This window comes from Sphaerisporangium corydalis (assembly GCF_025506355.1).
GTDB classification, from domain to species: domain Bacteria; phylum Actinomycetota; class Actinomycetes; order Streptosporangiales; family Streptosporangiaceae; genus Sphaerisporangium; species Sphaerisporangium corydalis.
Window position 1 is genome coordinate 1 of the sequence record NZ_JANZYP010000008.1, and the last position, 57,145, is coordinate 57,145.

Below are 57,145 nucleotides of genomic sequence, written 5' to 3' on the forward strand. Positions count from 1 at the left end.
CCGCGGTGGGCTTGGCCGCGCCGGCCTTCGCGGCGGGCGTGGCCTCGGTCACATCGGGGGTGGCCGCGGCCTCCGGGGAGGGGGCGGGCCCGGCGGCGGCAGGGGTGGGCGCTGGGGCGTCCGGGGTGGCCGCGGGGGCCGGGCGCATCGAGGGCGCGGGCGCCGCCGCAGGGGCGGACACGGCGGTCTCGGCCTTCGGCGTCGCCCCGTTGAGGCTGTCCCCGGACTTGGCGGGACGCGGCGCGAAGATGACGGGCTCGCGCCTGGCCGGCCGGGGCTCGGGCTCCTCGGCCACCGCGGGCGCGGCCTCGGGCCGGGCGGCGTCCCTGGTCTCGGGGGCGTCCTTGTCGTCGTCGTTCAGCAGCCGCTTGATGCCCGTGCGGATGCGGTCGCTCAGCATCAGGGCCTGCCCGACGCCGGTGAGCGCGCTCTGCAGGACGCTGAGCGGCAGGTCCTTGGCCTTCTCCTTGAGCTCGCTCGGATCGGAGACGGTCTGCCGGACGTTTTTGGCTATGGTGCGGACGATGTCGGTCACTGACATGCCGGCTCCCTAGAGTGTCTGATATTGGACGACCAGTCTCACCTGACTGTGCCGCATGAGGTCAAGGGGAGGACGGACAGCGCCGCCGGACACTCCCTCAAGCATAGGAAAGCAGATAAACCGTGCCTGCCTACGCAAGGTGAGCATGAGGCTGGCAAGGAATCGCCGAGCGCATAGCATTGAAGACATGATTCTGGAGACCTCTGTGAACCGCCGAGTCCTGGTGGCCAAGCCGCGTGGTTACTGCGCGGGCGTCGACCGTGCGGTCCAGGCGGTCGAGAAGGCTCTGGAGCGGTACGGCGCGCCGATCTACGTCCGCAAGCAGATCGTCCACAACACCCACGTGGTGAAGACCCTTGAGGAGCGCGGCGCGATCTTCGTGGAGGAGACCGGCGAGGTCCCCGAGGGCGCGATCGTCGTCTTCTCCGCCCACGGCGTGGCCCCGGCCGTCCACGAGGAGGCCGCCGCGCGGTCCCTGAGGACGATCGACGCCACGTGCCCGCTCGTCACCAAGGTCCACAACGAGGCCAAGCGCTTCGCCGCCGGCGACTACGACATCCTTCTCATCGGCCACGAAGGCCACGAAGAGGTCGAGGGCACCGCCGGGGAGGCCCCGCGCCACATCCAGCTCGTCGACGGGCTCGACGGGGTCGACCGCGTCCAGGTGCGCGACCCCGAGCGGCTCGTCTGGCTCTCCCAGACCACGCTGTCGGTCGACGAGACCACCGAGACGGTCACCCGCCTCAGGGAGCGGTTCCCGAACCTCATCGACCCGCCGAGCGACGACATCTGCTACGCCACGCAGAACCGCCAGGTCGCCGTCAAGGAGATCGCCCGCGAGTCGCAGCTCGTGATCGTCGTCGGCTCCACCAACTCCTCCAACTCCAAGCGCCTCGTCGAGGTCGCCCTGGACGCCGGTGCCGACGCCTCCTACCTGGTGGACAACGCCTCCTACATCCAGGACGAGTGGCTGGAGGGCGTCACGACCGTCGGGGTGACCAGCGGGGCCTCGGTGCCCGAGGAGCTGGTCGAGGCCGTGCTGGCCCGGCTGGCGGGCCACGGCTTCGGTGATGTCCAGGAGGTCGAGTCGGTCGCCGAGAACGTCCGCTTCGCCCTTCCCCACGAGCTCCGCCGCGACCTCCGTCCCGCCACCGCCTGACCCCGCCCCCGGCTTCGCGGACCCCCCTGACCTCGACCGCCGTCTGACCTCGCGACCCGCCGTCACCGCCCCCCGGGCCTCGGAGGGCGGTCACAGGGAACGGCAGGCGCGGTCACCGGGGCACGGGGCCGGTGTCGACGGTCAGGTCGGCGCGCTCGCGCACCCGGTCGGTGGCGAAGTACGCCCGCTCCTGGAGCGCCCACCGCTCCCAGTGCGGGCGGTAGGTCCCGCCGTCCCGGCCGAGCGCCCGCTCCCGCCGCACGGCGAGCGGCGCCTCCATCCAGACCAGGAACGACGTGTACGGCCCGGCGGCCAGCGCGCCGCTCCCCACGCCCTCGACGACCACCGCCGCCGACGGCGGATGCTCGTGCCACTCCGCGTACGCCTCCAGCGTCCAGTCGTAGCGGCGCCACCGGGCGGCCTCCCCGCTCGCGAGCGGGCGCAGGATCCACTCGACGAGCCGTTCGACGCCGCCGCGCAGCCCGTCCCACCCCGGGTACAGGTCGTCCATGTGGATCAGGCCGGCGCCCAGGTCGTCCGCGAGCGCGCGGCCCAGGGTGGTCTTCCCCGACCCTGAGGGCCCGTCCACGGCGACCACCCGTGCGCGGGCCGCGCGCAGCCGCTCCGCCAGCCGCGCCGTGCCGGGGTCGTCCGGGTTCACGGCAACGCTTCGCCGTACGGCAGCGCCCGGCGGAAGCGCCTGGCCCGCTCGCGCAGCCCCGCCAGGTCGCCGCCGTCGGCCGCGTCGCCGATGAGCGGTGAGCCGATGCCGACGGCGACCGCGCCCGCGTCGAGGTAGGCGGCCATCTGGTCCGCCTCGATGCCGCCCATCGGGATCAGCGGCACGCGCGGGAACGGCCCGCGCAGGCTCGCGACGTACGACGGGCCGAACACCGAGGCGGGGAAGACCTTGACGGCCATGGCGCCCGACGCCGAGGCCGACCACACCTCGGAAGGGGTCAGCGCCCCGATCACCGTCGGCACCCCCAGCTCGACGCCGCGCGCTGCCCCCTCGCACATGGCCGGGGTCACGATGAACGCGACCCCCGCGTCCCGGGCCTGGCCGGCCTCGTCGCGGGTCATGACCGTGCTAGCCCCGAGGACGACGCGGTCGCCCAGCTCGGCCCCGATCCTGCTGATGACCTTCAGCGCTCCGGCGCCGGTCAGCGACACCTCGATGACGTCGATGCCCTCCTCGGCGAGGACGCAGGCGGTCTGGAACGACGCCTCGGGGTCGCTGCCCCGGATCACGGCCATGAGGTGCTTCTTCCAGAGCAGGCCCAGCAACTCCATGTTCGGCTCCACGCTTGTCTCACGCTCGACGGTCGCCCCGGGCTCGGCGGGACGGCTCCCCGCGGCGGCGGGGGTTCTCGCGCCCGGGAGGCGAGAGCCGTCCGGGGGAGGGGTCGGTCAGTCCTTCTGCTCTCTGGGCGACCCGTAGACGCGGGGTTCGAAGTAGCCCTCAGGCTCGGGGGCGAACGCCTGTTCCTCGCCGGGCCGTCTGCGCTTGGCGTCGGGGACGGCCGGGCGGTTCGCGCGCAGCTCGGCGCGCAGTTCCGACACGTTGGCGGGCAGCCCCCGGAACCAGGCGACGGCCAGCATGAGCGCCGAGCCGCCGAACAGCCACGGCGCCGCCGCCGACAGGTCGGTGAACAGGCCGAGGCCGAGCGCCTGGATCATCGACGGCGCGCCGAACGTGCCGAAGACGGCGCTGATCAGCGTGGCCGCGAAGAAGATCAGGGGCGGCGTCACCACCAGGGGCAGCAGGTCGCGCGGCTGCACGAGGAAGACGGCGGCCAGGCAGGCCACGGCGAAGACGATGCCGACGATCGTCGTGGACCGGGTCGCCTCGGACACGAGCGTGATCACGAATATGAGCGCGACGGCGCCCCGGGCGGTCAGCCTGACCCCCGGGCGCGCCCGCTCCCCTGTTACCACTGTCGCCCCCTCCGAGCCCGGACGGCCGCCTCGCGGCCGGCAGGCTGGCCCTACGACGAGTCTCGCGCCAACCTACCGTTCAGGCGAGGGGCCGGGAACGGGCTTGCCGTCTCTTCACCCTGGGGTTGCGGGCTCTCGTCCCCCGCCCCCTCCGGCACCCGCCCCGCACCCGCGTCCCCGCCCTCGCCCGGCGCCCGCTGCGCGTTCTCACCCGGCGCCCGTTCCGCGCTCTCGCCCTCGCCCGGCGTCCGTTCCGAGCCGGAGCCCTCGTCCTCGTCTTCGTCCGGAGGCACGTAGTGGTCCTCGCCGAGGAGTTCGGGCATGGAGGGCGGCCGGGGCAGCTCCTCGACGAGCTCCGGCTGGGGGAGCGGCCCGTCCACCACGCCGAGGTCGTTCAGCTTGCGCGCGCTCACCAGGACGCGGCTCTCCAGGGAGCCGACCGTCTTGTTGTAGGCGACGACGGCCCGGCTCAGCGCCTTGCCCACCGCGTCGACGTTGCGGCCCATCGCGCCGAGCCGGTCGTACAGCTCCTTGCCGAGGTCGAAGACCGCGCGGGCGTTCTCGCTGAGCGCCGCCTGCTGCCAGGCGTACTGCGCGGTGCGGAGCATGGTGATCAGGGTGGTCGGGGTGGCGAAGTGGACCCGCCGGCTCATCGCGTACTCCAGCAGGCCGGGGTCCCGCTCCAGGGCGGGGGCCAGGAACGCCTCCCCGGGGACGAACAGCACGACGAACTCGGGGGCCGGGCTGAACGCCTGCCAGTACGCCTTGGCGGCCAGCCGGTCGACGTGGTCGCGCATGTGCCGGGCGTGCGCGTCGAGCCGGACCTCCTGCATCTCGCTCTCGCCCGCCTCGGCGGCCTCCAGGTAGGCGGCCAGCGACACCTTGGAGTCCACGATGATGTTCTTGCCGCCGGCGAGCCTGACCACCATGTCGGGCCGTACGACCCCGTCGGCGGTGGTCGCGGAGGCCTGCTCGTCGAAGTCGCAGAACCGCGCCATCCCGGCGATCTCGGCGACCCTGCGGAGCTGGAGCTCCCCCCACCGTCCCCGCGCCTCCGGCCGTCGCAGCGCCCTGACCAGCGAGGAGGTCTGCGTCTTGAGCTGCTCGGAGCTCTCCCGTACGAACTCCATCTGCTTGCCCAGCTCGGCCTGGGCGACGCGGTTGCCCGTCTCGCTGACGCGGAGCTGGTCCTGGACCTGGGCGAGGGTCTCCCTGAGGGGGGCGACGAGGTTCTCCACGGCCTGCCTGCGCTGCTCCAGGTCGCCGGCGGCGTCGGCGCGCGAGGCGGCGAAACGGGTCTCGGCCAGCTCCAGGAAGCGCAGGTTGTTGACGTCGAGCGCCCGGTTGGACAGGGATTGGAACCGCTGGGTCATCTGCTCCTCGACGTAGGCGACCTTCTCCTCGGCCGCGAGCGCGCGGGCCTCGGCCAGGGCGACCCTGCTCTCGGCGCCGGCGGCGCGCGCGGTCGCACGGGCCCGCCCGAGGGCGAAGCCGATGACCAGCCCGGCGGCCAGCCCCGCGGCCAGTTGGAAGGCGAGTGCCATGACGTCCACCTTCCGCATGATTCCAGGCCTGTGGCCCCCGTGCGTGTCCGTCGCGCGGCCAGGGCACCGTAAACTCGGCGAACGTGAGCCTGAGCATCGGCATCGTCGGCCTGCCCAATGTCGGCAAGTCCACGCTATTCAACGCGTTGACCAAGAGCGGTAACGCCCTCGCGGCGAACTACCCGTTCGCCACCATCGAACCCAACGTGGGGATCGTCGGCGTGCCCGACGCCCGGCTAGGGAAGCTGGCCGAGATCTTCGCTTCCGCGAGGATCCTCCCGGCGAAGGTCGAGTTCGTCGACATCGCCGGCCTGGTCAAGGGCGCCTCCGAGGGGCAGGGGCGCGGCAACCAGTTCCTGGCCAACATCCGTGAGACCGACGCCATCTGCCAGGTGATCCGGGTCTTCGACGACCCGGACGTCACCCACGTCGACGGCGAGATCTCCCCCAAGCGGGACATCGAGACGATCAACACCGAGCTGATCCTCGCCGACCTGCAGACGATCGAGAAGGCGCTGCCCCGGCTCGCCAAGGAGTCGAAGTTCAACAAGGACCGCAAGGTCGTGCTGGAGGCGGCGGAGGCCGGCTCCAAGGCGCTCGACGGCGGCACCACTCTGTACGCCTCCGGCCTGGACCTCACGGACCTGCGCGAGCTCCACCTGCTCACGGCCAAGCCGTTCCTGTACGTCTTCAACCTCGACGCCGACGAGCTGATCGACGAGGCCCTGCGCGCCAGGCTGTCGGAGCTGGTCGCCCCGGCCGAGGCGGTGTTCCTGGACGCCAAGATCGAGTCGGAGCTGGTCGAGCTGCCGGACGACGAGGCACTTGAGCTGCTCCAGTCGGTGGGCCAGGAGGAGTCGGGCCTGACCCAGCTCGCGCGTGTCGGCTTCGAGACCCTCGGCCTGCAGACCTACCTGACGGCGGGCCCCAAGGAAAGCAGGGCCTGGACCATCCGCAAGGGCGCCACGGCCCCCGAGGCCGCCGGGGTCATCCACACCGACTTCCAGCGCGGTTTCATCAAGGCCGAGGTCGTGTCCTTCGCCGACCTGGTGGACGCCGGCTCGATCGCCGCCGCCAGGTCCGCCGGCAAGGCCCGCATCGAGGGCAAGGACTACGTGATGCGCGACGGCGACGTGGTGGAGTTCCGCTTCAACGTCTGACGGGCCCGGAGGCGGTCAGCGGTAGGTCTCCAGGTTCTTCTCCATCCATTTGGCGGCGAGGTCGACGCGGGCGTAGCCGGCGCTGTGCAGGCTGGTGAAGACGGTGAGGGTCATGTTGTCCTTCCTGAACAGGACCTGCGACTGGTAGTTGCTGGTGTCGGGGACCTTCTTGGTGTGGCTGAAGGCCTCCTGGCCCGCGGTGCCGTTGTAGCGGATCTTCGTCCCCGGGTATCTCTTCGGCTCGTCCACCATGCCCTTCCTGATCTCCGTGAAGATCGTGTGAGCGTATTCCGAGCTGTCCACGCGGGTCATCTGCAGGCTGAGGAAGATGCCGATGTCCTCCCGCATCCACTGGCACGCGCCGTGCGTCTGGTACTGGCTCTTCACCGGGGCGCCGAGGAGCCGCTCGGCCTGCGCGTCGGTCAGCAGATCGCAGGCGTCCGGGTCCCCCTTGATCACGGCGCCCTTCGCCGCGGTGGTGGAGGGGCGGGCGGTGGCGGTCTTCGAGGCGGCGACCACGTCCCCGCTGGCGGGCGACTCCGTGGGCGAGCCCGTCCCCGGCCGGTCCAGCCACAGGCCGCGGGTCGCGAACCCGGCGGCGGCGACCATGACCACCGCGAGCACCGACCCGAGGAGCACCGACTTCCTGCGGGACGGCGCCGGTGACCTGCCCTGGGAGGGGACGGTGGCCTGGCCCGGCCGCCCGGGAGCGGTCGCGCCGGGGGCGCCGCGCCCGCGCGGGCCCGCGCCAGGCGGGAGGCCCGGCGCCGGGACGGCCCCCGGCGGCGGGACGCTCCCGTTGACGACCGAACGCAGGTACCAGACGGCATGCTCGCGGGTCATGCGCCGGGCGGGGTCCTTCTCCAGCAGGCCGGCCAGCACGGGCGCGATGGGCCCGGCCAGGCGCATCGGGTTGGGCTCCTGCATGAGCACGGCGGCCATCACGGCCGTCGGCCGCTCCCGCGCGTAGGGGGGCTGGCCCTCGACCGCGGCGAACAGGGTGGCGCCGAGCGACCAGAGGTCGGACGCCGGCCCGTCGTCCTCGCCCCTGAGCCGCTCGGGGGCGACGAACCCCGGGGTGCCGGTCAGCATGCCGCTCTGGGTGAGGGAGGGGTCGCCCGAGACGGTGGCGATGCCGAAGTCGGTCAGCACGACCCGGCCCTCCTCGTTGAGCAGGACATTGGGCGGCTTGATGTCACGGTGCAGGATGCCCGCGTCGTGGGCGGCGCCGAGGGCGTCCAGCAGGCTCAGGCCGATGCTCGCGACCCGGCGCGGGGGCAGGGGTCCGTGCTCGCGGATGACCTGGCCGAGTGAGCGGCCCTGGACCAGCTCCATGACGATCCAGGGGCGTTCGTCCTCGATGACGATGTCGTGCACGGTGACGATCGAGGGGTGGGCGCGCAGCGTGGCCGCCGCCCGCGCCTCGCGCAGTGTGCGTTCGCGCAGCTCCGCGCGCGTGCTCTCGTCCAGGTCCGGGGGCAGTCGCACCTCTTTGACGGCGACCTGCTGGCGCAGGAGATCATCGGAGGCCAGCCAGACGGTGCCCATGCCTCCCTTGCCGAGAAGGGAGATGAGCCGGTAGCGGCCGACCAGATAACGAGAGGATGGCGTACTCACAGAGGGCAACATAGTGGTGATGTAGGGGGATATTCACTTTGTGTCGCTGAACTGCCGCTTGAGGTGCTCTGCCACTCATGCCCTCTGACCTGCGGGTAGCAATGCCTGGCCGTCAGGTAATCCAGCAGGGCTTCCCCTCACGCGTACTCTCTCGTGTTTGGGTCGGTAGTGTGCCCCGCCGGGGTCGGCGACCATGGACATGGCCGTCGTGCGCCGATTCGCGCGAGCGGTCCCGCGGAAGGGAGGCCGGTGCGTGCGGACGGTTCGCAGCCTCCTGGCCGAACCTGACGCCTTCGTCGGCATCGACGGATTCACCCGGATCGGCGCGCGCGAGCCGGGTACTCGCCTGAGCAGGAAGAACATCCCTGCGGCATGCCACATTTACAGCGGTTTCTCATCTGGTGCGAGCTTTGTCTCTAGTGCGCATTTTGTCGTTGAGTTTCCGCGGGGCCCCGCGGGCGGAGAAGTGCCCCGCACCCTGCGTGAACTCGGCGGACGCGTTCCCGAAACCGGAGGAAGACCGACTTGGTCTGCTACGTGGATGCCTGCAGCATGGGCGTGGCTTTCCTGGAACAATTGGTGAGGCGGCTAAAGTGAATACTTCACCATGGACAACAGGATCGACAGGAAGACGACAGCGCGTCAGCCGGGGGGATCGGCGCGAGCGGAGGCGTGATGGCTCGCAGGTCAAACGTCCAGCACGGTCCGCGGACCGCTGGCGAACCCGAGCATTCAGCGTACCCTCCGTCGCCCTACGATCCGGATCCTGACCAGGTGCCGGCTCGGGCACGCAACGCGCCGCGCCGTGGCGGATGGTCCGGAGGGGGCGGGCGCTGGCTGGTATGGATGGGCAGGGCCGTACTGTGGGCCGTGATCATCGTGATCGTGGTCAACGGCGTCCGTGCCCCCATCGAGCGCTTCGCCCAGGGCGACCAGCCCACCAACCCGGCCACGGCCCCGACGTCCTCGGGATTCCCCGAGGCCGGCGCGGCCGCGTTCGCCGCGCAGTTCGCGGCGGCGTACCTGAACTTCGACGGGTCCAAGCCGGACGACAGGGCCGACCGCCTGAAGCCCTTCCTTCCCGAAGGCGGGGAGCGGCAGTTCGGCTGGAACGGGTTCGGCCGCATGTCCGCGGGCGCCTTCCAGTTGTCCGACGTGGAGGTGACCGACACGCAGAACGCGGTCGTGACGGTCTTCGCCCAGTCCGGCGCGCAGCGGTGGAAGCTGTCGGTGCCGGTCTACGTCTCGGGAGGCAGGTTCGTGGTGTCGGGCGAGCCCGCCCTGCTGCCCGCCGGCGGCCCCGCCGGCCTGCCGCAGGTCCCCCAGCTCGAACACGACGCCACCGCCGAGGGCGAGCTGCGCCCGCAGCTCGAAGGCTTCTTCCGGGCGTACGCGGCGGGCGACGCCGCGCAGCTGCAGCGCTATGTCGTCCAGGGCGTGACCCTCGACGGTTTCGACGGGAAGGTCAACTTGGCCGAGCTGCAGAGCGTGAGCGCGCCCCCCGGCGGCACCAGCCGTGAGATCACCGCCGTGGTCGTGTGGAACGTCGCCACCGGCCCGACCCCTTCGCCGGCCTCGACGTCCAGCGACCCCGTCGCTCAGGCGGCCGGGCTGGAGCAGGCGTACCGGCTCAATGTGGAGAAGCAGGGCGATAACTGGTACATCAAGGACATTCGCGGTGCAGCCCGGTCCGCAGGGTGAGGCCGGGACGTCGATGGGGAGCGAGGGAGCGGCAAAGGGAGCGCGAGGATCCCGGGACTGTTCGCAGACCGGTCAGCGTGACCATGAGCAGGAGGACGAGAGTTGATTCTGAAAATTATCGTGGAGAACGCCTTGGAGGCCGTGACCCCGTCGGCCCCGCCGTCCGGTGGAGTGAACACCGCCGGCCTGGCGGACTTCCTGCGCAAGTTCTTCGCCCCGCTGTTCCTCGTCGTGGTCTCGGTGGTGGCGATCTTCTTCCTCTTCACGCGAGAGATCACCAGGTTCGTCCAGTTCATCATCCTGGCGGTCGCGATCGGTGTGATCTTCTACGTGCCCAACGTCATCGAGGTGACGGCCCGGGCGATCGCGGGGGCGCTCGGCATCAAGTAAGCGTGACCAGATGGACGTGACAGGGAGAGGAGGATCGGGTGGACCTGCCTACCTATACCAATATCTGGCGGATTGAGAAGCGGCTCTACAAGCTGTACGACCTCCGGCTGCCGATGCCGCTTCCGATCGTCTGGATCGGTGTGTTCGTGGGCGTGCTGGTCCCATGGACGATCCTTCTGAAGATCGCGCAGGTCCCGTTCGAGGCGCCCTGGCACGTGCTGTACCTCGTGCCGCCGGGCATCGTGACGTGGTTGTCGACCCGGCCGGTGATCGAGAGCAAGCGGCTCAACGAGCTGATGCAGTCCCAGCTCCGCTACATCGGCGAGCCGAAGGCCTGGTGCCGCCTGTCGCCGGTCGAGGAGCCCGACGAGATCACGTTCACCGGCAGGGTGTGGCGCTCGGCCCCGCAGGCCGCGCGGCTGGCGTCCGCCGAGTCGGCGAGGGCGGCGTCCAAGGCGCGGCGCGGCACCCGGGCCAAGCCCAAGCACACCGCGCCGAGGCGGCGCCCGATGGAGGCGTGGGGTCCCGGGCGGCAACCGCCGTCGGTCAAGCCGGTGGCGCGCGGCGCGGTCGTGCCCGGCGAGGTGCGCCCGGCGGTGGCCGCCGCCGCGGCGGCCGTCACCTCCCTGCCGCCGGCCGAGGCGCCGGCCCGCGTGACCGCGCGGCCCCTGGTCGCCTTCGGTGGCGCGGTCGCCCAAACCGCCGAAGCGGCCTCCTCTCCGGCCCTGCCCACCGCCTCACCCGCCTCGTCCACCTCCCTCCCGTCCACCGGCGCTCCCGGCCGGGCCCTCGGACGTGCCGTCGCGTCCCCGGCGACGCACCCCGACCGGTCCGCCGAGTCCCCGATGTCGAACCCCGACCGTTCCGTCTCGTCGCCGGCGTCGCTGCCGGACCGCGTCGTCCAGCGTCCGGCGCCCAAGCCGCAGCTCCCGGCCGCCAAGCCGCAGCTCCCGGTGGCCGCCGAGGCGACGGGTTCGCCCGACGTGCGTGAGCAGGGGGGCACGCCCTCGACGGCCCCCGCGCCGATCGGCACCGAAGCGCTGCGCCGCCTGCGCAGGCTCGCGGCGTCCGCCGAGCACCGTGGCACCCCCTGCGCCGCCGCCCGCGAAGGCGTGCCGGGCATGAGCGAGGGCGACGTCCCCGGCCCACGGGCGGCCTCGCCCGGGAGCGGGACGGTCATCCCCGGCCGTCCCCTGGCCGGATCCGCTTCCGAGCGCGCGGCCGCCACACCCGAGCCCACCCTCGGCCCTCCGAACGCCCCGTCCAGGCCCGAGCCCACACTGGGCGACCCCGTGGGCGAGCCCGCGCGGGCCGAGGCGGGGAGCGGGTCCGTTTCGGGGATCGACGTCCGCGAGCTGCACCGCAAGGGGCAGCCGCCGCACCCCGCCGCCGCCACCCGGCTGCCCGAGTCCCGCACGGTCTGGCCCCCGGCACGCACACCGTCCGCCGAGCCGCCGGTCGTCCCGGTGAGGCCCGCGGAGCCGGTGGCGCCGAGCGGCCCGGCCAGGCCGCCGGTCGTTCCGCCGGGCCCGGCGGAGCCGGTCGCGCCGAGGCCGGTGACTCCTGACGGTCCCGCCGAGCCGGTGGCGCCGAGGACCCCGGTCAGGCCTGCGGCGCGCGAGCAGGCGCCGCCGCTGTCCATCCGCGCCGTCTCCGCCGCGTCGGGCACGACCGCCGACCCCGCCGCCCCCTCCGTCCCCGTGCCGGTCCCGAGGACCGGCGAGGAGCCGAGGGTGCGCAGGGTCGAGTCGGTGGTGGGCCGCGACCAGTCAGGTGGCTGGCGCAGGCTGGCGCAGGTGGTGGTCGGCGGCGGCGGTCCGAGCCGCAACGAGGGCATCGAGACCGACGAGGCGAGGGCGCGCACGGTGCTCACCGGCAGCCGCCGCGTCGTCGTGCTCGGCTGCACCGGCGGCGCGGGCCAGACCACGACGACGCTGATGCTGGGACACACCCTCGCCCGCTACCGCGAGGACCGCGTGCTCGCGGTCGACGCCAACACCGGGGACCACACCCTGACCGGCCGCATCCCGGCCGACTCGCCGGAGACGCTGACCTCGCTGCTGGCCGGCCTGGACGGCGTCAGCGGCTACCTCAGCATGCGGGCGTACACGACGCGCTGCGAGTCGGGCCTTGAGGTCGTCGGTTCCGACGCCGACGGCGCGGCGGCGCGCCGGCTCGCCGACCAGGGCCTGTTCTCCGACCAGCGGCTGGCGCAGGCCATGCGGGTGCTCGACCGGCACTACCGGCTGATCCTGGTCGACCCGGCCGCGTCGGTGGCGGCCCGCATGCTGCCGTACGCCGACCAGCTCATCCTGGTCGCCCCCGCCAGCGAGGACGCGCCCGACGCGGTGGCCATGACCTTCGACTGGCTGGACGGTCACGGGTCCACCGAACTGCGCCGCCGGGCGATCATGGTGGTCAACGGCGTGAGCCGGCGGAGCATGGGCGGCGTCGAGCAGGCGGAGGCGGTGGCCAGGGGCCGGTGCCGCGCCATCGTGCGCATCCCGTGGGAGGACGAACTCGCCCCCGGGCATCCTGGCCCCGCGCAGCTCACCCATCTCCGGGCCGGAGGCCGCAGGGCGTACGTGGCGCTGGCGGGCGTTGTGGCAAGCGGCCTGGCGGCGGCGAGCCGCCCTAGCGAGGAGGAAGTGGCCCAGTGACCAGCAAGCGAGCCCGGCGCGGGGAGCGGGCCGGCTGATGGGGAGATCGTCGCGGTCGAGGAGCAGGCTGGCCGTACGCTATTTCGACGATCGGATCCTTCTCACCGACTCGTCAGCATGGGCATATTTCCGGCTTCCGACGGTGAGCTATGAGTTCGTCACCGCCGAGGAGCGGGAGTCGCTCGCCACCAACATCACCATCGCGCTCGCCGCGATCCGCATGATCGACGCCGAGGTGCACCTGCGCGTTGCGCACCGCGCCTACCCCGCCGCCGACTGGGCCCTGGCGCTCAACTCCACCTCCGACGAGGGGGAGGGCTGGCGCGACTACCTGGAGGACATGTACCGGCACGTCTGGGCGAAGGACTTCTGGAGCAAGGAGGTCTACATCGGCGTGCGGCTCGGCCCGCGCGGCGCGCAGCTCGGCACCGGCGTGCTGGCCCAGATGTTCGGGTTCTACCAGCGCGGCGAGAAGACGCTCGGCCTCGACGACGACCACGTCCCCGAGAACGAGATCAACAAGTGGACCGAGCAGGCCGAGCGCCTCGGCCGCGCCCTCGGTTCCAGCGCCCTGTACGCCCGGCACGCCTCGTCCGGCGAGATCGCCTGGCTGTTCCGGCACGCCGCGTCGGGCTCGCTCGGCGACCCGCCGCCGTCGGCGACCCCGTCCAGGCGGTGGGGCAAGGGCGAGGTGGAGTCCCTGGTCGAGGGCCAGATCCACAACGGCAGGTCGCTGCTGCGCATCGAGCAGCCGTCGGGCGGCTCGTACGTGGCCCACCTGTCGTTCGCGCGGTTCCCCGACCTGATGCCGTTCCCCGACGGGGAGCCGTGGCTGCACTTCATCGACCAGTTACCGTTTCCGGTGGAGGTCAGCTCGCGGATGCGCTTGATCCCTCCGATCAAGGCGAGCAAGGACGTGGCGCGCAAGCTCGCGCACGCCCGTGACATGGACATCCACATCCGTGAGGCCGGCGCGGAGGCGCCCATCGCCCTGGCCGAGCAGATCGACGCGGCCCGCATGCTGGAGCACGGCATCACCAAGGAGCGCCTGCCCTTCGTGTACGGCTGGCACCGGCTGATCGTCGCCGCGCCCACCGAGGAGATGTGCGTCCAGCGCGTCGAGGCCGTCGTGGAGCACTACCGCGACATGGGCATCGACATCGTCAACTCGACGGGCGACCAGTTCTCGCTGTTCTGCGAGTCGCTGCCGGGTGAGCGCGTGCGCGTGAACGCCTACGCCCAGCGGCAGCCGCTGCGCACGATCGCGGGCGGCATGGCCACGGCCACCGTCGACCTCGGCGACCGCGTCGACGAGAGCGGCGCGGGGTGGGCCGGGCCGTACATCGGGGAGACCCTCGGGCGGGCCCGGTCGATCGTCCACTTCGACCCGCTGGTCGCGGCCACGAGGAACCGGCCCACGGCCATCGCCATCACCGGCGAGCCCGGCGGCGGCAAGACGACCCTCGCGCTGCTGCTCATCTACCAGATGGCGCTGCGCGGGGTCACCGTCGCGGTCATCGACCCCAAGGGCGACGCGGAGTCGCTGGTCCAGCTCCTGCAGAGGCGCGGGCGCAAGGCGCGCATCATCCCGCTGGGGTCGGCGTCCCCCGGCCTGCTCGACCCGTTCTCCTTCGGCGACGACATCGCGGCGAAGAAGACCATGGCGACCGAGACCCTGCGGCTGCTGCTCCCGCGCATGTCGGAGGAGCGCGAGTCGGCGATGATCCAGGCCGTCTCCACGGTGTCGAACGCGCCGAGCCCGTCGCTCGGGAAGGTCGTCGACCACCTGGAGCAGGCAGAGGACCCCGCGTCGAGGAACCTCGGCGCGGTGCTCCGCTCGATGGCCGAGATGCACCTCGCCCGGCTGTGCTTCGACGCCTCGGGCGGCGAGCAGATCGACACCGAGGGGTGGACCACGGTGTTCACGCTCGGCGGGCTGACCCTGCCCGACGTCACCACGGCGCGCGACGACTACTCCTACGAGCAGCGCCTGTCGGTCGCGCTGCTCTACCTGGTGTCGCAGTTCGCCCGGCGGCTGATGAACGGCCTGGACCGCCGCTCGCCCAAGGCGATCTTCCTGGACGAGGCCTGGGCGATCACCTCCACGCCCGAGGGCGCCAAGCTCGTGCCCGAGGTCTCGCGCATGGGCCGGTCGAGGAACACCGCGCTGGTGCTGGTCTCCCAGAACGCGGGCGACCTGCTGAACGAGCAGGTCACCAACTGCCTGTCCTCGGTGTTCGCGTTCCGTTCGACCGAGCGGGTCGAGGTGGACCACGTCATGGCGCTGCTCGGCGTGGAACCGTCCGAGGAGCACAAGGCCGCGCTGCGCGCGCTGGGCAACGGCGAGTGCATCTTCCGCGATCTGGACGGCCGCGCGGGGCGGATAGGGGTGGACCTCATCTCCGAGGACCTGCTGCGCTGGCTCGACACCAATCCGACCCACGACAAACCCGGCGAGAGCGTGCATGATCCTCGTGGGCGGGCGAACAGGCAGGGGACTGCGCAGGAGGTGCGGTCATGAGACACCGTGAGGTGGCAGGACCGGAAGGCGGACCACGCGAGGACCACGAGGAGACCGGACCTAGGGCGCCCGGCGGGCGCGCGAGTGGAGCGAGCGCATGAGACGGTTGCGGCGCAAGGTCATCCTGATCCTCGCGATCCTCGCGAGCGTCCTCGTGGTGCCGATCGCGCTCTCGCCCACCGTGGCGGGCGCCGCGGGGCCGTGCGACCTGTCGCCCGACCTCGCCCCCGAGATCGTCGGCGGCGGCGTCGACGGCCTGGTCAAGCCGCCCCTGCCCGACGCCGCGGAGGGCACCACTCCGGTCGACTCTCCCACGCTGCCCCCCGGGGCCGCGACGGCGACCGCCGGCGTGATCACCGCCGACCCGGTGACCAACTACGACCGGTACGGGATGGCCGGGCAGTTCTGGCACACCTACGGGCTGGGCTGCAACGACGTGGCCGCCGTCCTCGGCAACGCGTGGGCGAACACGGTCTTCTCCTGGGCCAAGGCCATCGACCGCATGACGATCACGACCTACGAGGCCGCGGCCACCGAAGGACCGCTCCAGTCCATCAAGGACGTCGTCGACGACATCGTCACCAACCTCGCCAACGCCATGTACTGGCCGTACCTGCGGGTGGTCATCCTGCTCGGGGCCGTCTGGCTGGCATGGTACGGGCTGATCCGCAAGCGGGCCAGCACGACGGCCGAGGGCGTGATCTGGATGATCCTCGCCGTCACGGTCGCCGTGTGGTTCTTCAGCCGTCCCGGCGACTTCACCGGCCTCGGCAAGACCGTCACCGACAAGACCGGCGAGATCGTCAACTCCGCCTTCAGCGGGCTGCCGGGCGCCGGTGGCGCGTCCTGCCTGCCGACCAAGGGCCAGAAGGACGCCAAGCCGGGCCCCGGCGGCTACGGCCAGGCCGGCACCCCGGGGGTCGCCCAGAACGCCGACGCGCTGTGGTCCACCCTCGTCTGCAAGCCCTGGCTGATGGGCGAGTTCGGCACCGCAGACCCCAACGCCCCCATCGTGCGCACGTTCGGCGCCAAGACGCTCGACCTTCAGGCGAGCGACGTCCAGGAACAGGCGGCCAGCCAGAAACCGAGCTCGGGGTCGCATCAGGCGAAGTTCGAGGAGGAGGTCGCCAAGCCGCTGGAGAGCACGCCGATGTTCTTCCTCTTCCAGGGCAAGGACTGGACCAGCCGTCTCGGCATCGCGATCGGCGCCCTGATGGCGGCCATGGTCACCGGCGTGCTGATCTTCCTGGTCGCGGTGTCGCTCATCGCGCTCAAGATCGGCTTCCTGCTGCTGCTCATCATGGGACCGATATTCCTGCTGATCGGCGTGCATCCCGGGTCCGGGCGCATCATCGCCATGCGCTGGGTCGAGATGCTGGTCGGCACCCTGCTGAGACAGGCCGTGCTCGCCTTGGTGCTCGGCGTGCTCGTGTACGGCTACGCGCTGATCATCTCCACGAACCTCCCGTGGGGCATGCAGATCATGTTCATCGCGCTGCTGACGATCGCCGTGTTCTTCTACCGGCGGCCCTTCCAGCACCTGTTCGCGTCCATGGACGGGCACACGCTCACCACCAGGATGCTCGGCGAGGCCGCCTCGGCGCCGACGCTGTCCAGGGCGGCGAACGCGCTGCCGCCCGTGGCCGCCGCGCGGATGGGCCGCTGGGGTCTGCGCAAGGCGGAGCCGCTGCTCAACGCTGCGGCCATGGTCGGCGGGGGCGCCGCGGCGGCCTCGGCCGCCGTCGCCCAGGGCAGGGTCAGGGGCGAGGAGGTCACCCCCGGGGCCACGCAGCAGTCCGGCACCCGCGTGCCGGTGGGCGCTCAACCGGCGCCGCTGGACGCCGACGGGCAGGCGGGCGCGCGCCGCAAGGCGACCGGGCGCGGCACCGCCGTCCCGAGACCTGGGGCCGCGCCGCCGCTCGACCTGTCCGGACGTCCTGGCGTGCCGCCCGGGCGCCCGGGCGGCACGGGCCGGGGCGGCGGCGGGGCGCCGGGCCCCCGCCCGGCGGCCCGGTGCGGTTCGGGGACCGGTTCGGGTTCGGGAGGCGGCGGCTGGTTCGGCGGCAGGTCCGGCGGGGGATGGGCCTCGCGGTCCGGCTCGGGCGGGTCGTCGTCCGGCGGCGGTTCGGGCGGCGGCGCGCGGCGGGAGGGCGCGACGCCCAGGGCCCCGCGCTCGACGGCCGGCGGGCCACGCGGAGCCTCGGGCGGCCTGTTCGGCGGCTCGTCGGGCCGTTCCTCCGGCGGTTCGTCCGGCGGCTCCTCCGGGAGGTCGTCGGGCGGTTCGTCCGGCGGGCTGTTCGGCGGCGGCTCCTCCGGCCGATCGTCCGGTGGTTCGTCCGGCCGTTCCTCCGGCGGCTCGCAGAACAGGTCCTCGAACGGGTCGGGCGAGTCGTCCGGCTCGGGGGGCTCGTTCGGGCGTCCGGCGGGATGGGACAGGTCGGCGTCCGGTGAGGCACCGCCGCTGTGGCTGCCTCCGCGCTCGGGAGGCGGCCAGGCCGAGGAGTCGCCCTTCTGGCTGCGACCGGCCGACCGCGACAAGGACTGACGATGATGCAGGTCAACGACCGGCGAGGGGTCGTCTTCGCCGGGGTGGTGGTCGCGCTGGCGGCCGTCGGCATCTACCTGTCGATGCGGCCCGCGTCCGGTGGCTCCGACGGCGCGGAGCCGCCGGAGAGGTCGGCGGTGGTCTCGTCGGCGCCCATCGGGCGGCCGTCGTCGTCCCCCGCGCCCTCGATCACGCCCGGCACGTTCGACATCTACGGTTACCTCCCGCTGTCCAGGGAGCAGATCGCCCAGGCCGCCGACGCGGCGCAGCGGTTCGCCGTCTCCTACGCGACGTTCCGGTACGACGAGGACCCCGCGTCGCTGGCCGAGCGGCTGAAGGGCTTCACCACGGCGGACCTCGGCACGATCCTCGCGCGGGACGTCACCACGCCCGCGACGGTCGAGCAGAACCGGGCCGACGAGGTGGTCTCCGCCGGGTCGGCCCGGCTGAAGTCGATCAGGGACATCACCGAAGGGTCGGTCGTGTTCGTGGTCACCGCGACGCAGCACATCACGGCCAAGAGCGGCCCGCAGGAGCGCAGCGCCGACTACGCGCTCACTCTGACCCAGCTGGGCACCGACTGGAAGGTGTTCGACATGCAGCCCGCTGACGCGGGTCAGGACGGGGACACCGGCGACGGGACCACTCAGTGAGCTCACGTGTGCGCATAGCGCTCCTCATCGGGCTGGCCGGCGTCGTGCTGGTCACCCTGATCATGGCGCCGATGCTCATGAGCACGTTCCCCTCGTTCCTCGGCGGCGGCAGCACCGGCGAGGACTGCGGGGACGGGCCGGTCAAGGTCACGAACGTCTCGACCACCGCCCAGTCCGACATTCCCGCCAACTACCTTGAGCTCTACAAGAAGTGGGGCAAGAAGACCGGCGTGCAGTGGACCGTTCTCGCGGCGGTGGGCAAGCGCGAGACCGATCACGGCCGCTCCACCCTCGCTGGGGTGCGAAGCGGGGTGAACTACGCGGGCGCCGCGGGCCCCATGCAGTTCCTGATCAGCACCTGGGGCGGGAAGGCGAAGATCAAGACCTCGTCCAAGTTCAACGGGTACGCCTCGGACGGGGACGACGACGGCGTGGCCGACGTGTACAACCCGGCCGACGCGATCCTGGGCGCGGCCAAGATGCTCAAGCGCAACGGCGCCCCCGGCGACCTCAAGCGCGCCCTGTTCGTCTACAACCACGCGATGTGGTACGTCGAGCAGGTGCTGGTGATCGCCAGGCGGTACGCCTCCGACGGGACGCTCGAACTGCCCCCGGTGGACGACCCGTCGTGCGACACGCCCATCGTGGAGGCGGCGCCCACCGACATCGTGCGCAAGATCCTCCAGTACGCCCTGGCCCAGCGCGGCAAGCCGTACCGCTGGGGCGGCACCGGGCCGGACGCCTTCGACTGCTCGGGGATCATCTACATGGCCTACCGGGCTGCTGGGTTGTCCATCCCGCGCACCACCTTCGGCCAGTTCCCGTTCGGGGCGAAGGTCAAAAAGGGCACCGAGCAGCCGGGTGACCTGGTGTTCTTCAACGCCGGGCCCGGCACCTCGTCCAACAGCCCGGGGCACGTCGGCATGGTGGTCTCGCCCGGCAAGATGGTCGAGGCCAGGTGCACTCTGTGCGGTCCCATCAAGATGACGACCTACCGCGACCGGCCCAACATCGTGGGGTACACCAGGCCGCTGCAAAACCCCACTGTTATCGGACAACTCAAACGCCTAGGTCTTACCTAACAAGATTGGGTTATTCCGGTCGCTTGCCGCATTCTCGAGGAGTCTCTGAGCGATATCGGTGCGGGACTCCTTAGTCTTTACCCGCATGGAGAGGATTGTTGTGGCGGCGGCCATCGTCGAGGGGGGCAGGCTTCTGGCCGCCCAGCGTGCCGGGCCGCCGGCGATGGCGGGCGGCTGGGAGTTCCCCGGAGGCAAGGTCGACCCGGGGGAGACCGACCACGAAGCGCTGGTCCGGGAGTGTCAGGAGGAGCTCGGCGTCGGCATCGCGGTGGGCGACAGGATCGGCGGCGACTGGCCGCTCAGCCCCGGGTACGTGATGCGCGTCTGGCTCGCGCGGCTCATCTCGGGCGTTCCCCATCCCCATGAGCACTTGGCACTCCGCTGGCTGGCCCATGACGAGCTCTATGACATTCCTTGGCTGCCCGCCGACCTGCCCGTGGTGCGCGCTGTGCAAGAACTGATCCCTGAGGGTTGAACCCCGGCGCGGTGTGAGATAACTGCTACACAGCGTGATGTGTTTGTCGCGCAACGTATCGGGGGACGGGGATTCGCAGTGGCCGGTTGGTGGCAACGTGCCCAGGTGATGTCCGCGGTCGGCGCCGGAGCGCTGGCCATCGGCGGCGGGGGAACGGCTCCCGCCCTGGCGGCGGAGCAAGGTTTCGCCGATCCGCCGGACTCGGTGGACAGCGCTCAGCTCAGCGTGCGCCTGATGGGCGCGACCGATCCGGCCCGGCAGGGTACGCCGATCCGTGCGGGCGACATCCTGCACTTCCGCGTCAAGCTCGACGGGCCCGCCCAGAACGCGCGGCTCGCGGTGGCCGCGACCCCGAAGGAGGCGCTCTCCTCGGTCGGATGCGAGAACCCCGCCGTCGCGCCCGTACGGGCCGCCGCGCGCCCCCAGGTCTGCGAGTTCGAAGAAATCGCGGGCACCAAGACCGTGGACGTGGCCCTGACCGTTCCCCGTGAGGCGGCGGTGGTGGGGGTCACGGCCGTCGCCCACATGCGCGACCCCGGCGGCGTCCAGTGGATCCGCCGCGTCGCGGACGTGACGTTCCGCATCGACAAGCCGTCCAGCACCCGGGGTCCCCTGCTGGACCCGGCCCCGCTCGACGCCGACGCCGTGCCGAAGGGGCTCGACGTCGAACCTGAGCTGGCCACCGGCGCCGGGTCGGTCACCACGGGCGGCGAGGACGCCGGCCCCGGTGCCGAGGACCATTCCGGCCCGACCGACGAGCCCGGTGCCGTCGGGGGCTCCGACGCGGGCACGGGCGTGTCCGCCAGCTCCGGCGTGGTCGTCGGCGACTCCGCCACCCTCGGCACGGCCGGGTCCGCCGCGTCGGGTCCCGCGGCCGTCGCCGCGCAGAAAGGCCCGTTCGGGGAGCGGCCCGCGGTGATCGTTCCCGCCGGGTCCGTCCCGGCCGCCGGCCTTCCCGGGCCGGCGGGGGTCCGTGCCCCTGACGGCGTCCCCGAGGGCCCGCAGGGCGCCAAGGGCGACTTCGCGAGCGCGACCGGCCCGGGTGGGCCGATCGGCGGGGTGGCCGGCCAGGGCACCAAGGACGTGTACGGCAACTCGGCCGGCCACGCCCCCGAGACCGCCTCCGCCGGCCCGGCGGCCCAGGACGTGAAGGACCTTTCGGGCAGCCCGGCGGCGCACGGCGCCAATGACATCGCGGGCGGCCCGGTGGTTCAGGGTGTTCAGGACATCTCCGGCGGCCCGGCCGTACGGGGCGATTCGGGTGGCCCGGCCGTCCAGGGCACCACGGGAAGTCCAGCCGTTCAGGGCAATATGGGAAGCCCGGCCGGTCAGGGCAATATGGGAAGCCCGGCCGGTCAGGGCGAATTGGAGAGCTCGGTCGAGGGCGATTCGGGTGGCCGGGTTGTGCAGGGCATCGAGGACGCGAGTGGCCAAGCGGCTGGACAGAGCCCGGCGGGCGCCGGTGGCGCGGCCGGGCATGCTCCGAAGAACACCAGCGGAGACCTGGGCCCGACCCTGCCGGACCTCCCAGAAGACTCGCAGGGCATGGCGGGCATCGACCCGAGGATCGAGATCCTGGCCGGGCCCGGCGCCCGGCGACCCGGTGAGACCAAGCTGGTCGAGGTGACCGGGAGGTCCCCGCAGACCGGCGGCTGGCAGGAGCAGAAGCCCGTCGCCGCCGCCCCGAGGGTGCCAGGCGCCGCCCATGCGGCCCCCAGGTCCTCGCGCCACCACCGCCCCGGCAAGGTGAAGGCCTCGCCCGCCGTGCCGCACCCGGCGCCCGGCATCCCGGCCCACCCGGGGAGGGCGGTCGCGCAGGCGCCCGCGAGGGTGGTCCCGATGCCGATGCCCCTCCCGATGCCGATGCAGGCGCCGCCCGTGGCGCCCATGACCACGCTCCAGATGCCTCCGGCGGTCGCGATGCCGCCGGCGCGGACGACCGCGCCGGCTCCGGGCACCGTCCTGGCCCCCGGAGCCGGCCCCGCGCAGAACCCGGCGCAGGGGACGCCCCTGCGCCCGGGCCAGCCGCAGGGCCTGCCCGGCCAGGCGATGCCGGGCCAGCTTCCGGGGCAGCCGATTCCCGGTCAGCCGGTTCCCGGCCAGAACCCGGACCAGGGGATGCCGGGCCAGCCGGTTCCCGGGCAGCCCATGTCCGGCCAGCCCATGCCCGGACAACCCCTGCCTGGTCAGCCCATACCCGGTCAGCCCTACCCGGGGCAGTCTCCGTTCGCCGGTCAGCCGCAGACGCTTCCCGGTCTTCCGCCGGGCCCGGCGATGGGCGCGCCCCTGCCGCAGGAGGCCCTCCCGCCGAAGCAGGACCTGATGGCGGGCACCGACAACGGTGACCTTTCGATGGTGCGCGGTCTCCCCGCCGTCGTGGGCGCCGTGGTGCTGCTGCTGGGCGCACTGGCACTGCAGATGAAGCTCCGCCGCCGGCGGGCTTCCCGCGGATAGGGCCGTCACCTGAAGATCTGGCGCTGGCGGGCTTCCCGTGGATGGGCCGTGGTCTGAAGCTCTGGCGTCGGCGGCTTCCCGTGGATGGGCCGTGGTCTGAAGCTCTGGCGTCGGCGGCTTCCCGTGGATGGGCCGTGGTCTGAAGCTCTGGCGTCGGCGGCTTCCCGTGGATGGGCCGTGATCTGAAGCTCCGGCGTCGGTGGGCTTTCGCCCGATAGGGGCCGTCGCCCTGAAGCTTCGGTGCGGGCGGGGTTCTCGTGGATTGGGGTCGTCACCGGAGCGGTGTCGTCAAACGCCCTTTACTGTTACTTTTGCCCGACTAGTATTTGCCGTAGTCGAATGGGCGATGGTGGCTGGGCGGAGGGCATCGATGAGCGGACGCGTGCGTCTGACGGCCGCGTCCGCGGTGGTGGCCTCGCTCGCGCTGACCGGGGTCGTGCTGCTGGCGACCTCGCCCCTGACGGCACCCAGGGCGAACGCGGCCCAGGTCGCCATGGCCGACCCCACAGAGGTCGAGCCGAGCGACCCGACGATCACCGACGTGCCGAGCGACGTGACCGACCCGGACGGCCAGGACCCCCAGCCGGAGCCCACCGTCACGGTGACGATCACCGAAAGCCCCGACCCGACGGTCACCAAGACCAAGACGGTCGACCCCAAGCCCAAGCCCACCAAGACCAAACCGGTCAAGTCAAGCCCGAGCGCGACGAAGACCGCCCCCGTGGTGCCGCCGGTCGAGACCCTGCCCACCAGCACCCCGCCGACCCTGCCGACCAGCGAGCCGATCCTGCCGTCGACGCAGCCCACGGTCGAGAGCCAGGTGCCCGACCCGCAGGTGTCGCTGGCGCCGGCCTCGCCGACGCTCTCGCCGTCGGAGAGCGCCGAGCCGGCCGTGTCCTTCGAGGAGCCGACGCCCGACTCGGTGCCGATCGAGATCCGGAACGCCTCCCCCGAGTACGACCAGCTCGAGCTGAGCAGGAAGCTCGCCATCCCGGGCGTGCTGCTGGCCGTCCTGGTGATGCTCGGAGTGCTGATCTTCGAGGGCAGGATCCGGCGGATGGCGCACGCCGCGGCGGTGCGCAAGGCGGGCCCGCGTTCGCCCGGCAGGCACCGGGGCGACGAGTTCCCCGGGTACCCGATGCCCGGCTACCCGATCTACCACGGCGGCACGACCTACGCGCCGATCATCAGCTTCGTGCCGGTACAGGGCCACCCCGGCGCGCTCGGCGGGCCGCAGGACGGCCCGTCCTTCGGCGGCCCGTACGAGCTGGGCCCCGGTCCTTCGTACGGTCAGGGCGCGGGCGGCGGGCAGATCCCGCTCGCCCCGATCGAGGGCGGCCCGATCTCGTTCGCCCCCGGCGCCTCCGAGCGCTGGCCCCGTGAGAACACCGGCGGGTTCGGCTCGGGCGAGACGATCACCTTCCCGGCGGCGGGACGCCGTCCGGCCCCAGAGCAGGGCCCGGTGCTCGACGGGACGCCGTCCCAGGGGCCCGGTTCCCGTGGCTCGTCCGGGGACGTCAGCGGGTTCACGTTGCAGGCGCCGCTGCCCGGCGACGCCGCCGAGCCGCGTCGCGGCATCCTCGGCCGCTTCCGCCGCCGCTCCTCCTGACACCGCCCCTCCCTGCCTCTCCTGGGTCGCCTCTCCCGGGTCCGTGACCCGTACGCGGAAGGGCCGCTCACCGTGTGGTGGTGAGCGGCCCTTGCGTGGTGGTGCCCGGTCTAACTCGTCTTGGAGCCCGACGAGCTGGACGACCCGGTCCGCTTGAAGATCTTGTTGCCGAGCCAGACCAGCGGGTCGTACTTCCGGTCGACGACGCGCTCCTTCATCGGGATCAGCGCGTTGTCAGTGATCTTGATGTGCTCGGGGCACACCTCGGTGCAGCACTTGGTGATGTTGCAGTACCCGAGGCCGTGCTCCTCCTGGGCCGAGTCCTTGCGGTCGGCCACGTCGTACGGGTGCATGTCCAGCTCGGCGATGCGCATGAGGAAGCGCGGCCCGGCGAAGGCCGGCTTGTTCTCCTCGTGGTCACGGATCACGTGGCAGACGTTGTTGCACATGAAGCACTCGATGCACTTGCGGAACTCCTGGGACCGCTCGACGTCGATCTGCTGCATGCGGTACTCGCCGGGCTTGACGTTGTCCGGCGGGGTGAACGACGGGATCTCCCGTGCCTTCTTGTAGTTGAACGACACGTCCGTGACCAGGTCCTTGATGACGGGGAACGTCCGCATCGGGGTCACGGTGATCGTCTCGTCCTCCTCGAAGGTGGACATCCGCGTCATGCAGCCGAGCCTCGGCCTGCCGTTGATCTCCACCGAGCAGGAGCCGCACTTGCCGGCCTTGCAGTTCCACCGGACCGCGAGGTCGGGGGTCTGCGTGGCCTGCAGCCGGTGGATGACGTCGAGGACGACCTCGCCCTCGTTGACCTCGACCACGAAGTCCTCGAGCTTGCCCTCGCCGCCCTCGCCGCGCCAGATGCGGAACTTGGCCTTGTATCCCATCAGGACTCCTTAACGAGCGTGTCGAAGTCCGCCAGCTCGTCGGCGGTGATGTACTTGCTGAGCTCCGCCCGGTCGAACAGGGCGATCAGGTCGTCCCGCATGGACGGCTGGTCGCGCTCCTCGATCGTGACCGCGCCGTCCGGCGTGAGACCGCACCTGAGCAGCTTGCGCCGCCACTCCGCCGACATCACGGGGAAGTCGTCCCGGGTGTGGCCGCCGCGGCTCTCCTGCCGGATCAGCGCCGCGCGGGCGACGCACTCCGAGACCAGCAGCATGTTGCGCAGGTCGATCGCCAGGTGCCATCCGGGGTTGTAGATCCGCCCGCCCGGCGCGCCGGCGTTGGCCGCGCGCTCCTTGAGCTTCTCGACGACCTCCAGGGCCTCCTGGACCTCCTCGGCCTTGCGGATGATGCCGACGAGCTCGTTCATGGTCCGCTGGAGCTCGTGGTGGACCTCGTACGGGTTCTCGCCGCCCGTCCGCGACAGGGGGGCCATGGCCTCGACCTCGGCGCCCTTCAGCGTCTCCTCGGGGCTGACCGGCCGGCCGGGGAGCCCGTCGACGTACTGCGCGGCGCCGGCGCCGGCGCGGCGGCCGAACACCAGCAGGTCCGACAGGGAGTTGCCGCCGAGGCGGTTGGAGCCGTGCATGCCGCCCGACACCTCACCGGCCGCGAACAGCCCCGGCACCGACGAGGCGCCGCTGTCGGCGTCCACCTCCACGCCGCCCATGATGTAGTGGCAGGTGGGGCCGACCTCCATGGGCTCGGCCGTGATGTCGACGTCGGCCAGCTCCTTGAACTGGTGGTGCATCGAGGGCAGCCGCTTGACGATCTCGGCGGCGGGCAGCCGGCTCGACACGTCCAGGAACACGCCGCCGTGCGGGGAGTCGCGCCCGGCCTTGACCTCGGAGTTGATCGCCCGGGCGACCTCGTCACGGGGCAGCAGCTCCGGCGGGCGGCGGTTGTTGGCCTGGTCGTTGTACCAGCGGTCCGCCTCCTCCTCGGTGGTGGCGTACTTGTCCTTGAACACCTCGGGGATGTAGTCGAACATGAACCGCTTGCCCTCGGAGTTGCGCAGCACCCCGCCGTCGCCGCGGACCGACTCGGTGACCAGGATGCCGCGCACCGACGGCGGCCAGACCATGCCGGTCGGGTGGAACTGGATGAACTCCATGTTGATCAGCTTGGCGCCGGCGAGCAGCGCGAGCGCGTGGCCGTCCCCGGTGTACTCCCAGGAGTTGGAGGTCACGACGTAGGACTTGCCGATGCCGCCGGTCGCCAGGACCACCGCGGGGGCGTCGAAGCAGATCAGGCGGCCGGTCTCGCGCCAGTAGCCGAAGGCCCCGCTGATGGGGGAGTCCTCGTCGGGTCCGGCCTTGAGAAGCTGGGTGATCGTGCACTCGGCGAAGACCTTGAGGTACGCCTCGGGGTCGCCGTGCAGCTTCTCGTCCTCCTGCTGGAGGGCGACGACCCGCTGCTGGAGCGTACGGATCAGCTCCAGGCCCGTGCGGTCGCCGACGTGGGCGAGACGCGGGTACTCGTGGCCGCCGAAGTTGCGCTGGCTGATCTTGCCGTCCTTGGTGCGGTCGAACAGCGCGCCCCAGGCCTCCAGCTCCCAGACGCGGTCCGGGGCCTCCTTGGCGTGCAGCTCGGCCATGCGCCAGTTGTTGAGGAACTTGCCGCCGCGCATGGTGTCGCGGAAGTGCACCATCCAGTTGTCGGCGGAGTTGACGTTGCCCATGGCCGCGGCGGCTCCGCCCTCGGCCATGACCGTGTGGGCCTTGCCGAACAGGGACTTGCAGACGATGGCGGTTCGCTTCCCCTGCTGCCGGGCCTCGATTGCCGCCCGGAGTCCGGCGCCGCCCGCTCCGATGACGACGACGTCGTATTCGTGACGCTCGATTTCCACTGTGATCCTTAAGCGAACGGGAAGTTGATGATGCCCTTGGCGACGAGCCGCACGTAGAGGTCCGCCAGCATGACGGAGTACATGGAGAGCCAGGCCAGCAGCATGTGCCTCGAGTTGAGCTTCGAGACGAAGGTCCACATCTTGTAGCGCACGGGGTGCTTGGAGAAGTGGTTGAGCCGGCCGGCCGTGATGTGGCGGCAGGAGTGGCAGCTCAGCGTGTACGCCCAGATCAGCACCACGTTGATCCACAGGATGGCCGTGCCGAGGCCGAAGTGGCCCCAGTCGCCCTGCGCGTCGCGAAGCGCGAGCACGGCGTCCCAGGTCAGGATCCCGGCGATGACGATGGCGCCGTAGAAGAAGTACCGGTGGATGTTCTGGATGATCAGCGGAAGCCGCGTCTCACCGGTGTACTTCTTGTGCGGCTCGCCCACGGCACAGGCGGGCGGCGAGAGCCAGAAGGCGCGGTAGTACCCCTTGCGGTAGTAGTAGCAGGTCATGCGGAATCCGGCGGGCAGGCCGAGGATCAGGATTCCGGGCGGCAGCGTCCACCAGTCGCCGAAGGGCGCGAGCCCGAGGAACCGCGCGCCCTCGGGACAGGACGTCGCCAGGCACGGCGACGAGAACGGGGCGATGTACGGCTCGACGAAGTAGCTCTTGTCGAAGATCGCCCACAGTCCGTAGACGAGGAACGACGCGAGTGCCGCGAATGTGATAGCCGGGGCCAGCCACCATCGGTCCGTGCGCAGGGTGCGGGCCTTGATCTGGGCTCGCTGCTTCCTCTGCGCCGGCTCATTGGTCGGCCGACCGGCCGTTGTCTGGGTCATCGGAGAACTCTCCACCTCCCGCGGACCCCCCTCGCCATTCGGTGCGGGGTCCGGGCTTTCACATTTGGCTTTGGGTGCCGCGCGCGTCGTGGTTCGCGCCGGTCACACAGCCGCGCGCGTGCCGGTGGGGGTCTACGTTACGACGGTGCGATACCTCTGTGTGAGAAGGGTCACTCACTTTTTGGACTGACCTGGTGTGATTCCCGTCACGTCCCTGTCAGACCGGCTATCGCTGCCCGGTTCGCGGCAGTTTGACGACCGTGACGAAGAAGTCGTCGATCTGCCGGACCACCCGGATGAACTGGTCGAAGTCCACCGGCTTGGCGACATACGCGTTCGCGTGCAAATGATAGCTCCGCAGGATGTCCTCTTCGGCCTCGGAGGTCGTGAGGACCACCACGGGGATGCTGCGGAGCGCCGCGTCGGCCTTGATGTCCTCCAGCACCTCCCTGCCGTCCTTGCGGGGCAGATTGAGGTCGAGCAGGATCAGGTCGGGCCGGGGCTTCCCGGCGTACTGGCCCTCCTGGCGCAGGAAGGCCATGGCTTGCTCGCCGTCGCTCACGACGTGCAGCGTGTTCTGGACCTTGTTGTGCTCGAAGGCCTCCTGGGTCAGCAGGACGTCGCCTGGATCGTCCTCCACCAGAAGGACGTCGATGAAGCGGTAGTCATCCATGCTGCTCTCCAGGAGTCGCGGGCAGGGTCCAGCGGAAGGTGGTGCCAGGCCGGTCGGGGTCCGGGTCCTCCAGCCAGATCTTCCCGCCGTGGTACTCGACGATCTTCTTGCACAGCGCCAGGCCTATGCCCGTACCCGGATACACGTCCCGTGGGTGCAGCCGCTGGAATATCAGGAAGATGCGGTCAGCGTACTTGCTGTCCACCCCGATGCCGTTGTCGGCGCAGGCGAACTCCCACATGTCGCCCTGCTCGTGGGCGGAGATGTGGACGCGCGGCGCCCGGTCGGAGCGGAACTTCAGGGCGTTGCCGATGAGGTTCTGGAAGAGCTGGGTGAGGAGCACGCGGTTCCCGAAGACCGTCGGCAGCCCGTCGTGGGTCACGACGGCGTCGGTGTCCTCGATCTGCGCCGCCAGGTTGCCCACGGCGGTGTCCACCACCTTGCCGGCCTCCGTCGGGGCCTTCTCCCCGCCCACGCGGCCGACCCGGGACAGGTCGAGCAGGTCGTTGATCAGCAACTGCATGCGCTTGGCGCCGTCCACCGCGAAGGCGACGTACTGCTTGGCGCGGTCGTCGAGCTGGTCCCCGTACCTCTGGTCCAGCATCTGGGTGAAGCTCGCGACCTTGCGGAGCGGCTCCTGCAGGTCGTGGCTCGCCACGTAGGCGAACTGCTCCAGCTCGGCGTTGGACCTGCGCAGCTCCACCGTCTGGTCGGAGAGCATCCGCTGGGCCTCGGCGGCGCGGCGCCACTCGCGCAGGATGCGCCCGCGCATGGCGTCGACGCGGCCGGACAGCTCCGCCAGCTCGGCGGGCCGGTCGACCTGCAGCGTCCGGTCGAAGTCGCCCGTGGCCACCGCACGCACCTGCTGGGTGAGCTGGGAGATCGGCCGCAGCACGATGTACCTGATGATCAGCGTGAACGCCACGGCCGCGCCCACGAAGACGAGCGCCAGCACGATCAGCACCAGGTAGAACGTCCGCCAGCCCGCCTCGATGCGGTCGCTGCCGACGTTGTGCAGCCGGCCGAGGTTGTCCTGCTGGGCCGACAGGGCCGCGCGGACGGCGGTGAACCGCTGGGTGTTGACCTGGGCGTAGGTGGTCGCGGTCTGCTTCTTCAGCTCCGGCACCTTGGCGATCACGACGTCGGCGTAGTCGCGGCGCCAGGCGGCGGAGGTCTCGATCAGGTGGGCGAGGTCGGCCTTGGCCGTTCCCTCGGGCATCCGCCCCATCAGCGCGCCGAGCTTGGCGGTCGCGGCCGACTCGGCGGTCACCCCGGCCTTGTAGCTCTGGAGGTACTGGTCCTCGTTGGTGCGCCCGTAGGTGCGGATGGAGCTCTCCTCCGCCGAGAGCGCGGTGGCGACCTCCAGGGTGTGCAGGACGGCCGGGTCGATCACGTCGACCACCGACTCCCGTGCGGCGTTCATGGAGTTGACGGTCGCGAGGGTCAGGCCGGTCCCGAGCACGAAGGCGAGGGCGACCATCATCCCCGCGATGAGGAACCACCGGCCCAGGGGCAGCCGCCCGACGCCGCTCGGCGGCTCGGGGGAGGGCAGGGGGGCGAGTTCGGTCACGGCCGGCTCCTGGTCGGGCGTACGGGCCGGGTGGACCGCCTCGGTCATCGGACGCTCCGCCCGACGAGCACGGCGGCCAGGTCGTCGCTGAGCGCGTCGCGGTGCATCGCCTGGACGGCGCTGATGATCCGGTCGAGGTCGATCTCGCCCTGCTCGCGGATGAGGCGGATGAGGCCCTCGGTGCCCAGGAGGTCGGGGCCGCCGCCGACGGTCGCCTCGATCAGGCCGTCGGTGTACAGGAGCATCGACCAGTCCTCGCCGAGCTCCAGGTCGATCGTGGTCCAGTCGATGTCGTGGAAGATGCCGAGCGGGGGCCCGGAGGGCGTGCCCGGCACGATGTCGACGCCGCCGTGCACCCCATCACGCACCAGCAGCGGCGGCGGGTGCCCCACCACGTGCAGCCGGGCGTGCCGAAGGTCGGGGTCGATGGTCACCATGCACATGGTCGTGAAGATCTCCGGCGACTTGCGCTCGTTGCGCAGCACCCGGTCGAGGGTGGCCAGCAGGTCGTTGCCCGTGTGGCCGGCCAGCACGAGGGTGCGCCAGGCGATGCGCAGGGCCACGCCGAGGGCCGCCTCGTCCGGGCCGTGGCCGCAGACGTCGCCGATGACCACGTGCACGGCGCCGTCGGGGGTCTGGACGGTGTCCCAGAAGTCGCCTGCGAGCAGCGCCTGCCTGCGTCCGGGCAGGTAGCGGGCCTGGTGCTGGAGGCCCTCGCTCTCCAGTTCCTTCTTCAGCATGGGCACGGGCAGCAGGCCGTGCTCCAGCCGGGCGTTCTCGCGGCTGAGGTGCTGGGCGTCGGCCAGGTTGCGCTGGGCCAGGTCGGCGCGCTTGCGCTCGATGGCGTAGCTGATCGCGCGCGCGAGCAGCCGCTCGTCGACGTCCTGCTTGACCAGGTAGTCCTGGGCGCCGGCGGCGACGGCCTCGACGCCGACGTGGGCGTCGTTGAGGCCGGTGAGCACCAGCACGGCGGTGTTGGGCGCCATCGTGATCACTTGACGCAGGGCCTCCAGGCCGCTGGCGTCCGGCAGGGAGAGGTCGACGACCACGCACTGCACCTCGGAGGTGAGCCGGTCGAGGCTTTCGGCGAGGCTGCGAGCCCAAATGATCTTGGGGGGTGTGGGCGCCGCCGCGAGAAGCTCCTCGACCAGGAACGCGTCACCCGCGTCGTCCTCGATGAGGAGGATCGTCTGCATCTCGGTCGGCGCCTCCGGCATGCCGGGCGAGAGCGCGGTCACTTGTGCCTCTTGTGAAGTGATGGTTGACCTTGACTGTTGCCCTGCACCTTATAGCGAAAGTCGTTCGAACGCATGAAAGTGCTAAACCGTGACTCGGGGGTAGGAAGCACGAGAAATGCCCCTCGATACCGGTGGGTAGCCACGGCCGGCTAGTCGGCCGGCTGCTGGGCCAGTGCGACACCTTGCGGCAAAGATCCCTCCTCGGCGGCCACCAGTAGATAGGACAGCAGCGTAGCGCGGAAGGCGTGGGCGGCCCGGGTAGGTTCGACGTCCTTGCGGTGAGCGAGAGCTATCGTGCGGCGAAGCCCCGGCGGCGCCAGCGGAGTGCCCGCCAGGCCCGGCCGGCCGTCCAGGACCATGGACGGCACCACCGCGACCCCGAGACCGGCCTCCACGAACCGCAGCACCGCGTCCATCTCGCCGCCCTCCACGGCGAAACGCGGCTCGAACCCGGCCTGGCGGCAGGCGCTCAGCGTCGCCTCGCGCAGGTCGTATCCCCGGCGGAACATCACCAGCGGGCGCCCGCGCAGCTCGTCGATCCTGATGTACGCCTTGCGCCCCCGCGCCGAGGCGGGGGAGGCCACCACGAGGCTCTCGTTCAGGATCTCCTCGGTGACCAGGGAGGGGTCGCTGCTCTGCAGGGGCAGGATGATCAGCGCCAGGTCGAGCTGGCCGCGCGCCAGGTCGCGCACCAGGTCCCGCGAGCCGCCCTCCTCCACCAGCAGGTCGATGCCGGGGTAGTCGCCGTGGAACCGGGCCAGGGCGTCCGCCAGCAGCCCCGCGCACAGGGACGGCGTGGCACCCAGCCGCACCCGCCCCCGGCGCAGCCCGGCCAGCTCGGCCACCTCGCGGCGGGCGGTGTCGGCGTCGGCCAGCATCCGCCTCGCCAGCGGGAGCAGGGCCTCGCCGGCCGGGGTGAGGGTCACGTTGCCCCTGGCGCGGCTGAACAGCGGCGCGCCCAGCTCGGTCTCCAGGGCCTTGATCTGCTTGCTCAGGGACGGCTGGGCGACCCGCATCCGCTCCGCCGCCTGCGTGAAGTGCGAGGTCTCCGCCACAGCGACGAACGAGGCGAGTTGCTGTAGCTGCACGTCTCACAGCGTACGGGGACGCTTCCGGCGCGCTCGGCAGCGGCCGGTGCCCGCATTGTGAGATTGCTCGCATCGGCGGCGCGGCCGGGACCGGCCCGCCGCGCGGAGCCACGGAGGATAGCCTCCGGCTATCGGAACCAGGCGAAACGCGACTTGGACGCCCGCCGGGCCGCTACCTAGCGTCGAAGGGTGACATCGACGATCGACCGGGGCCTGGCCACCACACCGGTGCCCCGACGCGACGCGCCCCCGAAGCCGTCCGCCCGGCGAACGAAGCCGCCCGCCCCGCGAGGGCCCGCGCGGCGCCCGGGCCTGTTCGGGTCCACCAACGGCAAGAAGGCCGTCATGGCCGTCACCGGAGCCGTCCTGGTGGCCTTCCTCATCGGCCACATGCTCGGCAACCTCAAGATCTTCCTCGGCGCCGCGTCGTTCAACTCGTACGCCGAGTGGCTGCGGACCGTCGGCGAGCCCGCGGTGCCGGCCCGCAGCCTGCTGACCGTCGCCGAGATCGTGCTGACCGCGGCGGTGGTGCTCCACATGTGGTCGGCGGTCTCGCTGGCCCGCCGCGCGTCCAAGGCGCGGCCGGTGAAGTACGCCAAGCGCAGGTCGCAGGCGGGGGGCTACGTCGTGCGCACCATGCGGTACGGCGGCGTCATCATCCTGCTCTTCGTCATCTGGCATCTGCTCGACCTGACGTTCGGCGCGGTCAACCCGAAGGGCTTCGACGCCACCCCCTACGACCGGGTCGTGGCCGGCTTCGCGCCCGCCCGCTGGTGGGTGACGGCCTTCTACGTCGTGGCGCTGGCCATGGTGGGGCTGCACCTGCGGCACGGGCTGTGGAGCGCCTTCCAGACGCTCGGGCTGGCCGCCGGGCGCAGGCGCAGGTTCCTCGACGTGTTCGCCGCCGTCTTCTCCGCCGCGCTCGTCCTGGGCTTCGTCGCGGTCCCCGTCGCCGTGATGATCGGAGTGGTCAAGTGAAGTACACGATAGGCGAGCCGATTCGCGACACGAAGGCGCCGGAGGGGCCCATCGAGGAGCGGTGGGACACCCGCCGCTTCTCCGCCAAGCTCGTCAACCCGGCCAACAAGCGCAAACTACGCGTCATCGTCGTCGGCACCGGCCTGGCCGGCGGCTCGGCCGCCGCGACCCTCGGCGAGCTGGGCTACAAGGTCACGTCCTTCTGCTACCAGGACTCGCCCCGGCGCGCGCACTCGATCGCCGCGCAGGGCGGGATCAACGCCGCCAAGAACTACCGGGGCGACGGCGACTCGGTCCACCGGCTGTTCTACGACACCGTCAAGGGCGGCGACTTCCGCGCCCGCGAGTCGAACGTCTACCGGCTCGCCCAGGTGAGCGTGAACATCATCGACCAGGCGGTGGCGCAGGGCGTGCCGTTCGCCCGCGAGTACGGCGGCCTGCTCGACACCCGCTCCTTCGGCGGCGCCCAGGTCTCGCGGACGTTCTACGCGCGCGGGCAGACGGGCCAGCAGTTGCTGCTGGGCGCGTACCAGGCCCTGGAGCGGCAGATCGCGGCCGGGACCGTCGAGATGCACACCCGGCACGAGATGCTCGACCTGGTCATCAGCGACGGGCGGGCGCGCGGCGTCATCGTCCGCGACCTGGTGACCGGCGAGATCGAGACGCACCTCGCCGACGCCGTCGTGCTGGCCACCGGCGGGTACGGCAACGTGTTCTTCCTGTCGACCAACGCCAAGGGCTGCAACACCACGGCGATCTGGCGCGCGCACCGGCGCGGGGCCTACTTCGGCAACCCGTGCTACACCCAGATCCACCCGACCTGCATCCCGGTCAGCGGCGACTACCAGTCGAAGCTGACCCTGATGTCGGAGTCGCTGCGCAACGACGGCCGGGTGTGGGTGCCGGTGCGCGCGGGCGACGACCGGGCGCCCGCCGACATCCCGGAAGAGGACCGCGACTACTACCTGGAGCGGATATATCCCGCTTTCGGGAACCTGGTGCCGCGCGACATCGCCTCCCGGGCCGCCAAGAACGTGTGCGACGAGGGACGGGGCGTCGGCCCCGGCGGGCTCGGCGTCTACCTGGACTTCGCCGACGCGATCGGCCGCCTGGGCAAGACCGCCGTCGAGGAGAAGTACGGCAACCTCTTCGAGATGTACGAGCGCATCACCGGCGAGGACCCCTACACCCGCCCGATGCGCATCTACCCGGCCGTCCACTACACGATGGGCGGCCTGTGGGTGGACTACGACCTGCAGTCCACCATCCCCGGGCTGTTCGTGATCGGCGAGGCCAACTTCTCCGACCACGGGGCCAACCGGCTCGGCGCCTCCGCGCTGATGCAGGGGCTCGCCGACGGGTACTTCGTGCTGCCGACCACGATCGGCGACTACCTGGCGGGCGGGCCGTTCGGCGACGTCGACCAGGCGAGCGTCGACCAGGCACTCGGCCAGGTCACCGGCAAGATCGGACGGCTGCTGTCCACCGGCGGCACCCGCACGGCCGACTCCTACCACCGCGAGCTGGGCAGGCTCATGTGGGAGTACTGCGGCATGGAACGCACCGAGGAGAGCCTGCGCAAGGCGCTGGAGCGCATCCCCGAGCTGCGTGAGGAGTTCTGGGTCAACGTGAAGGTGCCCGGGGACGAGGAGGGCCTCAACCAGGCGCTGGAACGGGCCGGGCGGGTCGCGGACTTCTTCGACCTGGCCGAGCTGATGTGCCTGGACGCGCTGCACCGCACCGAGTCCTGCGGCGGGCACTTCCGGGCCGAGTCCCAGACCGAGGAGGGCGAGGCGCTGCGCGACGACGAGAACTTCGCGTACGTGGCCGCCTGGGAGCACGGGGCGGACGGTGTCCCGGTGCTGCACAAGGAGGCCCTCGACTACGAGTACGTCAAGCTGAGCTCGCGGAGCTACAAATGAACCTCACCCTGAAGGTATGGCGGCAGAACGGCCCCGCCGACACCGGCCGGATGGTGACCTACCAGGTCACGGACGTCTCGCCGGACATGTCGTTCCTGGAGATGCTGGACGTCCTGAACGAGCGGCTCATCCTCGACGGTGACGACCCCGTCGCGTTCGACCACGACTGCCGCGAGGGGATCTGCGGCATGTGCGGCATGGTCATCGACGGGGTGGCCCACGGCGAACAGCGGGCCACCACCACCTGCCAGCTCCACATGCGCCACTTCGAGGACGGCGCCACGGTCACCATCGAGCCGTGGCGGGCCGCGCCCTTCCCCGTGATCAAGGATTTGGTCGTCGACCGCAGCTCGTTCGACCGCATCATCCAGGCCGGCGGCTTCATCTCCGTCCCGGCCGGTTCGGCGCCGGACGCGCACAGCGTGCCGGTGAAGAAGGACGACGCCGACGACGCGTTCGACGCCGCCACCTGCATCGGATGCGGCGCCTGCGTGGCCGCCTGCCCCAACGGCTCCGCCTCCCTGTTCACCGCCGCGAAGATCACCCACCTGGGGCTGCTCCCGCAGGGGCAGCCGGAACGCGCCTCGCGGGCGGTGGCGATGGTCGACCAAATGGACCTGGAGGGCTTCGGCGGCTGCACCAACACCGGCGAATGCACCGCCGTCTGCCCCAAGGGCATCTCCCTCGACGTGATCACGCAGATGAACCGCGACTACCTGAGATCCCCGAAGTAGGACGCGCGGCCCCCTGACCTGCCATGACCTCCACGTCACGCCGTGGGGGGTGGCAGGTCGCTTTTCTGTGTGGCAGGAAGTGGTCACGGGCGGGCAGCTTGCTGCCGTCCATTCGTCTGGTTCCAGGCTTCTGTTTGCCGGAGAGTTGTTCTCACAAGGACGAACGCAAAACCTCCCGGAAAAGAGAAACAAAATGACGAACTCCACTTCCTCCCCCGCCGCCAAGAACACCGCCACCCGCGCCGCCGGCACCACCTGGGACTCCTTCTCCCGCACCGCCGGAACCACCTGGGACGCCTTCGGCAAGACCCCCGGCACCACCTGGGACTAATCACACCAGAACAATCGCCAGAATCGCTCATAGCAATCAGAAATCAAGTTCAATCAGATCCACCTGAACGAACAGCTCGATCGAACGAGAACAGCCCGGCCGCCCGACTAAGACCCTCTTGATCCGCATCCGGATCGACGGCATCGGCGAACATCGAATCACCGGGTACCAAACGCTCAGCACACCTCCCGCGAACACGGCTGTTCCGGCACGCTGCCCGAAAAGCCGTCCAATTCATCCGGCGCCGGTGGGATCCACTCCTGCCCGGATGCCGGTCGTCCTGGGATGGTTCGACGCTCGGCGAAACGATCCACGGCTAGCGTGCGGGACGAGAGCGGCCGGAGCGCCGCCCCGCGCGAGCACCGGAGGAACGTCCCATGTCCGAGGCGGATCTGAAACGACACCTGTCCGAGCGGTTCCGCGAGGTCAACGGGGACCATCCGATGACGCGTGCCGACGACGACTACGTCAGCGAGCAGTTCGTCGTCCTGGAGAAGCTGTGCGCGACCCACGGACGTGACGCGGACGAGGTCCGGCGGCTGATGCTGGACAGGCGCCTGCCGCTGCCCGGCTACCTGCGCTCCGACGGCGCCGAAATGGTGCCTTCCGACCTGTTCGCCCTCGCCGAGGAGGCCGGCGGCCTGGACCGGCTCGGCGCGTGGTTCGCCGCCCACTGGGCCGACCCGGCCGAGGGGGAGGACGAGCTCAACGGCTACCTCAACGGCCGGTACGTGTGCCTGCACTCGGTGACCCCGGAGAACATCCAGCGCAAGGGCGCGCTCGTGGCCGCCATCACCACCGAGCTGGACGAACCAGGGGAGGGGGAGTGGCTCGGGCGCCTGCACGCCCTGGTCGACGAGCTCGACGCGCTGGAGCCCCCGTTCACCGCCTACGACCGTCTGCGCTTCGGCGGCCCGACGTCCCGCGACACCTGCGTGGACGGCGCGCGCGCCCGCCACCCTCTCCCGCGCTGACGGCTCCCGCGCTGTCGCCCTCCCGCGCTGACGGCGCGAGCGTTCCCGCACGTCGTAGGGCGTGGTTTTCGCGGGTGGCAGGAAGTGGTCACGGGCAGGCAGCTTGCTGCCGTCCATTCGTCTGGTTCCAGGCTTCTGTTTGCCGGAGAGTTGTTCTCACAAGGACGAACACAAAACCTCCCGGAAAAGAGAAACAAAATGACGAACTCCACTTCCTCCCCCGCCGCCAAGAACACCGCCACCCGCGCCGCCGGCACCACCTGGGACACCTTCTCCCGGACCGCCGGAACCACCTGGGACACCTTCGGCAAGACCCCCGGCACCACCTGGGACTGAGAAGACAAAGAACTCAAGCGGCCGACCACCAACCGAGAAACAGTCCCCCTCGAAAATCGAACAAGCGCAGAGAACCACCGCACCACCAAAGTGAACACTTCCGGTCACGCCGACTCTGGCCATTCGACTCCGATGGCATCGGCGACAATCAGGGAACCGGGCATTCCAGCGGCCGATTGACCGCCGAGACCCTCCTCGCCGGAAACGACCGGCCGGACCCTTCTCCGGACCAGCACCCGATGACCCCCTCACGCGCCGTCCAACCCGGTGCCGCGCTGCCGCGCCGTCGCGCCCTTCGCCGCCCGGGGATCTTCGCGCCCGAGGGGTTCCGCCAGTACTGAGCGGGCCGCCCAACCCTCACGACCGACACCTCGGCGCTCCGCGCCGCCTCCCCATGCCGCGACCGCTCCTCCAGCCACGTAGAAGCGCAACCTTTCATGCAGTCGACCTCGATGAAAGGATACGGCTTATCCTTTCATCGAAAGGGCGTGCGTGAAAGGATGGCCGACATGGCTGGACACCTCGAGGAGTCATGGCCCGCAGCCTGGGACGCCCCAAGCAAGCGGGACCGGCGGGGTGGGCTCTATCGCCCCTACCTTCCTGACCTCCTTGCGGGTGGCGGCCCGCTTGAGGTGTCCTCGGGCATGGCTCAAGAAGCCTCCAAGGCTGAGAATCTGGTGCGCCGGCTGGTCGCGCATCCCGCAAGCCACGGCATCGACGGCCTCGCTCGGTTCCTCCTTCGGTCAGAGGCGATCGCCTCATCCAGGATCGAAGGGCTGCAGGCTTCCCCGCAGCAGGTGGCGCTGGCCGAACTCGCCGACGGCGACACGGGGGTCACACAAGGATTCACCACGACGGCAAAGCTGGTGGCCAACAATGTGACAGCGCTTCGGCGGGCCGTCACCGAACTGGTCGCTGTCGAGGCCGTCTCGACGGCCGACATCGTGGCTTTGCATCAGGCTCTGCTGCCCGAGGACAGGAACCACGGCCTACGGGAGGTGCAGAATTGGATCGGCGGCGGCAATTGGCACCCTTTGGACGCCGAGTTCGTCCCGCCTCCGCCCGAGCACGTCCCTGCGCTTATTGCCGATCTCGCGTCCTATGTCAACGACGCTCCGCACGCGCCTCTCATCCAGGCCGCACTGGTCCATGCGCAGTTCGAGACCATCCATCCGTTCACCGATGGCAACGGCAGAGTCGGCCGGGCGCTCATTCACACAGTCCTCACTCGGCGCGGGCTGACCCCGAACGCGATCCTTCCGATCAGCTTGGTTTTACTCACGCGCTCGGATGAATACGTCAACGGGCTCACGGCGTTTCGATACAACGGCGAAATGGCGTCGCAGGAAGCTCAGTCCGCTCGGAACGCTTGGCTACATGTTTTCCTCACGGCCACGACGACGGCTGTCGAGCAGGCGGAGAGGTTCGCCGACGAACTCACTGAGCTGCGCGCGGAGTGGCTGGAGCGGCACCGCCTCTTCCGGCAATCTCGCGGGCTGCGGCCCTCTCCCCGGTCCGGTTCGGCGGTCGCTCGTCTTCTTGAGTTGTTGCCGGCGGTGCCGGTCATGACCGCCCGTACCGTACAGCAACTGTTGTCGGTCACTCACCCTGCTGCCCGTCAGGCGCTGGAAGAACTCGCCGGGGCCCGCATCGTGCATCCCAAGCAGGTTGAGCGGCAGACCACGGGATACCTGGCTCGTGAAATCTTCGATCTTCTCACGCTGACCGAGCGCCGCTTGGCCAGTACGCGATGGGATACCCGCGAAACCCCACCCCGGCGTACGGTCCCGGCTCGTCCACAGCGTTGAGTCCGGTAACGGCTGCGATCTGCCAAGCCAGGGCCGGTCAGGGCGCTGCGCAAGCGATGATCTTCGTGTGCGCGACAGGCGGCGCAGGGTCCTGACCTGGCCTGGCGTGAGGTGCTGCCGCACGCGTTGCCAGGTAGCTTTTTCAAATGGCAGGAAGTGGTCAGGGGCGGGCAGCTTGCTGCCGTCCATTCGTCTGGTTCCAGGGTTCTGTTTGCCGGAGAGTTGTTCTCACAAGGACGAACACAAAACCTCCCGGAAAAGAGAACGAAAATGACGAACTCCACTTTCTCCCCCGCCGCCAAGAACACCGCCACCCGCGCCGCCGGCACCACCTGGGACTCCTTCTCCCACACCGCCGGAACCACCTGGGACACCTTCGGAAAGACCCCCGGCACCACCTGGGACTGAAAAACCGGAAAGCCCCTCGAACAGCCGCTGGAAAATGAACACGACCGTTCGCTGAACGGCTTCAGGAAATACTGCGACACCGCAGGCAAGAAAGCGCACGGACCGCCAGGCCAAGTCGACCAAGACCATCGCGATCGGTACCCGACGGATGGCATCGGCGAACACCACAGTGTTAGGCCCAGGACTCCAGGTCCCCATCGAATTCCCGGTCACCCGCTGCAGGGGTGAATTCCCGACGAGTCAGGACAGATTGCTGAAGCTGCCTGCCTTGACGCCGATGACGAAGGACCGCCACTCGGAGGGACCGAAAATCAGGTTAGGTCCATCCGGAATCTTGCTGTCACGTACGGCGACCACGCCGGGAAGATTGTCGGCTACTTCTACACACTGCCCGCCATTGCCTGAAGATCGTGACGACTTCCGCCATACGGCGACACTCAAGTCCATTGCTGTTTCGCTTCCTCGATCATCTTGCGGGACCCGCGCTCAGGATATGCCCATAGTCGTATGAGGCGGCTCACCTGGGTCTGTGTGCATCCCAGGCGGGTGGCCACGGCGGCCTGGGAGAGCTGAGCGGCCTCGCGCAGGCGGCGCATCTCGGTGCCGAACGGCACGCGAGGGGACCCGGGGTCGGGGAATTGCTCCACGGTCATGGCGATCCTCTCGAATAGAGAAAATCGGGCTTTTCATCTTGGGCGGCGATTCCGGTCCGAGGTTTGATTAAACCGGCCGCTGTCATCACCGGTCATCTTCTGGGCCGCCGATCAGGCTTGGAATCACCGGTCACGAAGGCAATACAAGCACACGCCATGTTTATCCGGCAGGACGGAAAGAAAAGCGATTCATCATCTGTGAGCGAGGGGCGGGACGAGTGAAAAGGGATCGAGGGGGTAGCTTCCGGCGGCCAGGGCCGGTCGGGCTGCGGCAATGCGATGAGGCGCCCAGTTCGGACGCGTGGATCGGGGACTTTCCCGGCGGGATCGCGTCCGTGCCCGCGACCCGGGCGTGGGCGCGCGGGCTGCTGGCCACGCGGGTCGCCGGTCCGGTGCAGGACGACGTCATGCTCCTGCTGAGCGAGGTGGTCACCAACGCGGTGGAGCACTCGTCCTCCGGGAGCAGGGCCGATGGGCGGGTGACCGTACGCGTGACCCTTTCTTCCCGGTTCGTCCACGTGGAGGTGACCGACGCGGGATCGGCCACGAGCGCGCCCGTGGCGCGGATGGTGGAGGCCGGCAGCGAGGGCGGACGGGGCCTGTGGCTGGTCGACATGATCGCGACCGCGTGGGGATCCCGTCACGACGGCAAGGCAGGCAGAACGGTCTGGTTCCAGGCGGCGCTGTAGGAGGGTTACGCCACGACAGGGCGCCCCACCGATACGCGCGCATATGGCCGCGTCACTGCCAATACCGCGACGCAGATGGTCGCGTCACTGCCAATACCGCGACGCAGATGGTCGCGTCACTGCCAATACCGCGACGCAGATGGCCGCGTCACTACGACGCAGATGGCGGCGTCACGGGAGGTGAGCGCTCGGGCCCCGGGCGAGGGGGTCACTCATCGGCGCCGGCCCGAGTCCGTTTCCTCTGGACTGTGCCTAGGGTGTCCTTGTGCCTGACATGCTCAATGCCACGAAGACGCGCACCGCGCTGCGCACGTCGGCGCTCATCTCCCTGGAGATGCTCGTCGTCCTGCTGATGGCCGCGGTAGCCGTATGGGTCCTCGGCCAGATGTGGTCCGTTATTTGGCCGCTCGTGATCGCCCTGCTCCTCACCACCCTGACCTGGCCCGTGGCCCGCTTCCTGCGCCGGCACGGCTGGCATCCCGCCCTGGCCGCCTCGGTGGTGACCATCCTCTTCCTCCTGGTCGCCGCAGGCACCGTGGTGCTGATCGCCGTCCCGGTGGCGTCCCAGTCCGGCGAGCTGTCCGCCGGGGTGGGCAGAGGCATCCAGCAGTTGCGCGACTGGGCCGCCGGGCCACCGCTGAACATCAGCGCGGACCAGGTCAGCAGCGCACTCGACAGCGGGGTCAAGCGCGTCCAGGCCAGTGTCGGCAGCATCGTCACCGCCACCCTCACCGGCGTGGGCACCGTGGTCAACGGCCTGGTCACCACCGTCCTGGCGCTCTTCCTGATGTTCTTCTTCCTCAAGGACGGCCCGCGGTTCCTGCCCTGGCTGACCCGTCAGCTACCCGGCCGACTCGCCACGGACGTGCCGACCGTGGCCGCGCGTAGCTGGGACACCCTCGGCTCGTTCGTACGCTCCCAGGCCTTCGTGGGCCTGCTCGACGCCGTCTTCATCGGTCTCGGCCTGTGGATCGTGGGCGTACCGCTGGTCCTGCCCCTGGCCGTCCTGACCTTCGTCTCGGCGTTCATCCCCATCGTCGGAGCCCTGTTCGCCGGGTTCGTCGCGGTCCTCATCGCGCTGGTGTCCAACGGGTGGACGGACGCGCTGGTCGTGCTCGCCATCATCGTCGCCGTGCAGCAGCTAGAGGGGAACGTGTTCCAGCCCATGGTGCAGAGCCGAGGTCTCGGCCTGCACGCGGGGGTGATCCTTCTGGCGGTGACGCTGGGCGGCAGCCTGGCGGGCATCGTGGGCAGCCTGCTCGCCGTACCGGTCGCGGCCCTGATCGCCGTGGTGTGGAACTACCTGCGCGAACAGCTCAGCGACCCGCCCCAAGAACCGGACACCGGCGTACCGGTAACGGACCAACCAGACACCGGCAAACCAGAGACCGTCCCCGTGCCGAAACCCACCTGACGAGGTCACCGTCCGCCCGTTGTGCTCGATGTAGGTTCCGAGGTTCATCAGGTCTCCTTGGTGTCGTCGAGGTACCGCCCGAGCGTGTCGAGCCGGGCGTTCCACAGCCGCCGGTAGGGGGCGAGCCATGCGTCGAGCTCGGCCAGCGGGGCGGGGTCGAGGGTGTAGACGCGGCGTTGCGCGTCCTGCTCGACGCGGACGACGCCCGCGTCGCGCAGCACCCGGAGGTGCTTGGACGTGGCCGGCTGGCTGAGGTCGAGCGCGTCGACCAGCTCACCGACGGCGCGGGGGCGCTCACGCAGGAGCTCGAGTATCGCGCGGCGGTTCGGATCGATCAGCACGGACCAGATCGCATCGGGCACTCGGCCCAATATGCCACAGGAGGCATATGCCATGCAAGGAATACACGCCGGTTTTCGTGTTCCGGTGAGGCGCGCCTGCCGTCGCGGAAGGCGATCACCCGATGCGTACGGGCGGCCGTGCGGGGCTCTCACCTGCGGTTACGTCCTTCGTCGGCGGGACCGGCGGCACGTCCCCCGAGATGGTGGCAGGAAGTGGTCAGGGGCGGGCAGCTTGCTGCCGTCCATTCATCTGGTTCGGGGCGCGGAATTGCCGGAGAGTTGTTCTCACAAGGACGAACACAAAACCTCCGAAGAAAAGAGAACGACAATGACGAACAACACTTTCTCCGCCACCCGCACTGCCGGCACCACCTGGGACTCCCGCGCCGCCGGCACCACCTGGGACAGCTTCTCCAAGACCCCCGGCACCACCTGGGACTAAGAAAGACCGAACAGATTAATCAGCAAGAATCCCAACTGGAAACAACGACCGACGAATAGCAGCAGATCCCATCTAGTAAGACGAGAAAAGCCCGAAAGCCCCGGCTAAGACCACCTTGATCCGCATTCGGATCGGCGGCACCGGCGGACACCGAAGAAATCGGGCGAACAAAGCGGACGGCCCGACCCCCGCGAGACTCCATCCCCTGGCCCACCGGCCGGCCTTCGGCATGGCCATTGCGTCCCGCGGGATCAGAGTCAGTGCACCAGGCCGATGCCGGTGAAGGAGCGGTCGTACTCGGTGAACGACTGGTTGGTGTACGGCCCGTAGATCCAGGTGCGCACCGAGCCCGCCTGGGTGTCGATCTCGACCAGGCGCACCGGGTTGGTGGTGTTGGAGTGGAACGTCTGCAGGAACGAGTAGATCTTGTTGCCGTGCACGCCGGTGTCCACCCTGTTCCCCGCGATGCCGACATGCCCGGAGAAGACGAACATGATGTTGGCGTACTGCTTGATGAGGTTGTCGTACAGGTACTGCGGGCTGGTGGCGCCGTACCCGGCGCTCTGCTCGATCGCGCCGTTCGCGTCGATGTAGTCGTGCGTGGCCACGATGACGTTGTGGTGCGGGTAGGCGGCGACGACGCTCTTGGCCCAGTCGACCACCTCGGTCCTCGGCCACAGCTCAAGGGTCATCACCAGCCACTGTGCCCCGCCGGCGTCATAGGTCGAGAACGAGTTGTCGACCTTGCCCGGCTCGAACTGCCCCTTGACGGCGCCGTACTGCGCAGCGGTGAAGTACTGGTTGAAGACGGTCGTGTCCCGGACGAGCTCCCGCGTGTGAGCGGGGTCGCGGGCCGAGCCGCCGACACCGGTCGCCTGCGTGTCATGGTTGCCGATCGCCAGCGAGTACGGCACCTTCGCCGTCTCCAGCGACCGCATGGCGTTCCGCGCGACCATGTACTGCGAATGGTCGGGGGTGTCCCAGTTGACGACGTCACCGGTGTGCGTCACGAACCGCAGGTCGAGCGCGGCCCGGTTGCCGGCGAGCCAGTCGGTCCGGTTCTTGAAGCGGGTGTCGCCCGCGTTCAGCACTTCCTGCTGGGTGTCGGGCATGACGGCGAAGCTGAACTTGGTGTCGGTGACGGGCGACTCCATCCGGGCGTAGGCCAGGTGGACGTTGCGGTCGCACGCCGCCGTGCTCAGGTCGTTGATGAACTGGATCTTGACGGAGTGCGTGCCCGCGCCGAGCGCCGGTCCCACCGGGTAGGTGCCGTAGCTGGTGGCGCTGACGATCGTGGTCTGGCCGGCGACCGTGCCGTCCACCGTCACCTGGACGGTCGGCCACCCCTCGCAGTTGTCGCCGATCGCGCCGATCGCCACCCGGCCGGAGCCGTCGATCGTCGTGGTGGCGTAGCTGGTATCGCTCCACAGTGAGGCCTGGGTGCCCGACGCGGGGACGGGTGTGCCGGTCGCCGTCCTGATGGCCCCGTTCACCACGGTGAACTGCGAGGCCGGGGCGGCGTTCGCGGTACCTCCCCAGAGGGCGGTGGCCGCCAACGCCGCGATGACCGCGGATCCGCTTCTTCTCATGCGCATCGCCGATTTCCTCCGTGCACGTCGTGTCCGCTGCTCCGACACCCGGATGGTAGGCAAGATCAGGTACGGCAATGCGAATACCGAGAACATTGTCCAGATACGCGGGCTGTACTTCGTGCTTCCCCCTGAGGGCGCGTCCGGTTGTGGATCGGGGGCGATCGGCGGTCGAGGTGGCGGTGTCCGGGCGTCGCGCGCGGACCGGCGGGGGTGCGCGCGGAATGATGGGTTCTCCAGTTCGTCCAGGTGACAGGAGCGTCGGATGCGGATCGGTGTCGTGTTCCCCCAGACCGAGATCGGCGGGGACGTGGGCGCGGTGCGCGCGTACGGCCAAGGGGTCGAGGAGCTCGGTTTCCAGCACCTCATCGCCTATGACCATGTCCTCGGCGCCGACCCGGCGGTCCACGAGGGCTGGCGCGGCGTCTACGACGTGGACACGACGTTCCACGAGCCGATGGTGCTCTTCGGGTACCTGGCGGCGCTGACCACGCTGGAGCTGGTCGCCTCGATCATCATCCTGCCCCAGCGGCAGACGGCGCTGGTGGCCAAGCAGGCGGCCGAGGTCGACCTGCTCAGCTCCGGCCGGTTGCGGCTGGGCGTGGGGCTCGGCTGGAACCCGGTCGAGTACGAGGCGCTCGGCCAGGACTTCACCACCCGGGGCAGGCGCATGGAGGAACAGGTCGAGCTGATGCGCCGGCTGTGGACCGAGCGGTCGGTCACCTTCGAGGGCGAGTACGACCGGGTGACCGGAGCCGGGCTGGCGCCCCTGCCGGTGCAGCGGCCGATCCCCATCTGGTTCGGGGCGCAGTCGCCGGCCGCCTACCGCCGTACCGGGCGCCTGGCCGACGGCTGGTTTCCGCAGATGCTCCCCGGGCCGAAGCTGGACGAGGCGAAGGCGATGGTCCACGAGGCCGCCGTCCAGGCGGGACGCGACCCGTCGATGCTCGGCATGGACGGCCGCGCCACCTGGACGGGAGACGCGGAGGAACTGAACCGGGTGGCAGGCCGGTGGCGGGAGTCCGGCGCCACGCACCTCTCCGTCAACACGATGGGCACCGGCCTGAGCTCGCCCGACGACCACCTGACCGCCCTGCGGGCCGCCGCGGCCGCCCTCGGACTACGCCCGTCCTAGACCCCGGAGCAGGGCGTTCTCGCCGTCTCCTGTGCGGGTGGCAGGAAGTGGTCACGGGCGGGCAGCTTGCTGCCGTCCATTCGTCTGGTTCGGGGCGCTGAATTGCCGGAGAGTTGTTCTCACAAGGACGAACACAAAACCTCCCGGAAAAGAGCAACGAAATGACGAACTCCACTTTCTCCCCCGCCAGGAACACCGCCACCCGCGCCGCTGGCACCACCTGGGACTCCCGCGCCGCGGGCACCACCTGGGACGGCTTCGGAAAGACCCCCGGCACCACCTGGGACTAGAAACTCCGAACCTCCCGGAATACGAAAAGCCACCTCGAAACCAATTGAAGACCTGAAACCGGAAAGCCAACAGAATCGCCGCCCGGACAGCCAGAAAGAATCACCGCACCACCACGAAAGAGCAGCCCCGGTCACGCCGATCGAGACCATCCGCACCCCGATGGCATCGGCCAATCTGAGAAACCGGGCATTCCACGGCCACTTCGACGCCGAGACGCGCGAAACCCCCCGTCTCCAGCCATGACCGGCCGACTCCCCTCACAGATCGCCGGCACGACGGCCCGCCGCGCGGCCGTACCCCCGCCGCACCGGGCGCCCGCCGCCGGGCGCACCCATCTGAAGATCGCTCCGGAAATCCGTGGACGGTGTCCCGGTCGCCCCCGAATACTGGTGCTCCCTGACCAGCGATCATGAGGACTCCTGTGCCCTTCTTCGCCTCCTCGGCCGGTACGCCCCTGCACTACGACCTACGGGGCAGGGGGCCGTTGCTCGTCTGCCAGCCAGGTGGTCCCGCCCGGCCCGCGTCGTACCTGGAGACGCTCGGCGGCCTCGACCGGCACCGCACCCTCGTGCTGCTGAACCCCCGGGGCGTCGGTCAGTCTGCCGCCGCCGGCCATTACCGGTTCACGGACCTGGCGGACGACCTCGAAGCCCTGCGGCGGCACCTGGACGTGGACACCCTCGACCTGCTGGGCCACTCCGCGGGAGCGCTGCCGGTCGCGGTGTACGCGGCCAGGCACCCCTCACGTGTACGGCGCCTGGTGCTGCTCACCCCCACCCGTCGCCTGGTCCCCGTGCGGGACGGTGAGACCGATCGCGAGACCTACGCCAAGCAGCTCTTCGGCCAGGAGCCGTGGCTCGGCGACGCCCTCGCGGCGGTCAGGGAGATGGCGTCGGCGACGACGGAGGAGGAGGTGGACGCCCTGACCGACCGGATGATGCCGTTGTTCTACGGGCGGTGGGACGCCGCCGCGCGGGCGCACGCCTTCGACGTGGAGGGCACCGCGTACGCCCCCGTCGCCAGTGCGGGCTTCGACGATCCCGCCTTCGACCTGGCGACGTTCGGCGCGGTCACCGCCCCGGTGTCCCTTCTCGTCGGGGACCGTGACTGGAACGTCGGCAGCCGGGCCCCCGAGGTCATGGCCGGCTGGTTCCCCAAGGCCGAGATCGCCTGGCTGCGCGGCTGCGGCCACTTCCCCTGGGTGGACGACCCCCGCCAGACCGCCACGGCCGTCCTCGACGTCGTCTCGCCCTGACCCGCGAAGAGACCTGATCCGCCGAGTGCGGGGCCGCCGAGGGGTCAGCCGAGTTCGGCGCGGATCTCCTGGCGGAGGGTGTCGAAGTCGACCCCGGCGTCGGCGATGACCTTGGCGGCCAGGCCCTCGCCCTCCCTGAGCAGGCCCAGCAGGATGTGGCCGCCGCAGATGTAGTTGTGGCCGAGGGCCAGGGACTCGCGCAGGGAGAGTTCCAGCACCTTCTTCGCCCGCCGGGTGAAGGGGAGGCGACCCCCCACCCGCCACGGCCGGTCACGGCGGGAGCGGGGCTCACGGTCGAGGGCCCCCGGCCCGAAGGTGGCCTCGACCTTCTCCCGGATCGCGTCCAGGTCGATGCCGATCGACTCCAGCGCCGAGGCGTCCAGGTCGTCGGGCGCGGCCGCCGCGACGAGCCGCCCGATCCTGTCGCCCACGTCGTCGTGCTCCAGCCCGTGCCGGGCGAGGACCGTGGCGGGCACCGTGCCGGGTTGCCGCAGGAGGGCGAGCAGCAGGTGCTCGGTGCCGATGTGGTCGTGGTCGAACAGGAGGGCCTCTTCTTGGGCCAGTACCACCGTCTGCCGCGCGTCCTCGTGAAACCGCTCGAACATCCTTACTTCTCCCGTCTGAGTAGACCGCGGCCGCCCGCGTACTTCTTGTGAACCGCCTGCCTGCTCACGCCGAGCAGTACCGCGATCTCCTGCCAGGACCAGCCCTGATCCCGTGCGCTGTCCACCTGGAGCGCCTCCAGCCGCTCGACAAGGATCCGCAACGCCCGTACGGCCCTGAGCCCGACGGACGGATCGCGGCTGCCGGCGTCGGAGGCCAACTGTGCCGTGTCGCTCATGTATGTCAATATAAGTTGACGCCGCCGCGATGTCAACCATAGTTGACGGACCTTCTCGGAAGGATCTTCGGGAGGGGCGGATCGGAAGTCGTGTCCTGGCTGGTAGAGCGGCACACGGGCCGGAAAAGCGTTTGCCGCGCGACCCCGCGTTTGCCAGCCTGAGGGGGTTATGCGATCCCTGCCCCATGCCGATCCCGGCATTCCCGATGCCCGCAGCCCTCTCCGATACCTGTGGTGGACCGCCCGCGCGCAGACGGGCCCGCTGGTCGTCGGCGTCGTGTTCGCCGTGCTGTGGTGGCTCGGGCAGGCCCTGGTCCCCTCCGCCCTGGGCAAGGCCGTCGACAGCCTCACCACCGACGACTCCGACGGGCTGGTCCGCTGGTCGGCGGTGCTGCTGGGCCTCGGGGTCGTGACCGCGCTCGGCGGCGTGATGCGCCACCGCCTGGCGGTCTACAACTGGCTGGCCGCCGCCTACCGCACGGTGCAGGTCACCGCGCGGCAGTCGACCCGGCTCGGCGCCACCCTGCCGAAGCTGCTGTCCACCGGCGAGGTGATCAGCGTCGGCAACTCCGACATCGCCCACATCGGCAACGCCATGGACATCCTGCTGCGCGGCGTCGGCGCGATCGTGGCCATCGCGACGGTCACCGTCATCCTGATCACGACCTCACCGCAGCTCGGCCTGATCGTGCTGGCCGGCGTCCCGCTGATGGCCGTGGGCGTCGCTCCGCTGCTCAGGCCGCTGCACCGGCGGCAGCACGCGCAACGCGACCTGCAGGGCGACCTCGCCACCCGGGCCTCCGACATCGTCGCCGGCCTGCGCGTGCTGCGCGGCATCGGCGGCGAGCAGGTCTTCGCCGAGCGCTACCGCCAGGAGTCCCAGAGCGTGCGGTTCGCCGGTGTGCGGGTGGCCTCGGTCGACGCCACGCTGGAAGGAGCCCAGCTCCTGCTGCCGGGCGTCCTCATCGCGTTCGTCACCTGGCAGGGCGCCCACTACGCCATGGACGGCACGATCACCATCGGTCAGCTCGTCGCCTTCTACGGGTACGCGTTGTTCCTGGTCGGGCCGCTGCGCACGCTCACAGAAGCCGCCGACAAGCTCACCAAGGGCCACGTCGCCGCCCGCAGGGTCGTCCGCATCCTGGCGCTCGACCCCGAGATCAAGGGCGAGGGCACGGCCACCACACCCGGCGGCGACCTGGCCGACGAGGCCTCCGGGGTGACCGTTCCGCAGGGACGGTTCACCGCCCTGGCCGGGGCCGTACCCGAGGACGCGATCGCCGTCGCCGACCGGCTCGGACACTACGTCGCGGCGGACGCCTCCTTCGGGGGCGTCCCGCTGGCCGATCTGCCGCTGCCCGAGGTCCGGCGCCGCATCCTGGTGGCGGGCAACGACGCCCGGCTGTTCAGCGGGCGGCTGCGCGACCAGCTCGACGTCACCGGCTCCGCCACCGACGACGACCTGCGCCGCGCGCTGCGCGCCGCCTGCGCCGAGGACGTGGTCGAGGCGCTGCCCGAGGGGCTCGACTCGCACGTCGCCGAGGCCGGCAGGGAGTTCTCCGGCGGCCAGCAGCAGCGGCTGCGGCTCGTACGGGCGCTGCTCGCCGCGCCGGAGGTGCTGATCCTGGTGGAGCCGACGAGCGCCGTCGACGCGCACACGGAGGCGCGCATCGCCGAGCGGCTCGGCGACGCCCGCCAGGGACGCACGACGCTGGTCTGCACGACCAGCCCGCTCGTCCTCGGCCGGGCGGACCACGTCATCTACATGCGGGACGGCCGGGTACGCGCCGAGGGCACCCACCGCTCCCTGCTCGCCACCCACCCCGACTACACCGCGACCGTCACCCGAGGGGAGGACTGAACGTGAGCGTGCACCAGGCCAGCGAGCCAGTGCTGGACGAGAGCGATACGGGTCAGGACCCGGCGAACGAGAACCGCCAGGACACCGCCCATAATCCCGGCGAACGAAAGCCGTCCGTCAAGGAGAAACCCGGGCCCGCCGGGGTGCGGGACCAGACCCCGGACGGGGGCGGGGGAGTGCGGGATCAGGCCCAGGACGGGGGACAGGGGAAGCCGTCCGATCGGGCACCGGCCGCCGGCGGGAACCAGAGGCGGATCCTGCCCGTCGCCGACCAGGCACAGGTCCGGGCGTACGCGCGCAGGCTGACGCTGAAGTACCCCGGCGCGCTCACGCTCGCCCTGAGCCTGCACGGCCTCGGCGCCGTCGCCGGGCTCGCCGGGCCGCGCCTGCTCGGCGAGCTGGTCGAGGGCGTGCGCGACGGCACCGGCGTCAGCGTCGACACGGTCGCGCTGACCATCGCCGGTTTCATCGTCGTGCAGGCGGTCCTGATCCGGTACGCCGTGTACGTGTCGGCCAGGCTCGGCGAGAAGGTCCTCGCGGAGCTGCGGGAGGAGTTCGTCGACCGCGTCCTCGCGCTGCCCCTGTCGACCGTGGAGCGGGCCGGCTCCGGCGACCTGGTCACCCGCACGTCCCGTGACGTCGACGCGCTGTCGCGCACCGTGCGCCACGCCGTGCCGGAGACGCTCATCGCCGTGGTGGCGGGAGCGTTCGTCCTCGGCGCGCTGGCCCTGGTCGGGCCGCTTCTCGTGCTGCCGACGCTCATCGCCGTGCCGCTGATCTGGTTCTCCACCCGGTGGTACCTCAAGCGGGCCAGGGACGGCTACCTGCGCGAGAACGCCGCGTGGGCGGACATGACCGAGGGCCTCACCGAGACCGTGGAAGGCGCGAGGACGGTCGAGGCGTTCGGCCTGCAGCACCGCCGGCACGAGCGCACCGACACCGACATCGCCAGGTCGTGGGCGGCCGAGCGGTACACCCTGGGGTTGCGCACGGTGTGGTTCCCCATGGTCGAGTTCGGCTACGTCATCCCGGTCGTGGCGACGTTGCTGATCGGCGGCATGTTCTACCTGCGCGGCTGGGTGTCGCTGGCGCAGGTCACCGCCGCCACCCTGTACGTGCAGCAGCTCATCGACCCGCTCGACCGGTTGCTGTCGTGGGTGGACGAGCTCCAGGTCGGCGGGGCGTCGATGGCCCGGCTGCTCGGGGTGGCCAACGTGCCCGACGACCGCAACGTCGGCACCGAGCGTCCCGACGGCGAGGAGATGGTCGCCGACGACGTCCGGTACGCCTACCGGGAGGGCCATGACGTGCTGCACGGCGTGTCGCTGCGGGTCGCGCCCGGGGAGCGGCTCGCGATGGTCGGCCCGTCGGGCGCGGGGAAGTCGACCCTGGGCCGGCTGCTGGCCGGGATCCACGGTCCGCGCACCGGAGTGGTCACGGTCGGCGGGGTGCCGCTGGTCGACCTGCCCCTGGACGAGCTGCGCGGGCACGTGGCGCTCGTCACCCAGGAACACCACGTGTTCCGGGGCACGCTGAGAGACAACGTCCTGATCGCCCGGCCGGACGCCGGGGACGAGGCGGTCGCCGGGGCGCTGAAGGCGGTCGACGCGTCGGAGTGGGTGGAGGCGCTGCCCGAGGGGCTGGACACGGTCGTCGGCTCCGGCGGCCTGGCGGTGTCGCCGGCGCAGGCGCAGCAGGTCGCGCTCGCCCGGCTGGTGCTCGCCGACCCGCACACGCTGGTCCTGGACGAGGCGACCTCGCTGATCGACCCGCGCGCGGCCCGTCACCTGGAACGGTCGCTCGCGGCCGTCCTGGACGGGCGCACGGTCATCGCCATCGCGCACCGGCTCTACACGGCGCACGACGCCGACCGGGTCGCCGTGGTCGAGGACGGCCGCATCAGCGAGCTGGGCTCACACGACGAACTGGTCGCCCAGGGCGGTGCCTACGCCGCCCTCTGGACCAGCTGGCACGGCCCCACCCCATGACCGCTCCCCCCACCTCCCCTGATCGGGAGGTGGGGGGAGCGGTTCGTGGGTCACGGGGTCAGGGAGGACTTGAGGAAGTCGACCTGGAGGAGGAGCAGGTTTTCGGCGATCACCTCTTGGGGGGTCATGTGGGTGACGCCGGACAGGGGGAGGACGGTGTGGGGGCGGCCGGCGGCGACCAGGGCCGATGAGAGGCGCAGGGTGTGGGCGGCCACCACGTTGTCGTCGGCGAGGCCGTGGATGAGCAGGAGCGGGCGCTCCAGCTTCTCGGCGTCGGCCATCAGCGAGGAGCGGGCGTACACGTCGGGAAGCTCGGCGGGGTGGCCGAGGTAGCGCTCGGTGTAGGCGGTGTCGTAGAGCCGCCAGTCGGTGACCGGCGCCCCGGCGATGGCCGCGTGGAACACGTCGGGCCGGCGCATGACCGCGAGCGCCGCGAGGAACCCGCCGAACGACCACCCCTTGATGGCCACCCGGGACAGGTCGAGGTCGTCGGGGTAGAGCTGGGCGGCGCCCTTGAGGGCGTCGACCTGGTCCTCCAGCACAGGGGTCGCCAGGTCGTGCAGCACCTCGCGCTCGAAGGCGGGGCCGCGCCCCGGGGTGCCCCGGCCGTCGGCCACGATCACCGCGAAGCCCTGGTCGGCGAACCACTGGGACTCCAGGAACCCCCGCCCGGAGGCCGTCACCCGCTGCGCGTGCGGCCCGCCGTACGGGTCCATGAGGACGGGCAGGCGCCGGGAGCCGGGGACGTGGCCGCTCGGCAGCAGCACGGCGGTGGCGAGGCCGCGCTCGCCCGTGCGGACCAGCGAGACCCGGGGCTCCAGCTTCGGCCGCTCGGCGAGCGACCCGATGTGGAACCGCTTGCCACCCACACCCACCTGGACGGTGGTGGCGGCGGTGTGGAGGGAGTGGGAGATGGTGAGGAGGGTGCCGCCGGACAGGCGGCCGTTGTGGACGCCGGGCTCGGTGGTGACCGGGGAGATGGAGCCCCCGGACCAGGTCCACAGGTGGATCTCGGTGGGCTCGGCGCTCGCGCGGAACAGGACGGTGTCGCCGTCGACGCTCGCCACGTCGCGGACGTGCAGGGACGGCGGCGTGACCGGCTCGTCTCCGATGAACAGGCGCCGCCCGCCGCCGGAGTCGGCCACCCACACCAGGGTGCCGTCGGACAGCCGGGCGGGCACTCCTTGCACGACCTCCACCCACGCGTCGTCGGTGTCCTCGCGGACCGGCTCGGTCGCGCCCGTGGCGGGGTCGACGGAGAACAGCCGCATCGCCTTCTGGTCGCGCGGCATCGTGACGATCGAGGGGCCGAACCGGTCCCAGGCGGCCGTCACGAGGTACTCGTCGTCGAAGGGGACCGCCGTGCGCGAGCCGTCGAGGCCGAGGACCAGCAGCTCGACCCTGGCGTTGGCCGTGCCGGCCGAGGGGTAGGCGACCGGGACGGGCGGCTTGGCGGGGTTGGCCGGGTCGGCGATGTGCCAGGTCTGGACCGGCGACTCGTCGGCGCGCTCGGCGAGCAGCGCCGTGCCGTCGGGCGACCACCAGTAGCCGGTCATGCGGTCGAGCTCCTCGGCGGCGATGAACTCCGCCAGCCCGTACGTCACGCCGCCCGCCTCGGGGGTCGCCAGGGCGCGGTCGTGACCGGTGGCGAGGTCCTGGACGCGCAGGGCGCCGCCCGTGACGTACGCCACACGGGTGCCGTCGGGGGACAGGCGCGGGTCGATCACCGCGCCGGGGGTGTCGAGCCGCCGCACGGCGCCCGACCTCAGCTCGGCGAGGTAGAGCCCGCCCGACAGCGCGAAGACCGCCGACGCCACGGCGGAGTCGGCGCCGTAGGCGACCACGCCGCCCGCCTGCTCCCTGGCGCGCTCACGCCGGGCCCGCTCCTCGGGCGGCAGGTCCTCGTCGGCGGCGCCGAGGTCGGCGGGGTCGACCACGAGGCGCTCGGCGCCCGTGCCGAGGTCGAGCTCCCACAGGCAGGTCACCGGGTCGGTGCCGGACCGGCTGCGCAGGAAGACGACCCGGTCTCCCCCCGGGGCGATGGTGAAGCCGCGGGGCACCCCGAGGGTGAAGCGGCGGGTCCTGGCGTAAAGGCGCGGGAAGCTCTCACTCATGCTCCTCATATTGCCAGGCCAACAACCAGGGAGATGCTTCCTGTCGGGGGCTGGGGATAACCTCGAAGACATGACTGATCGCCGTTTGATGCTCGTGCACGCCCATCCCGATGACGAGACGAGCGGCACGGGCGCCACGATGGCCAAATACGCCGCCGAGGGCGCCCATGTGACGCTCGTGACGTGCACCTTGGGCGAGGAGGGGGAGATCGTGGTGCCCGATCTCGCCCATCTGGCCTCCGACAAGGAGGACGCCCTGGGGGAGCACCGCATCGGGGAGCTGGAGGCCGCCTGTAAGGCGCTCGGCGTGGACGACCACCGCTTCCTCGGCGGCCCGGGCCGCTGGCGCGACTCCGGCATGATGGACGTCGCCACCAACGACAACCCCGACTGCTTCTGGCGCGCCGACCTCGACGAGGCCGCCGGGGAGCTCGTGAAGATCATCCGTGAGGTCCGGCCCCAGGTGATCGTGACCTACGACGACAACGGCTTCTACGGCCACCCCGACCACATCCAGGCCCACCGCGTGGCCTGGCGGGCCTACGAGCTGGCCGCCGACGCCTCCTTCGGGGAGGGCGAGCCGTGGCAGGTCGCCAAGTTCTACTACACGACCATGCCCAAGACGGTCATGCGCCGGGTCGCGGTGGCCATGCGCGACACCGACTTCGAGTTCTTCACCGAGGAGACGCTGGACGAGCTGCCATTCGGCGCCGCCGACGCCGACATCACCACCGAGATCGACGCGCGGCCGCACGCCGGCGCCAAGCTCGACGCGATGCGGGCCCACCGCTCCCAGATCGACCTCTCCGCCCCCTGGTTCGTGGTCTCGGAGAGCTCCGGCCAGGACTCGCTCGGCATCGAGTACTACATCCTCCGGGATGGGACGCGCGGACCGGCGGCCACGGGTCTCCCCGCCGAGGCCGGGGGTCTCGGCGAGCCGTACACCCGCGAAGACGATCTCTTCGCGGGCATCGGCTAGCCTTGCCAATCATGGAGGAAGAGCAGGCCGGGACCGGTGTCGAGGCGGAGCAGGAGCCCGATGACGCCATGATCACGGGCGCGGCCTACGGTGTGCTCTTCGTGCTCGGCGCGGTCTTCGGCGTCGTCTCGGGTCTCGAGCACTCCTGGGACGTGGGCGACGCCGTCCCGCCCATCCCCATCGCGCTGGCCCTGCTGCTGTTCGCCCTGCTGTACGGCGCGGGGCGGCTGATGGGCACCAAACTGGGGGCCTTCGTCCCCGGCATGGGCTGGATGCTGGCGGCGCTGCTGTTCTCGGTCAAGAAGTCCGAGGGGGACCTGGTCGTCGCGGCCAACATCCCCGGCTACTGGTACCTCGGCTGCGGAGCGGTCGCCCTGGTGGTCGCCGTCCTGCTCATCCCTTCGTCCGGTTCCTGGTTGCTGCACCAGGGCCCGTATGGCAAAGCGGGTTCCATCAATCTTTCGGATGGAATGTCCGCATAAGCAGGCGCGCGTGCATCACGGACCCGTCGAGAACCAGGTGGACCAGGCGGTCTTCCGCAAGGTGACCGGCCGCTTCGCCACCGGCGTCGCGGTGGCCACCACCCTGCACGGCGGGGTCGACCACGCGATGACCGTCAACTCCGTCGCCTCGGTGTCGCTGGACCCGCTGCTCGTGCTCGTCTGCGTCGAGCGGATCGCCAGGTTCCACGACGCCGTGCTCGCCGCCGGGATCTTCGGGATCTCGATCCTCGGCGAGGACGGCGAGGAGGCGTCCCGGGCCTTCGCCAAGCGCGGCCGCACGCTCCACGGACAGCTCGACCGCTGGTCCCACCGCCGGGGCACGCTGGGGCTCGCCCTGTTCGACACCGCCATCGCGACCCTGGAGTGCCGCACGCGGGCCGTCCACGACGGGGGCGACCACTCGATCGTCGTCGGCGACGTCGTCTCGGCGCACGCCCCGAGGGATCACGCCCCGCTCGTCTACTACGCCGGCCGCTACCGCCACCTCCGCCCGCCGGGCCGTTGAGCCCCCCGATCACCAATTCGAGCGTGGCCGCCGTCGCCGGTCAGGGGTCACAATCGGGGTATGCGGGGACGGCATCGGGTCAGGCAGGTGCTCAACTACGCCAACCTGTCCACGCCGCTCGGGCTGCTCATCGCGGTCGCCGGGCGCGCCAAGGTGCGGCGGGGCGAGCACGGCCTGCTGTACGCGCACGGCTACCGCATCCCCTTCCCGGTCGCGGGCGCGTTCACGGTCGGCAACGTCGTCGTGACGGCCGAGTGCGACGGCTACCTGACCGGGGCCCTGCTCCGGCACGAGGCCCGGCACGCCACCCAGTACGCCTTCTGCGCCGGCCTGCCGATGCTGCCGCTCTACGTGCTGGCCCTGCTGGTCTCCGTCCTCGTCTGCGGCCACCCCGCCTCCTGGAACGTCTTCGAGCGCCTCGCCGACCTGGACGAGGGGGGCTATCCTCGGCATCCCTCCCGATGGCGCAGGCACCGTGCAGGGCGCGGGGACCGGCTCCGCGCCGGGGGGAACCGGTCAAGGCGCGGGAATCGGCTCCGCGCGAGGAGGCACCGGTCCTGAGGCGGGGACCGGCTCCTGGTGGGGAGGCGGCTCCGCATCAGGGATGACGCGCGGATACCTCCCACGGCCGAGGCATGTTTTCCGCTCACGGGGGATCATCACTACAGAGTGGTGATTGATCCATATATGGACCAGCCCGTCTCCCACTCGGCGACGAACAGGAGGGTCGCATGTCGCAAACCGTCAGCCCTGAGGTCTCTCCGGCCGCACCGCCGCGTGAGCGCGCCTTTCCCGCCGACTTCAAGGACCGC

50 protein-coding genes and 3 pseudogenes (1 of these 53 cut by a window edge) are annotated in these 57,145 nt (G+C 70.8%); 32 read left to right on the forward strand and 21 right to left on the reverse strand.

The genetic code is table 11. The features are described 5' to 3' along the window. Positions 1-541 (reverse strand): annotated as a pseudogene (locus NYZ98_RS08010) (hypothetical protein); the annotation flags it as partial. Positions 542-746: 205 nt separating this feature from the next. On the opposite strand from NYZ98_RS08010, the gene NYZ98_RS08015 reads away from it, so the two are divergent. Continuing rightward, positions 747-1,700 (forward strand): 4-hydroxy-3-methylbut-2-enyl diphosphate reductase, encoded by a 954-nt coding sequence (locus tag NYZ98_RS08015; RefSeq protein WP_380706716.1) that lies wholly within the window; start codon positions 747-749, stop codon positions 1,698-1,700. Between the two features lie 112 nt (positions 1,701-1,812). Here NYZ98_RS08015 and NYZ98_RS08020 read toward each other — a convergent pair whose 3' ends face one another. The 4 genes from NYZ98_RS08020 to rmuC form a co-directional block, all read right to left on the reverse strand. Then, positions 1,813-2,361 carry a nucleoside/nucleotide kinase family protein gene (locus NYZ98_RS08020; RefSeq protein WP_262841922.1) on the reverse strand — a complete coding sequence of 183 codons (549 nt, stop codon included), beginning with the start codon at positions 2,359-2,361 and terminating at the stop codon, positions 1,813-1,815. Then, on the reverse strand, positions 2,358-2,993 hold the full coding sequence (locus NYZ98_RS08025; protein WP_262841923.1) for a bifunctional 4-hydroxy-2-oxoglutarate aldolase/2-dehydro-3-deoxy-phosphogluconate aldolase: 636 nt from the start codon (positions 2,991-2,993) through the stop codon (positions 2,358-2,360). Before NYZ98_RS08025 ends, NYZ98_RS08020 begins: the two co-directional genes overlap by 4 nt. Positions 2,994-3,110: 117 nt before the next feature. Next, positions 3,111-3,638, reverse strand: a complete 528-nt coding sequence (locus NYZ98_RS08030; RefSeq protein WP_262841924.1) for a DUF6542 domain-containing protein — start codon at positions 3,636-3,638, stop codon at positions 3,111-3,113. Positions 3,639-3,688: 50 nt separating this feature from the next. Next, positions 3,689-5,182: a DNA recombination protein RmuC gene (rmuC, locus tag NYZ98_RS08035; RefSeq protein WP_262841925.1), complete on the reverse strand. Its 1,494-nt coding sequence runs from the start codon at positions 5,180-5,182 to the stop codon at positions 3,689-3,691. Between the two features lie 83 nt (positions 5,183-5,265). Between rmuC and ychF the strand changes: the two genes are divergently transcribed. Then, a complete protein-coding gene (gene ychF / locus NYZ98_RS08040; RefSeq protein WP_262841926.1) occupies positions 5,266-6,342 on the forward strand; it encodes a redox-regulated ATPase YchF in 1,077 nt (358 codons plus the stop codon). A gap of 15 nt (positions 6,343-6,357) precedes the next feature. On the opposite strand, the gene NYZ98_RS08045 is transcribed toward ychF, so the two are convergent. Continuing rightward, positions 6,358-7,959, reverse strand: a complete 1,602-nt coding sequence (locus tag NYZ98_RS08045; RefSeq protein ID WP_262841927.1) for a serine/threonine-protein kinase — start codon at positions 7,957-7,959, stop codon at positions 6,358-6,360. An 846-nt stretch (positions 7,960-8,805) separates the two neighbouring features. Here NYZ98_RS08045 and NYZ98_RS08050 point away from each other — a divergent pair. The 10 genes from NYZ98_RS08050 to NYZ98_RS08095 all read left to right on the forward strand — a co-directional run bounded on the left by NYZ98_RS08050 (position 8,806) and on the right by NYZ98_RS08095 (position 24,049). Next, on the forward strand, positions 8,806-9,660 hold the full coding sequence (locus NYZ98_RS08050) for a conjugal transfer protein (RefSeq protein ID WP_262841928.1): 855 nt from the start codon (positions 8,806-8,808) through the stop codon (positions 9,658-9,660). A gap of 117 nt (positions 9,661-9,777) precedes the next feature. After that, positions 9,778-10,050: a hypothetical protein gene (locus NYZ98_RS08055; protein WP_380706795.1), complete on the forward strand. Its 273-nt coding sequence runs from the start codon at positions 9,778-9,780 to the stop codon at positions 10,048-10,050. A gap of 38 nt (positions 10,051-10,088) precedes the next feature. After that, positions 10,089-12,710, forward strand: a complete 2,622-nt coding sequence (locus NYZ98_RS08060) for a TcpE family conjugal transfer membrane protein (RefSeq protein WP_262841929.1) — start codon at positions 10,089-10,091, stop codon at positions 12,708-12,710. Between the two features lie 37 nt (positions 12,711-12,747). Further along, entirely contained in the window at positions 12,748-15,231 is a 2,484-nt protein-coding gene (locus NYZ98_RS08065) for an ATP-binding protein (protein ID WP_262841930.1), read from the forward strand. Between the two features lie 97 nt (positions 15,232-15,328). Next, complete coding sequence (locus tag NYZ98_RS08070; RefSeq protein ID WP_262841931.1) at positions 15,329-17,776, forward strand: type IV secretion system protein; 2,448 nt, start codon at positions 15,329-15,331, stop codon at positions 17,774-17,776. A gap of 2 nt (positions 17,777-17,778) precedes the next feature. Then, the gene (locus NYZ98_RS08075; protein WP_262841932.1) at positions 17,779-18,429 is read left to right on the forward strand and encodes a hypothetical protein; all 651 of its coding nucleotides are present in this window, start codon (positions 17,779-17,781) and stop codon (positions 18,427-18,429) included. Then, positions 18,426-19,511, forward strand: a complete 1,086-nt coding sequence (locus NYZ98_RS08080; protein ID WP_262841933.1) for a C40 family peptidase — start codon at positions 18,426-18,428, stop codon at positions 19,509-19,511. Before NYZ98_RS08075 ends, NYZ98_RS08080 begins: the two co-directional genes overlap by 4 nt. Before the next feature lie 85 nt (positions 19,512-19,596). Next, a complete protein-coding gene (locus NYZ98_RS08085; RefSeq protein WP_262841934.1) occupies positions 19,597-19,986 on the forward strand; it encodes a (deoxy)nucleoside triphosphate pyrophosphohydrolase in 390 nt (129 codons plus the stop codon). A 108-nt stretch (positions 19,987-20,094) separates the two neighbouring features. Further along, the gene (locus tag NYZ98_RS08090) at positions 20,095-22,440 is read left to right on the forward strand and encodes a hypothetical protein (protein WP_262841935.1); all 2,346 of its coding nucleotides are present in this window, start codon (positions 20,095-20,097) and stop codon (positions 22,438-22,440) included. Positions 22,441-22,810: 370 nt separating this feature from the next. Next, complete coding sequence (locus tag NYZ98_RS08095) at positions 22,811-24,049, forward strand: hypothetical protein (RefSeq protein ID WP_262841936.1); 1,239 nt, start codon at positions 22,811-22,813, stop codon at positions 24,047-24,049. A 110-nt stretch (positions 24,050-24,159) separates the two neighbouring features. Here NYZ98_RS08095 and NYZ98_RS08100 read toward each other — a convergent pair whose 3' ends face one another. From NYZ98_RS08100 to NYZ98_RS08130, 7 genes are all read right to left on the reverse strand, one after another. Next, positions 24,160-24,942, reverse strand: a complete 783-nt coding sequence (locus NYZ98_RS08100) for a succinate dehydrogenase/fumarate reductase iron-sulfur subunit (protein ID WP_262841937.1) — start codon at positions 24,940-24,942, stop codon at positions 24,160-24,162. Continuing rightward, the gene (locus NYZ98_RS08105) at positions 24,942-26,849 is read right to left on the reverse strand and encodes a fumarate reductase/succinate dehydrogenase flavoprotein subunit (RefSeq protein WP_262841938.1); all 1,908 of its coding nucleotides are present in this window, start codon (positions 26,847-26,849) and stop codon (positions 24,942-24,944) included. Before NYZ98_RS08105 ends, NYZ98_RS08100 begins: the two co-directional genes overlap by 1 nt. Before the next feature lie 8 nt (positions 26,850-26,857). Then, the gene (locus tag NYZ98_RS08110; RefSeq protein WP_262841939.1) at positions 26,858-27,673 is read right to left on the reverse strand and encodes a hypothetical protein; all 816 of its coding nucleotides are present in this window, start codon (positions 27,671-27,673) and stop codon (positions 26,858-26,860) included. A gap of 226 nt (positions 27,674-27,899) precedes the next feature. Then, positions 27,900-28,346 (reverse strand): response regulator, encoded by a 447-nt coding sequence (locus NYZ98_RS08115; protein WP_262841940.1) that lies wholly within the window; start codon positions 28,344-28,346, stop codon positions 27,900-27,902. Further along, complete coding sequence (locus tag NYZ98_RS08120) at positions 28,339-29,964, reverse strand: sensor histidine kinase (RefSeq protein WP_262841941.1); 1,626 nt, start codon at positions 29,962-29,964, stop codon at positions 28,339-28,341. Before NYZ98_RS08120 ends, NYZ98_RS08115 begins: the two co-directional genes overlap by 8 nt. Further along, complete coding sequence (locus NYZ98_RS08125; protein ID WP_262841942.1) at positions 29,961-31,154, reverse strand: PP2C family protein-serine/threonine phosphatase; 1,194 nt, start codon at positions 31,152-31,154, stop codon at positions 29,961-29,963. Before NYZ98_RS08125 ends, NYZ98_RS08120 begins: the two co-directional genes overlap by 4 nt. Positions 31,155-31,303: 149 nt before the next feature. Further along, positions 31,304-32,242 (reverse strand): LysR family transcriptional regulator, encoded by a 939-nt coding sequence (locus NYZ98_RS08130; RefSeq protein ID WP_262841943.1) that lies wholly within the window; start codon positions 32,240-32,242, stop codon positions 31,304-31,306. A 189-nt stretch (positions 32,243-32,431) separates the two neighbouring features. On the opposite strand from NYZ98_RS08130, the gene NYZ98_RS08135 reads away from it, so the two are divergent. The 8 genes from NYZ98_RS08135 (at position 32,432) to NYZ98_RS08170 (ending at position 39,733) form a co-directional block, all read left to right on the forward strand. After that, a complete protein-coding gene (locus tag NYZ98_RS08135) occupies positions 32,432-33,220 on the forward strand; it encodes a succinate dehydrogenase cytochrome b subunit (RefSeq protein ID WP_262841944.1) in 789 nt (262 codons plus the stop codon). Further along, complete coding sequence (locus NYZ98_RS08140) at positions 33,217-35,142, forward strand: fumarate reductase/succinate dehydrogenase flavoprotein subunit (RefSeq protein ID WP_262841945.1); 1,926 nt, start codon at positions 33,217-33,219, stop codon at positions 35,140-35,142. The genes NYZ98_RS08135 and NYZ98_RS08140 overlap by 4 nt, the downstream gene beginning before the upstream one ends. Further along, on the forward strand, positions 35,139-35,876 hold the full coding sequence (locus NYZ98_RS08145) for a succinate dehydrogenase/fumarate reductase iron-sulfur subunit (protein WP_262841946.1): 738 nt from the start codon (positions 35,139-35,141) through the stop codon (positions 35,874-35,876). The genes NYZ98_RS08140 and NYZ98_RS08145 overlap by 4 nt, the downstream gene beginning before the upstream one ends. Positions 35,877-36,069: 193 nt before the next feature. After that, positions 36,070-36,207, forward strand: a complete 138-nt coding sequence (locus NYZ98_RS08150; RefSeq protein WP_262841947.1) for a hypothetical protein — start codon at positions 36,070-36,072, stop codon at positions 36,205-36,207. A 377-nt stretch (positions 36,208-36,584) separates the two neighbouring features. Beyond that, positions 36,585-37,181 (forward strand): DUF6058 family natural product biosynthesis protein, encoded by a 597-nt coding sequence (locus tag NYZ98_RS08155; protein ID WP_262841948.1) that lies wholly within the window; start codon positions 36,585-36,587, stop codon positions 37,179-37,181. Between the two features lie 198 nt (positions 37,182-37,379). Beyond that, positions 37,380-37,517, forward strand: a complete 138-nt coding sequence (locus NYZ98_RS08160; RefSeq protein ID WP_262841949.1) for a hypothetical protein — start codon at positions 37,380-37,382, stop codon at positions 37,515-37,517. A gap of 644 nt (positions 37,518-38,161) precedes the next feature. After that, positions 38,162-39,325: a Fic family protein gene (locus NYZ98_RS08165; RefSeq protein WP_262841950.1), complete on the forward strand. Its 1,164-nt coding sequence runs from the start codon at positions 38,162-38,164 to the stop codon at positions 39,323-39,325. A 270-nt stretch (positions 39,326-39,595) separates the two neighbouring features. Beyond that, on the forward strand, positions 39,596-39,733 hold the full coding sequence (locus NYZ98_RS08170; RefSeq protein ID WP_262841951.1) for a hypothetical protein: 138 nt from the start codon (positions 39,596-39,598) through the stop codon (positions 39,731-39,733). Positions 39,734-39,973: 240 nt separating this feature from the next. Here the strand turns inward: NYZ98_RS08170 and NYZ98_RS08175 are convergent, their stop codons facing one another. Together NYZ98_RS08175 and NYZ98_RS08180 are read right to left on the reverse strand one after the other, a co-directional pair. Further along, positions 39,974-40,180, reverse strand: coding sequence for a DUF397 domain-containing protein (locus NYZ98_RS08175; protein WP_262841952.1), 207 nt, complete (start codon positions 40,178-40,180; stop codon positions 39,974-39,976). Beyond that, a complete protein-coding gene (locus NYZ98_RS08180) occupies positions 40,171-40,386 on the reverse strand; it encodes a helix-turn-helix domain-containing protein (RefSeq protein WP_262841953.1) in 216 nt (71 codons plus the stop codon). The genes NYZ98_RS08175 and NYZ98_RS08180 overlap by 10 nt, the downstream gene beginning before the upstream one ends. A gap of 335 nt (positions 40,387-40,721) precedes the next feature. Between NYZ98_RS08180 and NYZ98_RS08185 the strand changes: the two genes are divergently transcribed. After that, complete coding sequence (locus tag NYZ98_RS08185; protein WP_262841954.1) at positions 40,722-41,075, forward strand: ATP-binding protein; 354 nt, start codon at positions 40,722-40,724, stop codon at positions 41,073-41,075. A gap of 274 nt (positions 41,076-41,349) precedes the next feature. Further along, the gene (locus tag NYZ98_RS08190; protein WP_262842078.1) at positions 41,350-42,489 is read left to right on the forward strand and encodes an AI-2E family transporter; all 1,140 of its coding nucleotides are present in this window, start codon (positions 41,350-41,352) and stop codon (positions 42,487-42,489) included. Positions 42,490-42,536: 47 nt separating this feature from the next. On the opposite strand, the gene NYZ98_RS08195 is transcribed toward NYZ98_RS08190, so the two are convergent. Then, positions 42,537-42,851: an ArsR/SmtB family transcription factor gene (locus tag NYZ98_RS08195; RefSeq protein WP_262841955.1), complete on the reverse strand. Its 315-nt coding sequence runs from the start codon at positions 42,849-42,851 to the stop codon at positions 42,537-42,539. A gap of 678 nt (positions 42,852-43,529) precedes the next feature. Continuing rightward, complete coding sequence (locus NYZ98_RS08200) at positions 43,530-44,867, reverse strand: carbohydrate-binding domain-containing protein (RefSeq protein WP_262841956.1); 1,338 nt, start codon at positions 44,865-44,867, stop codon at positions 43,530-43,532. 259 nt (positions 44,868-45,126) lie between these two features. On the opposite strand from NYZ98_RS08200, the gene NYZ98_RS08205 reads away from it, so the two are divergent. From NYZ98_RS08205 to NYZ98_RS08215, 3 genes are all read left to right on the forward strand, one after another. Beyond that, entirely contained in the window at positions 45,127-45,996 is an 870-nt protein-coding gene (locus tag NYZ98_RS08205) for an LLM class F420-dependent oxidoreductase (RefSeq protein WP_262841957.1), read from the forward strand. 161 nt (positions 45,997-46,157) lie between these two features. Continuing rightward, positions 46,158-46,286: a hypothetical protein gene (locus NYZ98_RS08210; protein WP_262841958.1), complete on the forward strand. Its 129-nt coding sequence runs from the start codon at positions 46,158-46,160 to the stop codon at positions 46,284-46,286. A 410-nt stretch (positions 46,287-46,696) separates the two neighbouring features. Then, positions 46,697-47,542 carry an alpha/beta fold hydrolase gene (locus tag NYZ98_RS08215; protein ID WP_262841959.1) on the forward strand — a complete coding sequence of 282 codons (846 nt, stop codon included), beginning with the start codon at positions 46,697-46,699 and terminating at the stop codon, positions 47,540-47,542. A 44-nt stretch (positions 47,543-47,586) separates the two neighbouring features. On the opposite strand, the pseudogene NYZ98_RS41690 reads toward NYZ98_RS08215, so the two are convergent. The 3 genes and pseudogenes from NYZ98_RS41690 to NYZ98_RS08225 all read right to left on the reverse strand — a co-directional run. Further along, positions 47,587-47,793 (reverse strand): annotated as a pseudogene (locus NYZ98_RS41690) (Clp protease N-terminal domain-containing protein); the annotation flags it as partial. Between the two features lie 183 nt (positions 47,794-47,976). Beyond that, positions 47,977-48,147, reverse strand: a pseudogene (locus NYZ98_RS41695) (Clp protease N-terminal domain-containing protein); the annotation flags it as partial. 2 nt (positions 48,148-48,149) lie between these two features. After that, a complete protein-coding gene (locus NYZ98_RS08225) occupies positions 48,150-48,383 on the reverse strand; it encodes a helix-turn-helix domain-containing protein (protein ID WP_262841961.1) in 234 nt (77 codons plus the stop codon). A 169-nt stretch (positions 48,384-48,552) separates the two neighbouring features. Between NYZ98_RS08225 and NYZ98_RS08230 the strand changes: the two genes are divergently transcribed. Further along, positions 48,553-50,244, forward strand: a complete 1,692-nt coding sequence (locus tag NYZ98_RS08230) for an ABC transporter ATP-binding protein (RefSeq protein WP_262841962.1) — start codon at positions 48,553-48,555, stop codon at positions 50,242-50,244. A gap of 2 nt (positions 50,245-50,246) precedes the next feature. Next, entirely contained in the window at positions 50,247-52,232 is a 1,986-nt protein-coding gene (locus NYZ98_RS08235; protein WP_316249540.1) for an ABC transporter ATP-binding protein, read from the forward strand. Positions 52,233-52,282: 50 nt separating this feature from the next. On the opposite strand, the gene NYZ98_RS08240 is transcribed toward NYZ98_RS08235, so the two are convergent. Further along, positions 52,283-54,346: a S9 family peptidase gene (locus NYZ98_RS08240; protein ID WP_262841963.1), complete on the reverse strand. Its 2,064-nt coding sequence runs from the start codon at positions 54,344-54,346 to the stop codon at positions 52,283-52,285. A 70-nt stretch (positions 54,347-54,416) separates the two neighbouring features. Between NYZ98_RS08240 and mshB the strand changes: the two genes are divergently transcribed. The 5 genes from mshB to NYZ98_RS08265 form a co-directional block, all read left to right on the forward strand. After that, complete coding sequence (mshB, locus tag NYZ98_RS08245) at positions 54,417-55,325, forward strand: N-acetyl-1-D-myo-inositol-2-amino-2-deoxy-alpha-D-glucopyranoside deacetylase (RefSeq protein ID WP_262841964.1); 909 nt, start codon at positions 54,417-54,419, stop codon at positions 55,323-55,325. 11 nt (positions 55,326-55,336) lie between these two features. Beyond that, positions 55,337-55,807, forward strand: a complete 471-nt coding sequence (locus tag NYZ98_RS08250) for a DUF6113 family protein (protein WP_262841965.1) — start codon at positions 55,337-55,339, stop codon at positions 55,805-55,807. 10 nt (positions 55,808-55,817) lie between these two features. Then, positions 55,818-56,333: a flavin reductase family protein gene (locus tag NYZ98_RS08255; protein ID WP_262841966.1), complete on the forward strand. Its 516-nt coding sequence runs from the start codon at positions 55,818-55,820 to the stop codon at positions 56,331-56,333. Positions 56,334-56,393: 60 nt separating this feature from the next. Then, positions 56,394-56,894 carry a hypothetical protein gene (locus NYZ98_RS08260; protein ID WP_262841967.1) on the forward strand — a complete coding sequence of 167 codons (501 nt, stop codon included), beginning with the start codon at positions 56,394-56,396 and terminating at the stop codon, positions 56,892-56,894. Between the two features lie 170 nt (positions 56,895-57,064). Further along, a protein-coding gene (locus NYZ98_RS08265) for an MBL fold metallo-hydrolase (RefSeq protein WP_262841968.1) crosses the window boundary here: on the forward strand, positions 57,065-57,145 show its beginning. Its footprint extends 894 nt past the window's final position; the window shows 81 of its 975 coding nt (coding positions 1-81); it begins with the start codon at positions 57,065-57,067; the stop codon falls past the right edge of the window.

What these genes read in the sequence shown, in the direction of transcription:
- NYZ98_RS08025 (WP_262841923.1), bottom strand. Translation starts at nt 2,993, where the DNA reads ATGGAGTTGCTGGGCCTGCTCTGGAAGAAGCACCTCATGGCCGTGATC.
- rmuC (WP_262841925.1), bottom strand. Translation starts at nt 5,182, where the DNA reads ATGGCACTCGCCTTCCAACTGGCCGCGGGGCTGGCCGCCGGGCTGGTC.
- NYZ98_RS08050 (WP_262841928.1), top strand. Translation starts at nt 8,806, where the DNA reads ATGGGCAGGGCCGTACTGTGGGCCGTGATCATCGTGATCGTGGTCAAC.
- NYZ98_RS08065 (WP_262841930.1), top strand. Translation starts at nt 12,748, where the DNA reads ATGGGGAGATCGTCGCGGTCGAGGAGCAGGCTGGCCGTACGCTATTTC.
- NYZ98_RS08070 (WP_262841931.1), top strand. Translation starts at nt 15,329, where the DNA reads ATGAGACGGTTGCGGCGCAAGGTCATCCTGATCCTCGCGATCCTCGCG.
- NYZ98_RS08075 (WP_262841932.1), top strand. Translation starts at nt 17,779, where the DNA reads ATGATGCAGGTCAACGACCGGCGAGGGGTCGTCTTCGCCGGGGTGGTG.
- NYZ98_RS08085 (WP_262841934.1), top strand. Translation starts at nt 19,597, where the DNA reads ATGGAGAGGATTGTTGTGGCGGCGGCCATCGTCGAGGGGGGCAGGCTT.
- NYZ98_RS08090 (WP_262841935.1), top strand. Translation starts at nt 20,095, where the DNA reads ATGTCCGCGGTCGGCGCCGGAGCGCTGGCCATCGGCGGCGGGGGAACG.
- NYZ98_RS08095 (WP_262841936.1), top strand. Translation starts at nt 22,811, where the DNA reads ATGAGCGGACGCGTGCGTCTGACGGCCGCGTCCGCGGTGGTGGCCTCG.
- NYZ98_RS08100 (WP_262841937.1), bottom strand. Translation starts at nt 24,942, where the DNA reads ATGGGATACAAGGCCAAGTTCCGCATCTGGCGCGGCGAGGGCGGCGAG.
- NYZ98_RS08110 (WP_262841939.1), bottom strand. Translation starts at nt 27,673, where the DNA reads ATGACCCAGACAACGGCCGGTCGGCCGACCAATGAGCCGGCGCAGAGG.
- NYZ98_RS08115 (WP_262841940.1), bottom strand. Translation starts at nt 28,346, where the DNA reads ATGGATGACTACCGCTTCATCGACGTCCTTCTGGTGGAGGACGATCCA.
- NYZ98_RS08120 (WP_262841941.1), bottom strand. Translation starts at nt 29,964, where the DNA reads ATGACCGAGGCGGTCCACCCGGCCCGTACGCCCGACCAGGAGCCGGCC.
- NYZ98_RS08145 (WP_262841946.1), top strand. Translation starts at nt 35,139, where the DNA reads ATGAACCTCACCCTGAAGGTATGGCGGCAGAACGGCCCCGCCGACACC.
- NYZ98_RS08150 (WP_262841947.1), top strand. Translation starts at nt 36,070, where the DNA reads ATGACGAACTCCACTTCCTCCCCCGCCGCCAAGAACACCGCCACCCGC.
- NYZ98_RS08155 (WP_262841948.1), top strand. Translation starts at nt 36,585, where the DNA reads ATGTCCGAGGCGGATCTGAAACGACACCTGTCCGAGCGGTTCCGCGAG.
- NYZ98_RS08160 (WP_262841949.1), top strand. Translation starts at nt 37,380, where the DNA reads ATGACGAACTCCACTTCCTCCCCCGCCGCCAAGAACACCGCCACCCGC.
- NYZ98_RS08165 (WP_262841950.1), top strand. Translation starts at nt 38,162, where the DNA reads ATGGCTCAAGAAGCCTCCAAGGCTGAGAATCTGGTGCGCCGGCTGGTC.
- NYZ98_RS08170 (WP_262841951.1), top strand. Translation starts at nt 39,596, where the DNA reads ATGACGAACTCCACTTTCTCCCCCGCCGCCAAGAACACCGCCACCCGC.
- NYZ98_RS08175 (WP_262841952.1), bottom strand. Translation starts at nt 40,180, where the DNA reads ATGGACTTGAGTGTCGCCGTATGGCGGAAGTCGTCACGATCTTCAGGC.
- NYZ98_RS08180 (WP_262841953.1), bottom strand. Translation starts at nt 40,386, where the DNA reads ATGACCGTGGAGCAATTCCCCGACCCCGGGTCCCCTCGCGTGCCGTTC.
- NYZ98_RS08190 (WP_262842078.1), top strand. Translation starts at nt 41,350, where the DNA reads ATGCTCAATGCCACGAAGACGCGCACCGCGCTGCGCACGTCGGCGCTC.
- NYZ98_RS08200 (WP_262841956.1), bottom strand. Translation starts at nt 44,867, where the DNA reads ATGCGCATGAGAAGAAGCGGATCCGCGGTCATCGCGGCGTTGGCGGCC.
- NYZ98_RS08205 (WP_262841957.1), top strand. Translation starts at nt 45,127, where the DNA reads ATGCGGATCGGTGTCGTGTTCCCCCAGACCGAGATCGGCGGGGACGTG.
- NYZ98_RS08210 (WP_262841958.1), top strand. Translation starts at nt 46,158, where the DNA reads ATGACGAACTCCACTTTCTCCCCCGCCAGGAACACCGCCACCCGCGCC.
- NYZ98_RS08215 (WP_262841959.1), top strand. Translation starts at nt 46,697, where the DNA reads ATGAGGACTCCTGTGCCCTTCTTCGCCTCCTCGGCCGGTACGCCCCTG.
- NYZ98_RS08225 (WP_262841961.1), bottom strand. Translation starts at nt 48,383, where the DNA reads ATGAGCGACACGGCACAGTTGGCCTCCGACGCCGGCAGCCGCGATCCG.
- NYZ98_RS08230 (WP_262841962.1), top strand. Translation starts at nt 48,553, where the DNA reads ATGCGATCCCTGCCCCATGCCGATCCCGGCATTCCCGATGCCCGCAGC.
- NYZ98_RS08240 (WP_262841963.1), bottom strand. Translation starts at nt 54,346, where the DNA reads ATGAGTGAGAGCTTCCCGCGCCTTTACGCCAGGACCCGCCGCTTCACC.
- mshB (WP_262841964.1), top strand. Translation starts at nt 54,417, where the DNA reads ATGACTGATCGCCGTTTGATGCTCGTGCACGCCCATCCCGATGACGAG.
- NYZ98_RS08250 (WP_262841965.1), top strand. Translation starts at nt 55,337, where the DNA reads ATGGAGGAAGAGCAGGCCGGGACCGGTGTCGAGGCGGAGCAGGAGCCC.
- NYZ98_RS08260 (WP_262841967.1), top strand. Translation starts at nt 56,394, where the DNA reads ATGCGGGGACGGCATCGGGTCAGGCAGGTGCTCAACTACGCCAACCTG.